Consider the following 43,370-nt stretch of genomic DNA (forward strand, 5'->3'; position numbering starts at 1 on the left):
TGGCTGGGGAGGAAGGATTCGAACCCTCGAATGCCGGAATCAAAATCCGGTGCCTTAACCGACTTGGCGACTCCCCAAGAAACCTGTTTCGCCGGCGACGCGGATCGTTCGACGAAGCGGGCGCTATTGTAACCACTCGTAAAGCGGATGGCGAGTCAGACTGCGCACTTTCCAGGCTTTCCAGCGTGGCGGACAATTTTTCGCGATGCGGTCGGCCTCGGCTTCCGAGGAGACTTCCGCAAACACGCAGGCACCCGAGCCTGTCATCATGGCTGGCGCCGAGGCGTTCAGCCAATCGATCGCGCGCTGCACTTCGGGATAACGGCTGCACGCAACGGGCTGCAGGTCGTTTCGCGTAGTGCTTGCTGCGAAGTCCGCCATTTTGATCGGGGCGGTATTTCGCGTCAAGTCCTTCGCCGAAAAAATTTCGCCGGTCGGCACCGACACACCCGGCGACAGTACCACGTACCAGGCCGGCGCCAGCGCCAGCGGCTGCAGGGTTTCGCCCACGCCTTCGGCGAAGGCGTCCCGGCCGAACACGAAGACCGGCACGTCGGCGCCGAGCTGAAGGCCGAGCGCCTGCAGCTCGGCACGCGACAGGCCGGTGCCCCACAGGCGGTTGAGGGCGATCAGCGTGGTGGCGGCATCCGAGCTGCCGCCACCCAGGCCGCCGCCCATCGGCAGCACCTTGTGCAAGCTGATGTCCGCGCCCAGCGGGCAGCCGGTGTGTGCCTGCAGCAGGCTTGCGGCGCGCACGACGAGGTCCTCGTCCTCGGCGACGCCGGTCACCGCGTTCGTGCGTCTGATGCGGCCGTCGGTGCGCAGCGCGAAGTCGAGCGTGTCGCCCCAGTCGAGCAGCCGGAATGCCGTCTGCAGCAGGTGGTAGCCATCCGCGCGACGGCCGACCACGTGCAGGAAGAGGTTGAGCTTGGCCGGTGCCGGACAGGCGCGCAGGCGCGTCGGGTCGTCGCCCAGCGGCGGCGGCAGGGTGCTCAGGGCAGCGGCGTCCATGAATCGATCACGAGGCGAAGGCGGGCGTCACCGCGGGAGATGTCGAGGCGCGCAGGGAGGGCTTGCGGCGAATCGTCCGCGTAGCTCTGGTAGTCGATGCGCCAGCCGTGATCGACGAGCAGCGCCGGGCGGCCGTGTGCGTCGCGCAGCCTGACCTCGGCGCTGTCGTCGGGTGCGGCTTGCACCCACAGCGCGAGGCGGGCCACCGGGACCTCGATGCCGAGCACCTGGGGCAGCAGGAGGTCGGCACTGGCCGCCTCGAGGCGTCGGCCGTCCGCGCTCACGAGGCGGGCGCCGCCGGCGTCGCTGTCGAGCCGTGCCGCGACCTGGCCGAGCGGGGTGACCAAGGTCAGGCTGTCGGCGCCGGGCGTATGCTGCCACTCAACGCGGCCGGTCGCCGCCTGCTGGCCGTCACTGGCCGACAGCCGGCCCTCGAGCAGGAAGGCGGGCAGCGCGCTGCGGCTCGCGGCGGCGGTGTCGCCCATCGGGGTGAGTGGCGCGCAGGCGGCCAGCACGCAGCACGCGCCGGCAGCCACAAGCAGGCTGCGCCGGCGCCGCCTGCGGGCGCCGGCCGAAGCGGGCTGCGGGCTCATCGGATTCCCAGGCGCTGCGCGGTTTCGTTCAGCAGGCGATTGTCCGGATGGGCGCTGAGGGCCTCGTCGAGGATGCGGCGGGCATCGTCCTCGCGCGCGAGCGCCCACAACACCTCGCCGAGGTGGGCGGCGATCTCGGCATCCTTGCGAATGGCGTAGGCGCGCTCGAGATGCTCGAGCGCGGTGCTGTTGTCGCCGAGGCGGAAACGCACCCAGCCCATGCTGTCGAGGATGAAGGGGTCGTCGGGCGCCAGTTCGAGTGCGCGCTCGATCAGGTCCTGTGCCTCATCGAGGCGCAGACTGCGATCGGCCAGCGAGTAGCCGAGCGCGTTGTAGGCGTGGGCGTGGTCGGGCTTGAGCTCGATGATGCGGCGCAGCCGGGTCTCCATCAGGTCGATGCGGTCCAGGCGCTCGGCGAGCATGGCCGACTCGTAGAGCAGATCGGTGTCGTCCGGGGTTTCGCGCAATGCATCGTCCAGCACCAGCAGGGCTTCGCCGGAGCGATCGGCATCGCGCAGGATCTGTGCCTCGGCCAGTATGTAGCGACGCGTCACCTGCGGCTCGTCGGGCTCGTCCTGCAGCAGCGTGCGCGCCTCGTCGATGCGGCCCTCGCGCGCCAGGCTCTGGGCGCTGCGGATGGTGGCCTCGGGACGGTGGTTCTCGTCGCTGACTTCGGCAAACCACTTGCGCGCCGCCTCGCCCTCGCCGCGGCTGTCGGCGATCTGGCCGAGGTGCAGGCGGATGAGGTCGGCCTGCGGATGGCCGGCGCCCAGCGCACGCAGGAAGTGCGTCTCGGCCTCGGCAAGCTCGTCGAGTTGCAGCGACAGCAGGCCGACGGCGTAGAGCAGTTCGGCGTCGTCCGGGCTGCCGACGAGCAGATGACGGAACTCGGTGCGTGCGTCGACAAAGCGTTGTGCGCCGACCAGGGCCCGGGCATAGGCCTGGCGCAGCGTCCTGTTGTCGGGCGAGCGCGTGACCTCGGCTTCGAGCTGACGCAAGGCTTCGGCGCCCGCGCCGGCGTGCTGCAGGATCTGTGCCTTTAGCAGCACCCCCGGTTCCCAGCCAGGGCGCAGCTCGAGCGCCCGATCGACGGCGGCGAGCGCTTCCATCGGGTCTTCGGTGATCATCGCCGCCTGGGCGCGGGCGATGTGCGCTTCGGGCACGTCGAGATAGGGCTCGGTCAGGCGGTGCACGATGCTCTTGGTCGCCTGCTTGTCCGGCACCCGGGCCAGCGCACGGTTGAGCCCGAGCAGGTTCTGCGGCAGGCGGCCGTTGGATTGGGCCAGCACGCGGGCGAGCTGGATCTGGATCGCGTCGAGATCGACATCGCCGGGCTCGCCGGCACCGGCGATGCTGCCAAGCACGCGGCGGGCCTCTTCCGAGTCCGGCGCGACCTCGGTCCAGATTCGCGCCGCCTCGGTGGCGATCTGCAGGTTGCGCGAATACATCGCGATCTCGGTGGCGCGGCGTGCGATCCGCGGGTCGCGCGTGGCGCGTGCGAGCTCGAGGTAGAGCTGGGCCGAGAGCCCGATCTGGCCGCGCGCGCCGGCGATCTCGGCGAGCAGGAACTGGTAGAGCGTGCGCGGGGTCAGCTCCTGCGCCGGGAACGCGCCAGCGGCGACGTCGCCGTTGGCGGCAAGGGCGCTCCCACCCGTGCCCAGCGCAAGGGCAAGGCAGACGGAACGGGCGAGACGAGTGAGCTGAATCTTCATGAGCAGGGTCCGACGGACTTCGGTGAGGTGCGCTGGGAATACGCCCCCCGGTATGCCGGCCGGGCGCGCTGTCGCAACTTGGAGGGCTGATCTAGAATTCGGTTCGCGCCATGGTATGCAGATCGGCGCCATGCCTGCAAGCCGGCGACCCGGCGGGGGCCGGCAGTTCCGGCCCCGCCTTTCCCGAACTCGTTCCCGTACACGTCCTCCTGTCTGTCCGCCGCGCGATGCCCGAACTCCCCGAAGTCGAAACCACCCGCCGGGGCATTCGGCCGCATGTCGAGGGCCGGCGCCTGTCTGCCCTGGTCGTGCGCAACCCGCGCCTGCGCCAGCCGGTGGCCGACGACTTGCCCGCGACGATCGCCGGCCTGCGCCTGGCGGCGGTGGGGCGGCGGGCGAAGTATCTCTTGCTCGATTTCGACGCCGGCACGGTGATCGTGCATCTGGGCATGTCGGGCAGCCTGCGCGTCGTGGCCGCCGAGGAGCCGCCCGGGGCACACGATCACGTCGATTTCGTGTTCGGCGAGCAGGCGCTGCGGCTGCGCGACCCGCGCCGTTTCGGCATGGTGCTGTGGCAGACTGGTGCGGTGATGGCACACCCGCTGCTCGCGCGGCTGGGTCCGGAGCCGCTCGACGAGGCCTTCGATGCCGCCTGGCTGCACCGCGTCACACGCGGGCTGCGGGCACCGATCAAGCATGTGCTGATGGACAGCCAGCGTGTGGTCGGAGTCGGCAATATCTACGCCTCCGAGAGTCTTTATCGTGCCCGCATCCACCCGCTGGAGGCCGCCGGCCGGCTCGGGCCGCAGCGTTGCACCCGACTGGTGGCGGCGGTGCGCGACACCCTGACTGCGGCGATTGCCGCCGGCGGCAGCACGCTGCGCGACTTTGTCGGTGGTGACGGCCAGCCGGGCTACTTCCAGCAGCAGTACTTCGTCTACGGGCGCGAGGGCGAGCCTTGTCGCGTGTGCGCAACGCCGATTCAGCGCATCGTCAGCGGCCAGCGCGCCACCTACTATTGTCCGCGCTGCCAGCGACGACGCTGAGCGCCGACCGGGCGCACGCCGCGGTCGGCCCGCGGCGTGCAATTTGGCATGGAAACGGGCTGCTTTCGCCGCTATTGTCCACCGGACGGCGGGCTCCGCGTGGGCCGTCCGCTTGTCGCCCCCGTATCAACGCGTCTGCAATGAGCCAGCCGATGAGCAATCTGACCGAACAGTTTTCTGCCTACAGCCGCTGGCGCGGCAATGCCGGCGAGGCGGTGACGCGGCTACGCAGCTGGCTGTCACGCAACGAGGTGGGCGATGCCCAGTCCGACCTGCGCCTCCACTACCTGCTCGAGCGCCTGCGTGACGACAAGCTGACGGTCGCCTTCGTTGCCGAGTTCTCGCGCGGCAAGTCCGAACTCATCAACGCGATCTTCTTCGCCGATCATGGCGACCGCATCCTGCCGTCGAGCGCCGGGCGCACCACCATGTGCCCGACCGAGCTGCAGTGGTCGCGCGGCGCGCGGCCCGAGCTGCGGCTGCTGCCGATCCACACGCGGGCGCGGCAGAGTCCGGTCAGCGAGTTCAAGCGCTACCCCGAGGAATGGCAAGTGGTGGCGCTCGAGGCGGTCGATGCCGCCAGCCTGCAGGCGGCGCTGGCGCGCGTGGGCGAGACCCTGCGGGTCGACGAGGCCGAGGCGCGGGCACTGGGCTTCGAGGTCGATCCGAGCGGCGAGGACGGCATCAAGCCGGGCGCCGACGGCCGGGTCGAGATTCCCGCCTGGCGCCATGCGCTGATCCAATTCCCGCATCCGCTGCTCGAGCAGGGCCTGGTCGTGCTCGACACACCCGGCCTCAACGCGATCGGCGCCGAGCCCGAGCTGACGCTGTCGATGCTGCCCAACGCCCACGCGGTGCTGTTCATCCTGGCCGCGGACACCGGCGTCACGCAGAGCGACCTTGCCGTCTGGCGCAACTACGTGCAGGGCGGCGGCGGGCGCCAGCGCGGGCGCCTGGTGGTGCTGAACAAGATCGACGGCCTGTGGGACGGCCTGCGCGACGCAGCGCGCATCGAGACCGAGATCGCCCGCCAGGTCGAATCGGTGGCCGAGACGCTGGGCGTCGAGCGCGAGGCGGTGTTCCCGGTGTCGGCGCAGAAGGGGTTGGTGGCGCGCATCCAGGGCGACGCCGCACAGCTCGAACGCAGCCGCATCACCGCGCTCGAGCGCGCCCTGAGCGAGGACCTGCTGCCCACCAAGCAGGACATCGTGCGCGAGGACCTGCTCGCCGAGACGCGCGAGGTGGTGGGTGCGACGCGCGGCCTGCTGGAGGCCCGGCTGGGCGGACTGCGCGAGCAGCTGCAGGAACTCACCGACCTGCGCGGCAAGAACCAGAGCGTCATCGAATACATGATGCGCAAGATCCGCAGCGAGAAGGAGGAGTTCGAGCAGGGACTGCAGAAGTACTACGCGGTGCGCTCGGTGTTCTCCAACCTCACCAACAGCCTGCTCGCCCACATGGGGCTGGATGCGCTGCGCGACGAGACCCGGCGCACGCGCGAGGCGATGCTCGAGTCGACCTTCACCCGCGGCCTGCGCGAAGCGATGCAGGGCTTCTTCAAGAACCTGCGCGCCAACCTCGAGCGCTCGACCACCGAGATCACCGAGATCACGCGCATGCTCGAGACCATGTACAAGCGCTTCAGCGTCGAGCACGGGCTCAAGCTGACCCCGCCCGAGGGCTTTTCGACGCTGCGCTACGAGAAGGAGATCGATCGCCTCGAGGCGGCCTTCAATCGCCAGATCAACACCGCGCTGACCCTGGTCACGACCGAAAAGCACACCCTCACGCAGAAGTTCTTCGAGACCGTGGCGGTGCAGGCCCGCCGCACCTTCGAGGTCGCCAACCGCGATGTCGAGCAGTGGCTGCGCGCGGTGATGTCGCCGCTCGAGACCCAGGTGCGCGAATACCAGATCCAGCTCAAGCGCCGGCTCGAGAGCGTGAAGCGCATCCACGAGGCGACCGACACGCTCGAGAACCGGGTCGAGGAGCTCAAGCAGGGCGAGGAGGCGGTACTCGCGCTGATCGCCGAGCTCGAGGTCCTGGAGCGGGCCATCGCCGAGGCCCTCGGCGTCAGTGACGCAGGGGCTGGCGCGGCGGGCGCCGCGCTCGAAGCCGGACGCGCCGTGGCCTGAGCTGCGATGTGCTAGCGCCGCGGGTGGGCGCGCGAGGCCACGCTGAAGGACAGACGGGCGAGCCTGGCGGCCCGCCCGTCCTGTGACTGCTAGCCGCGAAAGCTCACGCCTTGCCGGTCAGCTTGAGGAACTTCTCCATCAGCTGGTCCTTGCTTTCCTTGTGGTTCGGGTCGAGCGGGATACAGTCGACCGGGCACACCTGCTGGCATTGCGGCTCGTCGAAGTGGCCGACGCACTCGGTGCACTTGTTGGGGTCGATCTCGTAGATCTCGTCACCTTGCGAGATTGCGCCGTTGGGGCATTCCGGTTCGCAGACGTCGCAGTTGATGCACTCGTCGGTAATGATCAGAGCCATGGTCTTTGCTTCCTTGCTTTCACTTTGAGTTCAATTTTTCCCGCAGTCGTGCAAGCACCTGGGGCTGCACGAACTTGCTCACGTCGCCGCCGAGGCGGGCGATCTCACGCACCATGGTGGCCGAGATGAACATGTACTCCTCGGCCGGGGTCAGGAACACCGTCTCGACGTCCGGGTAGAGCTTGCGGTTCATCCCCGCCATCTGGAATTCGTATTCGAAGTCGGACACCGCGCGAAGGCCGCGCAGGATCACGCGCGCGTTCTGCTGCAGCAGAAAATCCATCAGCAGGCAGTCGAAGCCGACCACCGTCACGCCGGGAAAGGCCGCGACCGCCGAGCGCGCGATGTCGACCCGCTCCTCGAGCGAGAAGATGGGGTTCTTGCTGTTGCTCTTGGCCACCGCCACCACGACGCGGTCGAACAGGATCGACGCCCGCCGCACGAGGTCCTCGTGACCCCGGGTGAACGGGTCGAACGTTCCCGGATAGACCGCAATCGTTTCCTTCATGCATCGCTCCCACGCATCAGATGGAAATGAACCTGCCCGGCGTGACCCTGTTTGACGGTGTGCCAGTGGCCCAGGCGCGTCACGGGTGCCTCGGCCTCGACGTAGAGCCAGCCATCGGGCTGCACGATCCGGTCCAGCCAGGGCTCCACGCGCTCGATCCAGCCCTGCTTGTACGGCGGGTCGAGAAACACGCCGTCGAACCGCCGCGGTGTGGTTTGCGCGAATCTTACCGCATCGCCGCGTACGATCTCTACTTGCGAAGCCTGTAGGGTCTTTGCCGTCTTGTGCAGTGCATCGAAGGCGCGCGGGTCGCGTTCGACCAGGACTACGCCGGCGGCGCCGCGCGAGGCGGCCTCGAAGCCGAGGATGCCGGTGCCGGCAAAGAGGTCGAGGCAGTGCTGGCCGTCGAGGTCCTGCCCGAGCCAGTTGAACAGCGTCTCGCGCACGCGGTCGGGCGTGGGGCGCAGGCCCTGGACGTGGGCGACATCGAGCAGGCGCGAGCGCCACTGCCCGCCGACGATGCGCACCCGGCTCAATTGCCGCCGTCCGCGGCGTCGGCCGCCGGGCCCGATCCGTTGGTGGTGCGATCGCCGTCGCCACCCGCAATCACGGTGATCAGCTGATCGGGGCGGATGCGGCGCTGCCAGGCCTCGCGCACCGCCTCGATGCTGACCTTGTGGACCTGCGCGGGATAGGTGTCGAGCCAGTCCAGGGCGAGGCCGTAGAAACCGATCATGGCGACGTGGTCGAGCAGTTTGGCGTTGGAGTCCAGGCGCAGCCCGAAGCCGTTGATGAGGTTGTCCTTGGCCGCCTGCAGTTCCTCGGCACTCGGGCCCTCGGCGAGGAAGGCGTTCAGCGTGTCCCGCACCACGGCGAGCGCTGCCTCGGTCTGGCCGCCGCGGGTCTGCAGGCCGATCTGGAAGGGGCCGGCCACCTGTTGCGGCGACAGGAAGCTGTAGACGCTGTAGGCGAAGCCGCGTTGCTCGCGCACCTCGCGCGTCAGGCGCGACACGAAGCCGCCGCCGCCGAGCACGTAGTTGCCCACCAGCAGCGGGAAGTAGTCGGCGTCCTCGCGCGCCATGCCGGGCTGGCCGACGAGGATGTGGGCCTGGGCCGAGGGGTGGGGGATGTGGAAGGTCTGGGCGCTCGTGGCGGCGGGCGGCGGCGGCGGGGTGGCCGGCTCGGTCTGGGGCAGGGCTTCGGTGAGGCGGATGGCGATGCGTTCGGCGGTGGCGCGGTCGACATCGCCGACGATCGCGACCGCGGCGCGATTGGCACCGTAATGGCGGCGATGAAAGTCGACCAGATCATCGCGGCTGATCGCCGCGAGCGACTCCGGGCTGGTGTTGTTGCCGTAGGGGTGGCCCGCATACAGGGTGGCGTTGAAGGCGCGCGCGGCGAGCGTGCCCGGCTTGGTCAGGGCCTCGCGCAGACCGGCGATCGCGCGTGCGCGCTCGCGCTCGAGGACGTCGGCGGGAAAGCTCGGCCGCGCCAGCAGGGTGGCGACCAGCTCCACCGCGGCGTCGAGCTCGGCGCTGGAGGACAGGCTGCGCAGCGACAGGCTGGCGCGGTCGTTGTCGGCGCCGCCACGCACCTGGGCACCGAGATCGGCCTTGCGGTCGGCGATGGTCTGCTCGTCCAGGTCGCCGGCGCCGGCATCGAGCAGGGCCTGGGTCATGCTCGCCAGCCCGGCCTTGTCGGCGGGGTCGAGCGCGGTGCCGGCGGCGAAGCTGACCTGGATGTCGACCAGCGGCAGGGCGCGGCTCTCGACGAAATGCACCCGCGCGCCGGTCGGCGCCATCCAGTGCTGGATCTGCGGGCCGGCCAGCGTCGGCGAAGCAAGGCCGAGCAGGGAGGCGAGGGTGAGGGCGGGGAGGATGAGGGAGCGAAGCGAGGTGATCATGGCTGGAGGGGGAGTCCCGGTCTGGAGGCGTCAGTGGCGAGGCGCGGCAAAGGGCGAGCGCGGGCGCTTGTCGCCCAGCGGCTGCGGCTCAAGGCGGGCGATGCTGAGGCTGTCGTCGTCGAAATAGCGCCGCGCGACGGCCTGCACCTCTTCGGCGGTGACCGCGCGCAAGCCCTCGAGCAGGCGCTCCTCGTCGCGCCACGACAGGCCGGCAGATTCCAGGTAGCCGATCTCCATCGCCTGCCCCATCAGCGAGTCGCGCTTGAAGACGCGGCTGGCGACGGCCTGGGTCTTGACCCGCGCGAGCTCCTCCGCGCTGATGCCCTGGTCGCGGATACGCTGCAGCTCGGCGCGCAGCGCGGCCTGCAGCTCGTCCATCGTGCGGCCCGGCGCGGGCACGCCGTCGAGGTAGAACAGTGACGGCCCGCGCCCGCTGCCGTCGTAGCCGGCACCGGCCGAGACCGCGAGCTGCTGGTCGCGCACCAGGCGGCGGGTGAGACGGGCACCGTCATAGCCGTCGAGCACCGCGGCCAGCACCTGCAGCGCATAGGCCTCGCGGTCGTTCGCCGGGTCGCGCAGCGCGGGCACCGGCCAGGCCAGGGCGAGGTAGGGCAGCTCGGCCGGCGCCCGCACCTCGGACTTGCGCGGGCCGCGCTGCGCCGGCTCGGGCGAGATGCGGCGCTCGGGCAGCGCGCGCGGCGGGATCGCGCCATAGTGCTTTTCGGCGTCGCGGAACACCTGCTGGTGGTCCACGTCGCCCACCACCACCAGCCAGGCGTTGTTCGGCGCATACCAGCGCCGGTACCACTCGCGTGCGTCCTCGGGCTGCATCGCCTCGAGGTCGGGCATCCAGCCGATCACCGGGCGGCGATAGGGGTGGGCCTGGAAGGCGGTGGCCATCAGTTGTTCGTACACCAGGGCACGCGGCTGGTCGTCGGTGCGCAGGCGGCGTTCTTCCTTGACGACCTCGATCTCGCGCGCGAACTCCTCGTCCTTGAGCACCAGGTTCTGCATGCGGTCGGCCTCGAGCGCCATCATCTCGGCGAGGCGGTCGGGCGGCACCTGCTGGAAGTAGGCCGTGTAGTCCTTGCTGGTGAAGGCGTTGTCGCGCCCGCCGACGGCGGCCACGCGCTTGTTGAATTCGCCCGGGCCGACTTCGGCCGTGCCCTTGAACATCATGTGCTCGAGCACGTGGGCGACACCCGAAACGCCGTCCGGCTCGTCCATCGCGCCCGCGTTGTACCACACCATATGCACCACCGAGGGCGCGCGGCGGTCTTCCTTGACGATCAGCTTCATGCCGTTCGCAAGGGTGGTCTCGAACGGGTTGGCCAGCGCCGGTGGCGCCATCAGCAGGGCGCTGGCGGCGCCCAGCACCAGGGAGCGGGAGAGGGTGTGGCGAAACATGGAGTTGTCCTGCATCTGTTAGAATTCGCGGCACTCCGCGGTGCCCATGCGCGTGACGCTGGCGGGCGCCGGGGAGCCGCATCTTAGCGTGATCGGCTGCGTGCGCCCACGGCTCCCGGGGCGTCGCGCCGACGCAAAACGTCCTCTCTGACCCGAGCGTTTCATGTTTGGTTTCCTGAAGAAGAAGTCGGCCAAGGCCGAGGCCACGGCGCCTGCCGCGGCCGAGCACGTGCCGGCAGAGGCCGCGCCCGAGGTGGCGTCGACCGAGGTGGCGTCGACCGAAGCGGTCGCCCAGGCGGTGACCGAGCCGGCCGTCCCGGCCGTGGTCGAGGCCGCCACGGCCACCGAGGCGGTGCTGCCCGTGGCCGCGCCGGCCGCGCCTGTCGAGCCGCTGACACCGGTGCCGGGCCAGGCGCCCGCCCCCAGACTGTCCTGGTCCGAGCGCCTGAAGGCCGGCCTTGCGCGCACCCGACAACAGATCGGTGGCGGCCTGGCGAGCCTGTTCGGCCTGCGCAAGATCGACGAGGACCTGCTCGAGGAACTCGAGTCCACGCTGCTGATGGCCGACTGCGGCGTCGATGCCACCCAGCACCTGATCGCCGACCTGCGCCTGCGCTGGAAGCGCGACCGCCTCGAGACCGCCGACCAGTTGCAGAAGGCGCTCGCCGACGGCCTGCACGGCATCATCGCGCCGCTCGAGCAGGCGCTCGAGGTTGGCAGCCACCAGCCCTTCATCATCATGATCGCGGGCGTCAATGGCTCGGGCAAGACGACCTCGATCGGCAAGCTCGCCAAGTATTTCCAGGCCCAGGGCAAGAGCGTGCTGCTGGCTGCCGGCGACACCTTCCGCGCCGCGGCGCGCGAGCAGTTGATGACCTGGGGCGAGCGCAACAATGTCACCGTGGTCGCCCAGGAAAGCGGCGATGCCGCGGCGGTGATCTTCGATGCCATCAACGCCGCGCGTGCGCGCAAGATCGACGTCGTGCTGGCGGACACCGCCGGACGGCTGCCGACCCAGCTTCATCTGATGGAAGAGATCGCCAAGGTGCGCCGGGTGATTGCCAAGGCCGACCCCTCCGGCCCGCACGAGGTGTTGCTGGTGCTCGACGCCAACATCGGCCAGAACGCGCTGACCCAGGTCAAGGCCTTCGACAAGGCGATCGGCGTCACCGGCCTGGTGGTCACCAAGCTCGACGGCACCGCCAAGGGCGGCGTGCTGGCGGCGATCGCGCGCCAGTGTCCGAAGCCGCTGCGCTTCATCGGCGTCGGCGAGGGCATCGACGATCTGCAGCCCTTCAAGGCGCGCGAGTTCGTCGATGCGCTGTTCGAGCCGGGCGCGGCCGCGGTCAAGACCGGAGCGGGCAAGCGCGCATGATCGTCTTCGAGGACGTGGCCAAACGCTATGCGGGCGGCTACACGGCGCTGGCCGGGGTCAGCTTCGAGATTCGCCATGGCGAACTGGTCGTGCTGTCGGGGCATTCGGGCGCGGGCAAGAGCACCTTGCTCAAGCTCATCCCGGTGGTCGAGCGCCCCACCGGCGGGCGCGTGCTGATCAACGGGCAGGACGTGTCGCATCTGCCGAAATCCGCCATTCCCTACCTGCGCCGCAACCTCGGCCTGGTGCTGCAGGAGAGCCGGCTGCTGTTCGACCGCAGCGTGTTCGACAACGTCATGCTGCCGCTCGTCATCACCGGCCATCCGCCGCGCGATGCGGCGCGACGGGTGGCGGCGGCCCTCGAGCGGGTGGGGCTGGACGGACGCGGCAAGGAAATGCCTGCCGGGCTATCCGGTGGCGAGCAGCAGCGGGTGGCGATCGCGCGCGCGGTGGTCAACCGGCCGTCCATCCTGATTGCCGACGAGCCGACCGCACACCTCGATCCGGCCTATGCGGCCGACATTGCCGGCCTGTTCCGCTCGTTCAACGAGGCGGGCGTCACCGTGCTGGTGTCCACCCATGATGCCGGCCTGTTCGCGGCCAGTCGTCCGCGCCGGCTGGTGCTGGCAAAGGGACTGCTGGTGGAGGATTCGCGTCCGGGCGGGCGGGCAGTGATGGAGGTGGCGGCATGATGCACTGGCTCTATCTGCACGGGCGGGCGATCGTCCATGCCCTGCGCCGGCTCCTTGCGCAGCCGCTGGGCACCTTGCTTTCGGCGCTGGTGGTCGGCATTGCGCTGTCGCTGCCCGGTGGCGGCTACCTGTTGCTGGACAACGTGGCGACGCTGGCGCGCGGGGTGTCCGGCACGCCCGAGATCAGCCTGTTCCTAGACATGGAGGCGGGCGCCGCCGAGCGGGCGGACATCGAGCAGCGCCTGAAGGCGACGCCCGAGCTGGCGAGCTATCGTTTCGTGTCGCGCGACGAGGCCTTGCGCCAGCTCGAGGCCAGCGGGCTGGGCGACGTGCTCGGCGGCCTCACCGGCAACCCCCTTCCCGACGCCTTCGTGCTGGCGCCGCGCACCGAGGATCCGGCGCTGTTCGAGCGCCTGGCCGAGGACATGCAGGCCTGGCCCAAGGTGGCGCATGTGCAGCTCGATTCGGCCTGGGTCAAGCGGCTGCACGCGCTGCTCGGGCTCGGGCGCTCGGCGGTGCTGATGCTGGCCGGCCTGCTCGGCTTTGCGCTGGTCATCGTCACCTTCAACACCATCCGCCTGCAGATCCTGACCCAGCGCCAGGAGATCGCGGTGAGCCGCCTGCTCGGCGCGACCGACCCCTTCATCCGCCGCCCCTTCTACTGGTTCGGCGGCCTGCAGGGCGCGCTGGGCGGCCTGGTGGCGCTGGGCACGGTGTGGCTGGGCGTGCGCGCCCTGACCGCCCCGGTCACTGCGCTGGCCGAAACCTACGGCGCGGTGTTCACCCTCGGTGGGCCTGACTGGCGCGCGGCGCTGGTCATCGTCGCCTTTGCCGCCTTCCTGGGCTGGCTGGGCGCGGCGATCTCGGTGCGTCGCCATCTGGCGGCGACTTGAATTCGGCGGCTTCACCCCCATGTAGGGATGCGAAATCGATAGGTGGCAAGGCCGGGCGCTGCGCGCAGGCGCTCGAGGCCTTGATAGGCGGGTTCAATCGAGAGTATCTCGATAATCAATTAGATCAATATCGCCGCCCGCTCTAAACTTCATCCCATCGAGTTTCACCCAACGTCCTGCAACCCTTCGGAGGTTCTACATGTCGCTGATCAACACCCAAGTCAAGCCCTTCAAGGCCACCGCTTTCCACAACGGCAAGTTCGTGCCGGTCACCGAAGAGAACTTCATCGGCAAGTGGTCCGTGGTGATCTTCATGCCCGCTGCCTTCACCTTCAACTGCCCGACCGAGATCGAGGACGCTGCCGATCACTACGGCGAGTTCGAGAAGGCCGGCGCCGAGGTGTACATCGTCACCACCGATACCCACTTCTCGCACAAGGTCTGGCATGAGACTTCGGCTGCGGTCGGCAAGGCCCGCTTCCCGCTGGTCGGCGATCCGACCCACCAGCTGACCAACGCCTTCGACGTGCATATCGCCGAGGAAGGCCTGGCCCTGCGCGGCACCTTCATCATCAACCCGGAAGGCATCATCAAGACGATGGAAGTGCACGACAACGCCATCGCCCGTGACGTGACCGAGACGGTTCGCAAGCTGAAGGCCGCCCAGTACGTCGCTTCGCACCCGAACGAGGTCTGCCCGGCCAAGTGGAAGGAGGGCGAGAAGACCCTGGCGCCGTCGATCGACCTGGTCGGCAAGATCTAAGTCGCTGCATCTGCCCGGACCTACCCGGTCCGGGTCGCCAGTTGCACAGCCGGCCACGTGCCGGCTGTGTCGCATCAGGACCGACGTAAACAGCGGCGGTCGCACTCATCAAGGGAGAAGCCATCATGCTGGACGCCAACATCAAGACTCAACTGAAAGCCTACCTGGAGCGGGTGACGCAGCCGATCGAGATCGTGGCGTCGCTGGACGATGGTCCCAAGTCGCAGGAGATGCGCGAGCTGCTGCAGGACGTCGTCGAGCAGTCCACCCTGATCACCCTGACCGACAACGGCAGCGATGCGCGCAAGCCGTCCTTCTCGGTCGGTCCCAAGGGCGGCGAAGGCCGGGTGCGCTTCGCCGGCCTGCCGATGGGCCACGAATTCACCTCGCTGATCCTCGCCCTGCTGCAGTCCGCGGGCTATCCGCCCAAGGTCGAGGCGGACGTGATCGAGCAGATCAAGAGCCTCGAAGGCGAGTTCAACTTCGAGACCTACATCTCATTGTCCTGCCACAACTGCCCGGACGTGGTGCAGGCGCTCAACCTGATGGCGATCCTCAACCCCAACATCCGCCACACCATGATCGACGGCGCGCTGTTCCAGAAGGAAGTGGAAGAGCGCCAGATCATGGCCGTGCCCACGGTCTACCTGAACGGCAAGGAGTTCGGTCAGGGCCGTATGGAGCTGGGCGAGATCCTCGCCAAGGTCGACACCGGCGCCGCCGCGCGCGACGCTAGGAAGCTGTCGGCCAAGGACCCGTTCGACGTGCTCATCGTCGGTGGCGGCCCGGCCGGCGCCGCGGCGGCGATCTACGCGGCGCGCAAGGGCATCCGCACCGGCATCGTCGCCGAGCGCTTCGGCGGCCAGGTGATGGACACGATGGCGATCGAGAACTTCATCTCGGTGAAGGAAACCGAAGGCCCGAAGCTGGTGATGGCGCTCGAGGAGCACGTCAAGCAGTATGAGGTCGACGTCATGAACCTGCAGCGCGCGGCCAAGCTCGTGCCCGGCAGCGAGGACGGCAGCGTGCTCGCCGAGGTGCAGCTCGAGAACGGCGCCGCGCTCAAGGCGAAGACCGTGATCGTGGCCACCGGTGCGCGCTGGCGCGAGATGAACGTGCCCGGCGAGCAGGAATTCCGCGGCAAGGGCGTGGCCTACTGCCCGCACTGTGACGGCCCGCTGTTCAAGGGCAAGCGTGTGGCGGTGATCGGCGGCGGCAACTCCGGCGTCGAGGCGGCGATCGACCTCGCCGGCATCGTCGCCCATGTCACCTTGCTCGAATTCGCCGAAGACCTGCGTGCCGATGCCGTGCTGCAGAGAAAGCTCTACAGCCTGCCCAACGTCACCGTGATCAAGAGCGCACAGACCACCGAGGTAACCGGCACCGACAAGGTCAACGGCCTCGTGTACAAGGACCGCAAGACCGACGAGGTGCATCGCCTCGAGCTCGAAGGCATCTTCGTGCAGATCGGCCTGCTGCCCAACACCGACTTCCTCAAGGGCACGCTCGAGCTCAGCCGCTTCGGCGAAGTCATCGTCGATGCCAGGACGCAGACCTCGCTGCCGGGCGTGTTCGCCGCCGGCGACTGCACCACGGTGCCGTACAAGCAGATCATCATCGCCATGGGCGAGGGCTCGAAGGCGGCGCTGTCGGCCTTCGATCACCTGATCCGCACGTCCGCGCCGGCCTGAGCGTCGCCCCTTCGGCCTGCCAAGTCGCCCCGCCCTCGCGCGGGGCGCTTGCATTGCGGGCACGTCCGGCACACTTGCCTGTCACACCCCGCAGCCCATCAGGAGATGCCCGTCGTGTTGTTCCGCTGGTTTGAAAACCGCGTCGATGCCTACCCGGAAGCGCCGCCCGCGCCTGCGCCGAAGGGCTTCTTCGCCTTCCTGTGGGCTGGCACCGAGGGCCTGCGCCCCTTCATCCTCGGCATGACGCTGCTGACCGCGACCATCGGCGCCTTCGAGGCCTTGCTGTTCGCGATGCTCGGCCAAGTGGTGGACTGGCTGGCGGCGGTCGAGCCGGCGCGGCTATGGGCGGACGAGGGCGGCAAGCTGCTGCTGCTGGCGGCGATCATCATCGGCAGCATCGTGCTGGTGGCGGTCCAGACCATGCTCAAGCACCAGGCGCTGGCGGGTAACTTTCCGATGCGGTTGCGCTGGAACTTCCACCGCCTGATGCTCGGCCAGAGCATGAGCTTCTACCAGGACGAGTTTGCCGGCCGGGTGTCGGCCAAGGTCATGCAGACCGCGCTGGCCGTGCGTGACACCTGCCTGATCATGACCGACATCCTGGTCTTCGTCGTGATCTATTTCGTCACCCTGACCGTGGTGGTGGCGAGCTTCGACCTCTGGATGCTGCTGCCCTTCCTCGGCTGGCTGGTGCTTTACCTGAGCACCTTGCGCTGGTTCGTGCCGCGGCTGGCGAAGGTGGCCCGCGCACAGGCCGACGCCCGTTCGCTGATGACCGGGCGCATCACCGACGCCTACACGAACATCGCCACGGTCAAGCTGTTCTCCCATGCCGGGCGCGAAGCGGGCTACGCGCGCGGCGCGATGAAGGAGTTCATGCACACCGTGCATGCGCAGATGCGCCTGGTAAGCGGCATCGAGATCGTCAATCACAGCCTGGCGATGCTGATGATCCTGTCGACCAGCGGCGTCGCGCTGTGGCTGTGGACGCAGGGCGAGGTCGGCGTCGGCGCGGTGGCGGCGGCGACGGCGATGGCGCTGCGCCTGAACGGCATGTCGCACTGGGTGATGTGGGAGGCCGCACAATTGTTCGAAAACGTCGGCACGGTGCAGGACGGCATCAACACCTTGTCGCGACCGCACGCGGTGGTCGACCGTGCGGACGCCAAACCGCTGGTGGTCAAGCATGGCGAGATCCGCTTCGAGCAGCTGGTGTTCGCCTATGGCGCGCGCGGCCCCGAGGCGAGGCGGGTGATCGACGACTTCTCGCTGCGCATCCGCCCGGGCGAGAAGATCGGCGTGGTCGGCCGCTCGGGCGCCGGTAAATCCACCCTGGTCAATCTGCTGCTGCGCTTCTACGACCTCGAGCAGGGGCGCATCCTGATCGACGGCCAGGACATCGCCGGCGTCACCCAGAACAGCCTGCGCGCGCAGATCGGCATGGTCACGCAGGACACCTCGCTGCTACACCGCTCGGTGCGCGACAACATCCTCTACGGCCGCCCCGACGCCAGCGACGAGGACATGATCGCCGCCGCCAGGCGCGCCGAGGCGCACGACTTCATCCTCGGCCTCACCGACCCCAAGGGCCGGCGCGGCTACGATGCCCACGTCGGCGAGCGCGGCGTGAAGTTGTCCGGCGGCCAGCGCCAGCGCATCGCGATCGCGCGCGTGATGCTCAAGGATGCGCCCATCCTGCTGCTCGACGAGGCCACCAGCGCGCTCGACTCCGAGGTCGAGGCCGCCATCCAGGCCAGCCTGTACCGACTCATGGAAGGCAAGACCGTGGTCGCGATCGCGCATCGGCTGTCGACGATCGCCGCCATGGATCGCCTGGTGGTGATGGACCGGGGGCGCATCGTCGAGGAGGGCGACCATCGCAGCCTGCTCGCGCGCGGCGGCCTGTATGCGCGCCTGTGGGCGCATCAGAGCGGCGGCTTCCTGGGCGAGGAGGCCGAGGACGGCGCCGACGCGCCAGCCGGCCAGGGGGCTGATGAGGGCGAGCCGGCCGCGCTGGCGTGATGCATGCAGCGGCGTCGCCGCGGGCGAATCATTAAAATGCGCCTATGAACCCCGATCGGCCTGCCATGCCTCCACCCCGTACGCCGCTGGACGTCAATTTCGTCCGCACGGTGGTGGTCGTGTACGCATCGTGCGGGCTGCTGTTCGGCGCGCTGATGCTGCTCGAGTGGCACTGGATCGATCGCAGCATCGCCGCCGTCGCGCGCGAACGCGGCGCGGCGCTGTTCTCCCTGATCGAGACGACACGCCAGTGGAACGCGCGCCATGGCGGCGTGTACGTTCCGGTCACCGAGGACGCAAAGCCCAATCCCTACCTGAAGCATCCGCAGCGCGACATCACCACCACCGACGGCCGCGCGCTGACCATGGTCAACCCCGCCTACATGACGCGCCAGATCGCCCAGATCGCCGAGCGCACCGAGGGCATCCAGCTCCACATCACCAGCCTCGATCCGATTCGCGCGGAGAACGGTCCGGACCCCTGGGAGGCGGAAGCACTCGCGCGTTTCGATCGGGGCGAGCCGGAGGTGCTGGCGCTGGTCGATGGGGGCGGCGCCCCGGTGCACCGCTACATGGCACCCCTGGTCGTGGTGTCGGCCTGCCTGCAGTGTCATGGCGTGCAGGGCTACAAGGTGGGGGACATCCGTGGCGGCATCTCGGTGAACATGCCGGCCCAGGCCCTGGTCGAGATGCGCAACTCGCAACGCTGGCGCACGGGCCTGCTGCACCTGGCGGCCTTCCTGCTGTCGGCTGGGCTGATCCATGGCCTGCTGCTCGTCCAGCGCCGCCACATGCGGGTGGTGAGCGACATCAATGCCACGCAGGAGCGGCTGATCGCACGCCGCACGCAGGAGCTGGCCGAGGCCAACCAGCAGCTGGCCGGCGAGGTGGAGCAGCATCGGCGCAGCGCGCGCCAGCTCGCCGACAGCGAGGCGCGCTACCGGGCGATCTTCGAGGGCGCAGCGGAGGGCATCATGGTGACGGACGCGCACGCCCGCATCACCCAGGTCAATCCGGCCTTCTGCGACATCACCGGCTACGCGGCGGATGAGGTGATCGGTCGCAGCCCGGCCCTGATGGCGTCGGGCAGGCACGACGCCGCCTTCTTCGATGACATGCTCGCCCGGCTCGCGCACGAAGGCACCTGGCAGGGCGAGATCTGGAACCGGCGCAAGAGCGGCGACCTGTACGTGCAGTGGATGTCGGTCGCACGCATCGGCGATGCCGGCGACCCGCAGGGCTTTGTCGCCACGCTGACCGACATCACGCAGCGCAAGAAGGCCGAGGAGGAGATCCGCTACCGCGCCGATCACGACCCGCTCACCGGCCTGCCCAACCGCGCGCTGTTCGACGACCGCCTCGCGCTCGCCCTGGCCGGCGCCCATCGGCGCGGGCAGCAGTTCGCGCTGTTGTTCGTCGATCTGGACTACTTCAAGGGGGTGAACGACCGCTTCGGCCATCTCGCCGGCGATGCGCTGCTGGTCGAGGCCGGTAACCGCCTCAACGAGTGTGTGCGCGAGTCGGACACGGTGGCGCGCTTCGGAGGTGACGAGTTCGCCGTGATCCTCAACGAGGTCGGCGGCGCGGCCGAGACCGAGGAGGTCGCCAGCCGCATCGCCGCCGCCATCGCCCGCCCCTTCGTCTTCCCCGAAGGCGAAGCGACGATCTCGGCCTCGATCGGCGTGGTGCTCGCGCCGCAGGACGGCAGCGACGCCGAGACGCTGCAGCGGCGGGCGGACCTGGCGCTATACGCGGTCAAGCACGGCGGCCGCGGCCGCCACCGCTTCTACGGCGCGGAACTCGGCAGCTGATGCGGAACTGACCCCCGGCCGCTGGCCAGGGGTTGGGCGGCATGTGAGGGCGCGATCGCGGTCGCGCCTCAGACCGCGCCCTCGTCGCGCAGCCGGGCGATGTCCGCCGCGCTGTAGCCGAGGCCCTGCAACACCGCGTCGGTGTGCGCCCCCAGCGCGGGGCCGATCCACTCTGCGCCGCCCGGCGTCGCCGACAGCTTGGGCACCACCCCCGGCATGCGGCAGTCGCGGCCGTCGGGCAGTTTCACCGTGTGCAGCATCTCGCGCGCGATGAATTGCGGGTCGGCGAACATGTTGGCCACCGAGTAGATGCGCGAGGCCGGCACCTCGGCCGCGGCGAGCGCAGCCAGCACCTCCGCCTCGTCGTGCTGCACCACCCAGGCGTCGATCAGCGCGTAGAGTTCGTCGCGGCGCGCATCGCGGCCGGCGTTGTCGGCCAGCGTCGGGTCGTCGGCGAGGTCGTCGCGGCCCATCGCCTTCATCAGCCGGCGGAAGATCGCGTCGCCGTTGGCGCCGATGGTGATGTGGCGGCCGTCGCGGGTGGTGTGGGTGTTGGACGGCGTGATGCCCGGCATGATGTTGCCGGTGCGCTCGCGCACGAAGCCGAACACGTCGAACTCGGGCACCAGCGACTCCATCATCGCGAACACCGCCTCGTACAGCGCGACATCCACCACCTGGCCCGCGCCGCCGTTCACCTCCTTGTGGCGCAGCGCCATCAGCGCGCCGAGCGCACCCCACAGCGCCGCGATCGAGTCGCCGATCGAGATCCCGGTCTTGACCGGTGGCCGGTCGGGGAAGCCGGTGACGTAGCGCAGCCCGCCCATCGATTCGCCGATCGCCCCGAAGCCTGGCTGCTGCGCCATCGGCCCGCTCTGGCCGAAGCCCGACAGGCGCAGCATGACCAGGCCGGGGTTGATCGCCGACAGCGCCTCCCAGCCGAGGCCGAGCTTGTCGAGCACGCCGGGGCGGAAATTCTCGACCACGATGTCGGCCTCGGCCACCAGCCGGCGCACCACCTCGATGCCTTCGGGGTGCTTCAGGTTCACCGTCAACGACTTTTTGTTGCGCGACTGCAGGTACCACCACAGCGAGGTGCCTTCGTAGAGCTTGCGCCACTTGCGCAGCGGATCGCCGCCGTCGGGCGACTCGATCTTGATCACCTCGGCGCCGAACTCGGCAAGGATGCGGGCGGCGAAGGGGCCGGCGATAAGGGTGCCGAGTTCGACGACCTTGAGGCCGGCGAGGGGTTTGGGCGCGGAGGTCATGGCAGGAGCGCGGGGAGTGATGAACGGGCTGCCATTATCTCAGCATGGGGGTCGCCGCACCCGTGCCGACCGCTTCCGTGAGGCGGGTTCGGCGCCGCAGCGTGATCGGGGGCGCGTGGGCAGGCGATAATCGAGCCCGCCCGCATCCTGCCTGCCGAATGCCATGCCGCTCCACGACCGCCGCCAGTTCTCGCCCTCCGCCGCGCGCAACCGCGATCCCATTCTCGCCGTGCTGCAGCGCGTGCTGCCGGCCGAAGGCCTGGTGCTCGAGTTCGGCAGCGGCACTGGCGAGCACGCGGTGCATTTCGCCCGCCACCTGCCGGCGCTGCGCTGGCAGCCGAGCGATGCCGACCCCGCAGCGATGCCTTCGATCACGGACTGGGTGGCGTACAGCGCGCTGACCAACGTGCTGGCCCCGCTGTGCTTGGATCTTGCGGCCAGCCCCTGGCCGGTCGCCGCGGCCGACGCGATCGTGGCGATCAACGTGCTGCATTACTCGCCGTGGGAGAGCACGCCCGCGTTGTTTGCCGGTGCGGCGGCGGTCTTGCCCGCAGGCGGCGTGGTTTATTGCTATGGCCCTTACCGCCGCGGTGGCGCACATACCGCGCCGAGCAATGCCGACTTCGACGAATGGTTGCGCAGCGTCGATCCGCGCTTTGCGGTGCGCGACCTGGAAGCGGTGGATGCCGAGGCGCAGCTGCGCGGTTTTCGGCTGGAAGAAGTGGTCGACATGCCGGCGAACAACTTCAGCCTGGTGTTCCGCCGCGCCTGAGGGCGCGTGGCTGGCGCAAGCAGCCCGATCGTCGTCGGACCCCGCTGCGGTCCAGCACACGCCGCTCGCCGGTCCGTCGATGCACTTGATTTCTCGAGCCCGGGCCTCATGTGTCGTAGCGGGTAGGCGGGCGCGCGGCCGTGGCTGCAGCTGCCTTGCGCGGCAAGTCGATCCGGCCTTGCGACCCGATGTCGAGACCCGCTTTCAGGAACACGTCATGAACGAATCACTGCACATCGTTTGTCCCCACTGCCACGGCATCAACCGCGTGCCTGGCAATCGGCTGGGCGAGGCGCCCAGTTGCGGTCGCTGTCATCAGGCGCTGTTCGACGGCGCGCCGGCGGCGCTCACGGCCGACAGCTTCGCACGCCATGTCGAGCGCAATGACCTGCCCGTGCTGGTGGACTTCTGGGCGCCCTGGTGCGGGCCATGCAAGATGATGGCGCCGCAGTTCCAGCAGGCCGCAGGCATGCTCGAGCCGCGAGTGCGCCTGGCCAAGCTGAACACCGAGGCCGAGCAGAGTCTGGCGGCACGCTACGGGATTCGCAGCATCCCGACCATGGTGCTGTTTCACGGCGGGCGCGAGATTGCGCGCCAGAGCGGCGCCATGGGCGCGCAGGACATCGTGCGCTGGGCGACGGCGCAGCTGGGCTGAACAGGGCTCGAGAGGCTCATCGCCAAAGTCCGCTGGCACGCCAGCGCGGGCGTGTCGCGGGGGAGTGGTGAGCGAGCGTGGCGGCCGGCCATGCGGGTATGGGCGCCGCCTCTGCGGCGAGCTCGCGCAGGCGCGCGATGCGCTCGTGGGTGGCGGGGTGGGTGCGCAGCCAGGACGGTTCGGGGTGGCCCCAGCCCGGCTGCAGCCAGGCGCGCCAGCCCCGGTTGACCTGCTCGATCTTTGCCAGCGCGGAAGCGAGGCCGGCCGGATCGCCGGTCAGTCGCACGGCGGCGAGATCGGCGTCGAATTCGCGTGTGCGCGACAGACCCAGTTGGGCGAGCACGGCAAGATGTGGTGACACGGCGAGCAGCAGCAAGCTCCACAGGTTGATGTGGACGGCTCCGCTGAGCACGAACGGCAACACGATGAGCAGGGCCAGCTGTCCGGTCGCGGCCAGCAGGTGGGTCAGACGGCTGATGTAGTCGGCCAGCCCCATCACCCTCAAATCGCCGTGCGCGATGTGGGCGACTTCGTGTGCGAGCACGCCGGCGAGTTCGCGCGGTGTCAGCGTGCGCAGCAGGCCGTCGGTCAGTGCGACCGCGGAGCGCCGGCGCGTTCCGGTGGCGAAGGCGTTGACCATGCGGCTGGGCACGTAATGGGGCACCGGCAGGGCGGGCAAGTTCGCCCGCGCTGCCAGCTCCCGCAATATTCGGTGAATGCCTGGCGCCTCATCGTAGTCAAGCGGGCGGGCGCCATAGAGACGCAAAGTCAATGCGGAGGCTGCAGCCGGCTCGAACACCAGCGCCACCATGGCCCCAACGAGCGCCAGCCAGAGCCCCTCCCGGCCGAGGAGCAAGGCGCCGGCAAACGCACAGATGCCCAGCAGCGTCAGTACCAGGAGGAGGGTTTGCAGCCGGTTGGCGAACCGATGCCGCTGCCAGCCGGTGGGGTCGATGGCGGACATTCAGCTCCGCTCCCGCGCGGCTGTTCCAGGCGCCAGTGGATTCAGTGGCGCGAAAGCCGGTTCGGCGTCGGGCCCTGGCACGGCGCGCGCTCCGAGCCTAGCCCTGGCGGGACTCGTAATAGGCGACCCGGTCGCGTAGGCGCCGGATCTCCTCAACCATGTCGGTCACCAGCGCGGCCAATGCGGGGTCGGCGTCGAACTGGCGCTCGATGGCGACCATCTGCCGGGCGCGCCACAGCGTCGCACTCGACAAGAAGCAGGCCGCTTCACGCCAGGTCGCGGTGAGGACCTCGTCCTGCACCCGCGCCAGCACCCAGTCGGTGCTGACCGAGCACAGACGCGCGAAGTCCTCGAGGCACAGCATGTCGCCCTCGATCAGCTCCAGGGCATGGCGGGCGTCATCGGGGTCGGGGTGCGTCATGGTGGCATGCCTCCAAATCATCTCGCGCCCCACTGGGGCGGCCGCGGCTCGAAACCCGGGTAGGCCCTGGCCAGTGCCTCCCAGGCGGCTTTCTGCTCCGGCGTCACGGCTCTGGGCACGCCGACCTCCGGTTCCAGGTAGAGATCGCCCGGTGTGCGGCCCGGGATTCCCTTGCCGCGCAGGCGCAACTTGCGCCCGCGCGCCGATCCCGCTGGCAGGGTCACGCTCAGGGGGCCGGCCGGGGTGGCGACCGTGATCTCCGTGCCGAGGGCCGCCTCCCAGGGGGTGACGAGGACCCGCATATGCACGTCACGCCCGGCAATGCGCAGGGTCTCGTCGCTGCGGATGTGCACCTTCAGGTAGAGGTCTCCTGGCTTGCCGCCCTGAATGCCGGGTAGCCCCTGCCCAGCAAGACGGATCAGTTGCCCCTGGGCGACGCCCGCAGGAATCCTGACATTCAGTGTGCGAACATCCGGCACGACCTGTCCGCCGGCATCGATCCTGACGCCTTGCAGCGTCAGCGTGCGCGCGGTGCCGCGGTAGGCTTCGGCAAGATCGATCGTGATCTCCGCGTGCTGGTCTTCGCCTGGCCATGCCTGACCCGCGCCCGTCGCCCGCGCTTGCGCGCCGGCACGTGCCCCGCGGCCGAACAGCTCCTCGAAGAACTCGCTGTAGTCCTCGTCGAATCCCGGGCGGTGTTCATGCCAGGAAAACGCTCCGTCTCCGGTGCTGTGCGTGTAGGCACGGTTCCACCCCGGCGGTGGCCGCACATCGTCGGCACTGCGGGCGCCTTGCGCCCAGGCCTGGTGGCCGACGGCGTCGTACACCTTGCGCTTCTCGGGGTCCGAGAGCACCTCGTTGGCTTCGTTGACCGCAGCCATGCGCTTGCCGGCGTCGGGTTCCTTGCTCACATCCGGGTGGTACTTGCGCGCCAGGCGACGGTAGGCCTTCCTGATCTCGTCCTGACTCGCCTCGCGAGAAACGCCCAGTGTCGCGTAGTAATCCGGAAACTGCATTGCGCTCACCCAGCAGAAAAAGGACTTACGCCGAAAGTTTAGCCAGAAGCGAGCTTACCCTGCAGCCTCGTCGCTCAAGTGGAGCCTCGGGTTCAGCGAGGCGATCCCTTCCGTCGTCGCTGATGGCGGGGGCCGCCGCCGGCAGGCAAGACACCGCAGCGCCCGGAGGCGCGGCTATGCGGTCGAACGCGAGGCTGTCATGATCCCCTCTGCAGCTCGATCCAGGGTGCCACTGGCCACGGTCCGTTCGCTGCCGTCCGCGATCACGCAATCGAAAGGGGAGCGCAGCATGCCCATCTTCTGGCGCCCGCAAATGAGCATCGGCCACGAAGAGATTGACGCCGATCACCGCTATCTCATCCTGCTGATCAATACGGTCGAGCTGGTGCTGCGCTTTCCCGAGAACCGGCCACATATCGAGATGGCGCTCGAGGAACTGCGGCGCTACGCGGCAGGGCACTTCGAGCGCGAGGAGCGTATCCAGATCGCCTGGGGCTACATCCACCTCGACCAGCACAAGCAGGAACATCGCCAGCTGCTGCGCGAGCTCGACGGGCTGGTCGAGCGCATCCAGGCCTTGCTCGACGATCCCGCGGTCGGCGCCGATGGGCTGCGCGACAAGAGCCAGGAGCTGATCCACTTCCTGCGCCATTGGCTGGTGGAGCATGTGATGAAGTCCGACATGCTGCTTGTGCCCCTGTTCAAAAAGTCGAGGGTGTTCTGATGCAGACGGCACGGGGCGGCGGCGCGGCGGGGGAGCCTGCCTCCAGTTGCTCGGGGGCATGTGCTTGCAGCCGCGTGCCCGCCGCACCGACGCCGGACCCTGTCGTGCCCCGGCGCGCCGATGAGTCTGCGCCATGGGGCGGGGCGATGGCGCGCAGTGTGTTCCATATTCCCGGCATGGATTGCCCGTCCGAAGAGCAGATGGTGCGCATGCGGCTTGCCGATCTGCCGGTGGCAGCGCTGGCTTTCGATCTGCCGGCGCGCCGGCTCGTCGTGGACCATGGCGGCACGGCGGCGGACATCCTCGCGCGTCTCGAGCCGCTCGGCTTCGGGGCGCAGCTGGCCGAGAGCCGCGCCCTGACGGTCGACGAGGCGCGCTGCGCACCGCCGGCCGACGACGCGGCCGAGGCCCGCGCGTTATGGGTCCTGCTCGCGATCAATGCCGCGATGTTCGTCGTCGAGCTTGGTGCCGGCATCTGGGCGCGCTCGGCGGGCCTCATCGCCGACGCCATGGACATGTTTGCCGACGCTGCGGTGTATGGCGTCGCACTGTATGCGGTGGGGCGTGCGGCTGCGCACAAGCTCGGTGCTGCGCGTCTTGCCGGCGTGCTGCAGCTCCTGCTGGCACTTGCCGCGCTTGCCGAAACCGTGCGCCGCATGATGACGGGGGCGCTGCCCGAAGCGGTGGGCATGATGGGCATCGCCTTGCTCGCGCTGGCTGCCAACGTGGCCTGCCTGCTGATCATTGCCCGCCATCGCCACGGCGGTGCGCACATGAGGGCGAGCTACATCTTCTCGGCCAACGATGTGATCGCCAACGTCGGCGTGATCGCCGCCGGCGCGCTCGTTGCCTGGACGGGTTCCGCGTGGCCCGACTGGATCATCGGCCTGGTGATCGGCGCGGTGGTGCTGGCCGGTGCGGTGCGCATCCTGCGCTTGCGTTGAGCGTCCGGCTCCGCCGGTCAAGCCTCGTAGGCGGTGAGCACCACGTTGGCAGCGCGCTCGCGCAGCGGAATCAGCGCCTGGTAGGCCGCCGAGGCGTACCAGCCCTGCAGCGCCGCGGCGTCGGCGAAGCGCAGCACGACGACGTCGGCGTGCGGGTTTTCTCCTGCCAGCGTCGCGAGCTGGCGCCCCCTGAACACCAGCTCGCCGCCCCAGGGGGCGAGGGTGTCCGGAACCTTGCTGCGGTATTCGGCCCACAGGCCTTCGTCCTTTACCGTGATGTGTCCGATTACGTAGGCGCTCATTTCTGTCTCCTTGAAGATGATGTTTGTGCGTCCATTGCTCGTGCGGGGGCCGCAGGACGGGACGTCTACCGGTTCCGATGACGTCGCCCCGCCTCAGGCGACCCCTCGTCGTTCCTCCAGTTCGTCGAACAGCCATTCCTGGAAGCTGCGGATCTTGGGCAGTTCGGCGCGGGATTTGAGCAGGTTCAATGTGTAGCCCTGCACCTTCGGGCCACTCAGGCCGAAAGGCGCGACGAGGCGGCCGGTTTCCAGTTCGCGCTGAACAAGCAACAGGCTCTCCAGGCAGACACCGAGGCCGTCGACAGCGGCGCTGATCGCCATGAACGAGCGGTCGAAGCGCAGGCCGCGTGAGATGTCGAGCCTGACCTTGCGATGCTGCCGCATCCAGTCGCGCCAGCTCACCAGGCAGACCTCGCTGTGGATGAGCGTGTGTTGGCCGAGGTCCTCGGGGCTGAGGATGGGGTGTGCACCCGTCGCCAGCGCGGGCGCGCACAGCGGCACGATTGTTTCCGGCGGAAAGCTCAACACCATCGTGCCGGCCGGTTGCAGGCGCCGCGTGCCATAGCGGATGTCGATATCGACGCCCTGGTTGAGCAGGTCGGCTGGCGGGGGGTACGAAGCGTTGAGTCGAACGTCGATATCCGGGTGTTGTGAGCTGAATCGCGCCAGTCGTGGCATCAGCCACTGGGTGGCGAAACTCGGCGTCGAATGCACCGTCAGGATGTCGCTCTTGGCCGTGCGCCCGAGCTCGCGCGTCGCCAGCTCGATCTTCGCGAATGCCGCCGACACCTCCTCGGCGTAGCGCCGTCCGGCGTCGGTGAGCACCACGGCCCGATGTACGCGATGGAAGAGCTGCACCCTGAATTGCTCCTCCAGCAGCTTGATCTGGTGGCTCACCGCGGAAGGCGTGACGAACAGTTCTTCTGCTGCAAGTGCGAAGGAGGACAGCCGCGCGGCGGCCTCGAAAGCCTGTACCGCCTTGAGGGAAATGCGATTGTGCATTGCGGTATTCACATGAGCTCAATTCACTTATAGGCCCATTAGTATTCGTTTGAGCCAAGAAAATCAAGGGAATAAGATTTCTCCCACTCGCCGGACGCACCGCAAGGGCATCGGCAGAAGCGGAGAGCTCCCCCTCTCCGACCGAGCGAAACGATTCCACCCGGCCCCGACAGGCGCCGGTTTCACTCAAAGGAGAACTGCGTGCAAACAAGTCTTTCCCCGGCCCACGCCCGGGTCGCCGAGAGCGCCTACCGCATCCGCCGCTTTGCGCTGCGGATGGGCGAGGTGCAGGGCCAGGGCTATGTCGGCCAGGCCCTCGGTTACGCCGACGTGCTGGCGACGGCCTACTGCCATGCGATGAACTTCCGCCCCGAGGATCCGGAGTGGGAAGGCCGCGACCGCTTCCTGCTGTCGCATGGCCATTACGCGATCGCCTTCTACGCGGCGCTGATCGAGGCCAGGATTATCCCCGAGGAGGAACTCGAGACCTACGGCAGCGACGACAGCCGCCTGCCGATGTCGGGCATGGCGACCTACACCCCGGGCATGGAGATGTCGGGCGGCTCGCTCGGCCAGGGCCTGCCGATCGCGGTGGGCATGGCGCTCGGCCTGCGCCTGAAGGGCAACCCGGCCTTTGTCTATAACTCGATGTCCGACGGCGAGCTCGACGAGGGTTCGACCTGGGAAGCGGCGATGGGCGCTGCCCACCACGGTCTGGGCAACCTGATCTGCCTGGTCGACATCAACAACCAGCAGGCCGACGGCCCCTCGAGCAAGGTGATGGGTTTCGAGCCGCTGGCCGACAAGTGGGCCTCCTTCGGCTGGCACGTGCAGCGGGTGGATGGCAACGACCTTGCCGCCGTGATCGCTGCGTTTGATGCCGCACGCAACCTGACCGACGCCAGGCCGCGCGTGATCCTGTGCGACACCCTGATGGGCAAGGGCGTGCCCTTCCTCGAGACGCGCGAGAAGAACCACTTCATCCGTGTCGATCCGCCCGAGTGGCAGCAAGCCATCGACATCCTCGACCAAGCCCAGGGAGCCGCCCGATGAGCACCGCCACCGCCAAGAAACCCCGCCTGACCACCTCGGCGATGATTGCCTCGATCGCCTCCGAAGGTCAGCGCGTCAAGGCTGCGCCCTTCGGCAAGGCCCTGGTCGAACTGGCCGCGCAGCGCCAGGATATCGTCGGCCTCACCGCCGACCTCGCCAAGTACACCGACCTCCACCTGTTCGCGCAGGCCAACCCCGAGCGTTTCTTCCAGATGGGCATGGCCGAGCAGCTGCTGATGGCCGCAGCCGGCGGCATGGCGAAGGAAGGCTTCGTGCCCTTCGCCACCACCTACGCGGTGTTCGGCACCCGGCGCGCCTTCGACTTCGTGCATCAGGTGATCGCCGAGGAGAACCTCAACGTCAAGATGTGCTGCGCGCTGCCCGGCCTCACCACCGGCTACGGCCCCAGCCACCAGGCGACCGAGGACATCGCGCTGATGCGCGGCATCCCGGGCATGACCATCATCGACCCCTGCGACGCGCTCGACACCGAGCAGGCGGTGCCACAGATCGCCGCCCACAACGGCCCGGTGTACATGCGCCTGCTGCGCGGCAACGTGCCGCTGGTGCTGGATGAATACGACTACAGCTTCGAACTGGGCAAGGCCAAGATGCTGCGCGATGGTCGCGACGTGCTGGTGATCTCGTCCGGCATCCTGACCATGCGTGCGCTCGAAGTCGCCAAGGCGCTGGAAGCGGACAAGGTCGACGTCGGCGTGCTGCACGTGCCGACAATCAAGCCGCTCGACAGCGCGACCATCCTGCGCGAGGCCGGCCGCTCCGGCCGCCTGGTGGTGGTGGCGGAGAACCACTCCACGGTCGGCGGGCTGGGCGAAGCGGTGGCCACGGCGCTGCTGACCGCCGGCGTGACCCCGCCCTTCCGCCAGATCGCGCTGCCCGACGCCTTCCTCGACGCCGGTGCACTGCCGACGCTGCATGACCGCTATGGGATTTCCACCGAAGCGATGTCGGCAACGATCAAGAACTGGCTCAGCTGAGCCGGGCCGGCAGCGACGCTGCGCCTGGATCTCGAACACACGAAACGCTCCCCGGTGGGGGGCACTGAAAGGAACTTCCGCATGAACAACGCTCTTCTCCTTGACGGCAAGGTGGCCGTGATCTCCGGCGCGGCATCGGCGCGCGGCATCGGCCTGGCCACGGCCCGCCTGTTTGCCAGTCATGGCGCCAGGGTGGTGATCCTCGACCTCGACGAGGCCGCCGCGGTCGAGGCCGCCGCCTCCATCGGTCCCGAGCACCGTGGCTACGGCTGCAACGTGGTCGACAAGGACGCCTGCGTGAAGGCCGCAGAGCGCGCCATCGCCGAGCTCGGTCATATCGACGTGCTGGTCAACAACGCAGGGATCACGCAGCCGGTCAAGACGCTCGAGATCGATGCCGCAAGCTGGGACCGCATCCTCGACGTCAATCTGCGCGGCGTGCTCTACCTGTCGCAGGCGGTCATCCCGCACATGAAGAAGCAGGGCGGCGGCTCCATCGCCTGCATGTCCTCAGTGTCGGCCCAGCGCGGCGGCGGTATCCTCGGCGGCCCGCACTATTCGGCGGCAAAGGCCGGCGTGCTCGGCCTGGCCAAGGCGATGGCGCGCGAGTTCGGTCCGGACAACATCCGCGTCAACTGCGTCACCCCCGGCCTGATCCAGACCGACATCAGCTCCGGCAAGCTCAGCGACGAGCAGAAGGCCTCGATCGCGGCCAGCATCCCGCTCAATCGCCTGGGCAACGCGGAAGAGGTGGCTGGCGCCTACCTCTTCCTGGCTTCGGATCTGTCGTCCTACATCACGGGCGCGGTCATCGATGTCAACGGCGGCATGCTCATCCACGGTTGATCGAACCGTCTTGTTTGTACTGGTTCGCGGGCGCAGCGGCTGATCGCGCCCGCACAACGGACTCGCATCCTGCGCGCTTGCGGATGCCGGCCACACCATCAGGAACTGGAAGGAGAAACTCATGAAAAAGACACTGATCGCGATTGCCGCCACCCTGGCAATGACTGCATCGACCGCCTGGGCACAGCAGGTGCTGCGCCTGTCGCACAACGCTGCACCGGGCAACCCCAAGGCCGTTGCCTCGGAGAAGTTCGCCGAACTCGTCGCGCAGAAGACCAACGGCCGGGTGAAGGTCGATGTGGGCGGCAGCGCCCAGTTCGGCGACGACGTCGAGTCGCTCACCAACATGCGCCTCGGGACGCTCGCCTTCAGCGCCAACTCCCAGGGCAGCACGGCGGGGGTCGTTCCCGAGTTCAACCTGATCGGGCTGCCCTTCCTGTTCCGCGACCTGAACCACGCCTACCAGGTGATCGACGGCCCAGTCGGCGCCAAGCTCGACGAAGCGGCCAATGCCAAGGGCCTGGTCGTACTCGCACTGTGGGACAACGGCATCCGCCACACCAGCAACAACAAGCGTCCGATCACGACGCCTGAGGACCTCGCCGGCATCAAGGTGCGTACGCCGCCTGACACGATGACGATCGACATCTTCAAGTCGCTCGGCGCCAACCCGGGGCCGCTGGCCTTCTCCGAGCTCTACATCGCGCTGCAGCAGGGCGTGTTCGACGGTCAGGAGAACCCGCTGATGAATATCTACTCATCCAAGCTGCACGAGGTGCAGAAGTACATCTCGCTCACCGGCCACAAGTACGAGACCACGCCCCTGCTCGCCAGCAAGATGATCTGGGTCGGCCTGTCCAAGGCGGACCAGCAGGCGGTCAAGGAGGCAGCGGTCGAGGCCGGCAGGCTCAACCGCGAGATGTCGCTCGCAGCCGATGCCGAGCTGCGTGAGAAGCTGACCGCCGCCGGCGTGCAGCTCAACGAGGTCGATCAGGCGGCCTTCGCGGCGAGGACCAAGCCAGTTTATGACAAGTGGGCTGCTCAGTATCCTGAGCTGGTCAAGCTGATCGTCTCGGAAGCGGGCAAGTGATGATGACCGCCCACACGCCCAACGAGGCATCGCCCAACACCGGCGCCCTGTCCTCGGTGGTGATGTGGGTGGACAGGGGTGTCGTGATCGCCGGTACGGCGGTCGCGATCACCGCCCTGGTCATCATGTTCATTTCCCTGATGGCCGAGGTTGTAGTCCGCTACTTCACCAACCAAGGCATGGGCTGGCCGACCGAGATGCCCAACATCCTGTTTCCATGGCTGGTCATGGGCGGCATCGTGCTCGCCGCCCAGCGCGGTCAGCACATCGCGGTGACCGCCATCCAAGGCATGGTCGGGCGCGGTGGCAACCGGGTGCTGCTGATCGGCCATCAGGTGCTCATCGCGGCCACCTTTTTCTATCTCGCCTGGGTCGGCCTCGACGTGCTCGAGATCACCGGGACCGAGGTGTATCCGGTCACCGGCATCACGGCGAAATGGGCCTACCTGGCCATGATCGCCGGCTTCGTCGGGCTGGGCATCACTGCCCTGACCACCCTGGTGCGGCTGCTGCTCGCGAGCGACCCGCTCACGGTGCGTGCCCACCACATCGAGGAGGACGTATGACGCTGATGATGCTACTCGTGTTCGGCGCCTTGCTGATGCTGGCACTGCCGGTCGGTTACGCGCTGGTGATCAGTTCGGGCCTGGCTGCGGTGACGGTCGGTGGCATGCCGAGCGTTGCCGCGGTGGTCAAGATCTTCCAGCCCACGCAGAGCTTCCCGCTGCTGGCGATTCCCTTCTTCATGCTGTCAGGCAGCTTGATGATGGGCGGCACGCTGGGCAAACGCCTGATCAATTTCGCCACCATGCTCGTCGGCCGCTTCCACGGCGGCCTAGGCCAGGTCACGGTGGTGGGGTCGACGGTGTTCGGCGGCGTCTCCGGCTCGGCCGTGGCGGAAGCCTCGGCGCTCGGTTCGATGCTGATCCCGTGGCAGAAGCGCGAAGGCTACCCGGGTGCGTTCGCCGCCGCGGCCACGGCCTCGTCGTCGGTGATTGCCGGCCTGATTCCGCCCTCGATCCCGCTGATCCTTTACGCAGCCGTGTCCAACCAGTCGATCGCCGCGCTCTTTCTCGCCGGTCTCGTGCCCGGACTGATGCTGTGCGCAGGCTTCATGCTGAGCTGCTACTTCTCGGGCCGGCTGCGCGGCTTCAAGCGGCTGACCGACGAGGTCACCCTGAAGGGCGTGCTGCGCGCCACCGTATCGGCCGCCCCCGCGCTGGCCATGCCGGCCTTCATCGTCATCCTGCTGCGCGCCGGCATCGCCACGCCGACCGAGGTCAGTGTGCTGGCGGTGTTCTACGGCCTCATCGTGAGCATGCTGGTGTATCGGGATCTGACCCTGGGTCGTCTCTACGATGCGCTGGTCCATACCGCGGTCACGACCGGGGTGGTGATGCTGGTGATCGCGGCGTCCAACCTCGTCGGCTTCGTGCTGACGGTGGAGTCGGTGCCCACTGCGGTGGCCGAATGGACGGTGGAGACGCTGAAGTCGCCGTGGATGGTGATCCTGATGCTCAACCTGATCATGGTCACGGTGGGCATGTTCCTCGACCTGCCCGCGGCGATCCTGCTGCTCGGTCCGACCTTCGTCGCCATTGGCAATGCGATCGGCCTCGATCTGGTCCAGCTCGGCATCATGATGGCGGTGAATCTGAGCATCGGCCTCTTCACGCCGCCGGTCGGCACCACGCTGTTCATCGCGGCGGCCATCTCGCGCGAGAAAGTGGGCGCGGTCGTGCGCGAGCTGTGGCCCTTCTACCTGGTGGCGATCACGGTGCTCGGCCTGATCTCCTTCGTCCCTGCCTTCACCTTCTACTGACCGAATGCGGCCCCCGCAGGCGCGGGGGCCGCCTCTTCCACAAGGACGATTCATGAACACGATTGCATTCGCCGGACTCGGCTCGATGGGCCTGCCGATGGCGAAGAACCTGCTCGCCGCCGGCCACCGCGTGCGCGGCATCGATCTCAACCCCGCCGCCCTGGCTACGCTGGCGGCGGCTGGCGCAGAGCCGGCAGCCGATGTGGTGGCCGCGGCGCGAGGCGCCGAAGTCCTGATCCTGATGGTGGTCAACGCCGCCCAGGCCGAGCAGGTGCTGTTCGACCACGGCGCGCTGCAGGCGCTGGAAGAGGGCGGCATCGTCTGCCTGATGGCGACCTGCCCGCCGGCTGCGGTCGAGCGTATCGCCGCGCGCGTCACCGCGGCAGGCCGCCGCTTCGTCGATGCGCCGGTGTCAGGCGGTACCGCTGGTGCCAGCGCGGGTTCGCTGACGATCATGGCAGCCTGCGAGCGTGCGACCTTCGACGCCCTGCAGCCGGTGTTCGGCGCCATGGGCCAGCGCATCTTCCACGTCGGCGAGCGCGCAGGGCAGGGGGCCACGGTCAAGACCGTGAATCAGCTGCTGTGCGGCGTGCATATCGCGGTGGTCGCCGAAGCCTTCGCGCTGGCGGCCAAGGTGGGTGTCGATCTCGAGGTGCTGCTCGAGATCATGGGGGGCTCGGCAGCGTCGAGCTGGATGCTCAAGGATCGCGGCCCGCGCATGCTGCAGGCCGCGCCCGAAGTCAGCAGCGCGGTCGACATCTTCGTCAAGGACCTGGGCATCGTGCTTGAGGCGGGGCGGGATGCGCAGGCAGCCCTGCCGATCGCTGCGCTTGCGCACCAGTTCTTCCTCGCCACCTCGGGACGTGGCGATGGCCGCGCGGACGACAGTCAGGTCATCCGCAGCTACTACGCCTTGAACGGGGCGGCGGCGCACGCCTGATCCCGCCTGCTCGGTGGGCGCGGGGCGCTTGCGCGTCGGCCACCGCAGGCGAAAACAACAAAGGACCCCAAATGCTCGTCCAGATCGTGAGCATCGTCTTTCCGGTGTTCACGGTGATTGCGATCGGCTTTCTGTATGGCCGCAAGCACCGCCCCGACATGATCGCCACCAACCAGGTCAACATGGGCATCTTCGTGCCTGCGCTGATCTTTTCCGCCTTGGCGGGCAAATCTGTCGATCTGGCCGATGTGCAGATGATTGCGCTCGGCGGTCTCGTGATCGTGCTGGGGTCCGGGCTCCTGGGCTGGCCGATCGCGCGCTGGCTGGGCTATGCGCCGAAGACGCTGCTGCCGCCGATGATGTTCAAGAACGCGGGCAACATGGGGCTGCCGCTGCTGCTGTTTGCGTTCGGCGAGAAGGTGCTGCCGGCGGCGGTGGTCCTGTTCCTCGTCGAGAACGTCCTGCACTTCGCCATCGCCACCTGGTGGTTGGGCCGCAACGCGAAAGTGTGGCGGCTGGTGCGCGAGCCGGTGATCGTCGCCGGTATCGCCGGCGTACTGGTGAGTCTGTCCGATCTGGCGCTGTGGCCGCCCTTCCTGTCGGCGATCAAGATTATCGCAGACGTCTCCACCGGTCTGATGCTGTTCTCGCTCGGGGTCCGCCTGAACACGGCGCCGTTCGCGGAGTGGCGTATCGGGACCGTCGGCGCGATCGTGACCCCGCTCACGGGGATGTTGCTCGCCTACCTCTTTTGCCTTGCATTCGGGCTGTCGGACATGGAGACCGACATCCTTATGGTGTTTGGTGCGCTGCCGCCGGCCGTCCTGAACTTCATGTTTGCGGAGCGCTATGCGCAGGAGCCGGAGAAAGTGGCGTCGATCGTGATTCTCGGGAATCTGGTGGCGCTTCTTTCCATCTCGCTGGCGCTTGCCTTGCGGCTAGCCCCGTGACGGCAGCGGCCTTGGGTCGATGCGTTCAGTCCCCGCCGCCCTCCTCGAGCATGCGCTTCAGGTAATCCGGCACGCCCGACAGCACCAGGGTGTCGGTGGCGCGGTCGTAGTGCACCGCGCCGGAATGCAGGCCGCTGCGCTCGAACTCCAGCTTCCAGTTCTCCGCGCTGGCACTGAAGCGCACCAGCGGGCGGATGGCACGCCGGTTGGGCACGAAGCCGGGCGCGATCTTGGTCTCCTCGGCGCGCAGCAGGGCGTCGAGCCGTGCCGGCTGCTCGGGGAAGACCTCGCGCGCGAGCTCCTCGAACACCACCGGGGCGCCGGCTTCGCCGAGCGTGTCGAGGTAGTCGTGGGCGCGCTCGAGCACGGCGTCGCGGGTGGCGGGGGCGAGGCCTTCGGTGTCGACGAAGCGGTCGAGCGTGGCCACCAGCTTCTTCGTCTCCTGCAGCGCCACCATCACGTCGCTGCAGCCGAGGACGCGCTTGAACCAGGCGCCGCCCTTGCCGCGTCCGCGCAGAAAGCCGAGGTAGCGCTCGTCGCCGCGCCGCCAGCCGGTGAGGTCGATGCGGCCGGCAGCGTGCAGCGCGGCGAAATCCACATGGCTGCAATCGCGCAGCTCGAGCGCGCCGCTGATGCTCACGCCTGCGGCCTCGCCGAGCACGGCCGCCCACAGGCAATCGGCACCGCCTTCGCCGCTGCCTTCGCGAATGCGCGCCATGACCAGGTGGCCGCCGTCCTCGAGCTCCTCCTCGTCGGCAATCGCGCGCACGCGCTCGGCGAACTGGTGGGACAGGGCGACGAAGTCGAGCGTGTCGTCAATCACATGCGCGCGCAGCCAGCGCGCCAGCGGAAAGGCCTCCTCGCCCTCCTCGAAGCGGCCGAAGCCCTTCGCCGAGCGGCTCTCGTACTGGGCGCAGAGGCGCTCGACCAGGCGCAGCGCCGCGCCATCGAGTGCGCACGGGGCGTCGCGCAGGACCAGGCGCGCGGGGGCGCCGGCGTCCTTGGTCAGCGTATGGACGATGAGGTGGGTGAGGTGGTGTTCGGCGGTGTGCATGGAGCAGGCTCGCAGGAGGGCGGGGGCGAATTCTCGCATGGGTGGGGCGCGCGTCCTTGCGGGGCGGTATCGATCGACTCGGGCTTTCGCTAATCTGTGAGCGGTCAATCCTGGCCTTGATGAACGAAAGGGGAACTGCCATGCACGCCGCCGACACCATGCATTCCATCGTCCGTCTGGCCACGCTGGCACCATCCAGCCACAGCACCCAGCCGTGGCGGTTTCAGCTCACGACTTCGACGATCGACCTGCTGGCGGACTGCCCGCAGTTGCTGAAGCGCTGGGGCTACCCGACGGATGTCTTGCCAGCGGCCCCGCGGCGGCCCCTGGATGCGGTGCTCGAGGCCATTTCGGGCTGAGGGCCCGGCAAGGGGAGTCCCGCCATGACCTGGCTGTCGTTCGGCGTGTTCGGGGTCGCCGTCTTTATCGTTGGTCTCTGGGGCCTGGGGCGGTGGCGCTGGTCGGCGAAGGCACAGGTGCTTCTGGAGCGGCTGGAGGCGACGCGCGCACGCGCTGCTGTCAAGCGCTTCGACCCCGGCGAACTCGATGGCCTGCCCGAGCCTGTCGCACGTCACCTGCGCGCGGCAATCCCCCCCGGCACACCCATCATCCGCGCCGTGGATGTGACGCATCAAGGCAGCTTCAACACGAGCGAGACAGGTGAGCGCTGGAGGCCCTTCACGTCCCGCCAGCATGTCGTCACCCGCCGCCCGGGCTTCGTATGGGACGCCCGGGTGTCGATGGCCCCCGGGCTTGCGGTGCACGTGCATGACGCCTACGTTGGCGGCGAGGGGATCCTCGAACCGGCGCTCCTGGGGCTCTTCAGCCTCGCCAGGCTGCGCGACCGTGGCGAGATGGCGCGTGGCGAGCTGATGCGCTTCGTGGCCGAGGCTGCGTGGTATCCGACCGCGCTCCTGCCCAGCCAGGGCCTGCAATGGGAGCGCATCGATGCGAACAGCGCCCGCGCCACGCTGGTCGACGGCGCGATCCGGGTCTGCCTGAGCTTTCACTTTGGAGCGGACGGACTCCTCGACCGTGTTCGCGCCGAAAGTCGGGGCCGCATGGTCGGTGACCAGTGCATTCCCACGCCTTGGGAAGGGCGCATGTCGAACTACCAGCGGCGCGATGGCCTGCTGATCCCGCTCGATGGTGAGGTGGCGTGGCTGACGCCCGCCGGGCGGTTACCCTACTGGCGCGGCACGATCACGGAACTCAGCTACGAGCGCTAGGCGGGTACCTTGCCGGGCGATCGCCGCCGCTGTCCTTTGCGTCACACCGACCCGGCTGCGGGGCGTGCGCCGGTGCGGTCGGCGTATTAACATGGCTGCCTTTCGCCGCCGAATCTGCCTGGACGCTGTCCCCATGTTGCTCGATACCTGGATTTCCTTCTTCGTCGCCTGCTGGATCATCAGCCTGAGCCCCGGCGCGGGCGCGGTCGCGTCCATGTCCTCCGGCCTCAACCATGGTTTCCGCCGCGGCTACTGGAACGCGCTCGGGCTGCAACTGGCGCTGGTGCTGCAGATCGGCATCGTCGCCACCGGGCTGGGGGCGGTGCTCGCCACGTCCGAAGTCGCCTTCTCGGTGATCAAGTGGTTCGGCGTCGCCTACCTGATCTACCTCGGCTGGAAGCAGTGGGTGGCGCCGCCCGCGGCGATGGCGCTCGAGTCGGGCGACACCGCGCAGGCGCGGCCGTGGCCGCTGGTGATGAAGGGCTTCGTCGTCAATGCCAGCAACCCGAAGGCGATCGTGTTCATCCTCGCGGTGTTGCCGCAGTTTCTCGACCCGGCGCGCCCGCTGCTGGCGCAGTACCTGATCCTCGCGGCCACCATGATTGCCGTAGACCTGGTGGTCATGGCGGGCTACACCGGCCTCGCCGCCCGCGTGCTGCGCCTGCTGCGCGAGCCGCATCAGCAACGCCTGCTCAACCGCAGCTTCGGCGGCCTGTTCGTGGGGGCAGCGCTGCTGCTGGCGACCGTAAGGCGTGCGGCTCACGCCACGCCGGGGGCGTAATGCCCAGAAGCGGCTTCGGGATGCTTTAGCGGACGTTCTGTCGCGGGCGATCGGCTTGCGCACGCAATGTGGTCGCGACGTCCTGATGGCACGTGTTAGCCCCTTGTTGCACCGACAGAAAAGCAAAGGGGCTTGCATCGCTGCAAGCCCCTGAATTTGTTGGTGGTGATGGGCAGAATCGCCCGAATCACCACCAGAGTTCCGTAACGTCTTGATTCGTCAGCGCCCACACTCCGGCGCGGACTGCTTTTGGTGTCCCAGTCGGGACACCAGTTCGGGGCAGTATAACCGGCGGCGCGGTGTCGTGTGGTGATGTATAAGGTTTGGCGAAAAGTTCGGCCCGTTGCAGCAAGGTATCCCCACGTCCCGGCGGCTTTCTTCTAGGACTTCGCTTCCGTCGCTTGGGTAGAAGTAGGAGGGTGATATGTTTCTAAGTTATGCGAATGAGCTGGTTAGCCCGTGACGCAAGAGCGTTCTTCGTCACGGGCTAAAGCGGATGTTTTGTCACGGGCTGAAAGCCTTGCTGATACTGGGTTCTAGTCCGTGACGTAATACACAGGGAACTACGTTCCCTGAGCGCCACCCACACGAGGGGTTTTGTAGTTAAGCGCCTCTTTGATGGCTGCAAGCTGGTTGCCGATGACGTTGCGCGGTAGGGGCTCGCCGCCGGGCATCATGGCGAACAGTTCCGCCGTTCGTGTTGGCGACCAGTCCGCCAGCTCGGCGGCTTGCCAGATGGCAGCGCGCCGCCGGATGGTCGCATCCTTCTCGGCATCGCTACGCCTGTCGCGCGAGCTGCGAACAGCGCCAGCAATTTTTTCGGCTACGCGGTCGCGCTGACCTGCAATCTTCCGACGTCGTGCCGCTATGGGTGCCGGAATGATCCAAGCAAGCTCGGCGGCTTGCTCTAACGTCAAAGCAAGCGCTTTGATGAGTTGCGCGGGCGGGCGGCGCCCTTCCCATAGCAGATGCCGCATAGCCTTGAGCGCCTTATCGTCGTCGGGGTGAAACACTCCACGATGTTGCAGCCATGCGACTTTGTGCGCTGGATGACGCTGGCGAAGCCAAATCAGGTCACGCAGCGCTACATGCTCGATCAGATAGGGGCAGTGGTCGAAGTCGTCACGAAGCACCCGGAAGACGGGAGCGATGCCGCGCCGGTCTAGCTCTTCTGCCAGTCGATTCGCGGCGGCGTCCGATTGAACAGCAAAGTCCCTGTGTGCAAGCTCCCTTCGATAACGGGATAGAAGGTTATCAAGTGGGGCGGCTGCTAGAGCCGCTGCGAGTCGCTGCGTCCGCTCTGTAGGGGCGTTGATGGGTTGCATTGGGGGTGTCGGCGTGGGTAGGTCAGTTGTGACTGACTCAAGACATCCGGGAAAACGCTGTCGCTTTCCCGGATGTCCTGTTTACAGGGTGCTCAGCCTCCCGATTCCGGTGATCGCTGACAGGATCAGCACGAACTCGGAGCCTTGATCGTTGATGCCGAAATGAATGGTCTTGTCGCCGCCGTCAATGCTTGGCTCAAGGTAGCAAGCTTGCTCAAGGATGTCGTGCGCCTGCTCGAATGTCACGGTTTGCATAGTGGTTCCTTAGTTGCGTTGGGGCGGTAGGCCCGCCGCCCCAGTCGGGTTATTAGTGTGCCGTCGCTCGCATGCGGCTATGAGCTTCGATCCGCCTCAGCATGGTCCCTTGCTGGTCGAACTTGTTCAGGCGCCAATGTTGGCGCCTATCGACGCTCAAGGTATTCGCCTTGATGGCGGTCGGTCCGGCGCTTGGCTCGGTCTTCAGCACTTCAGCAATGAAGGCTTCCACGTCTTCAAGCGCATACATGGGGCGAAAGGTGCCGCCGTTCTTGATGCGCAAGCATGGCGTCAGCGTCAGACCTCGAAGGCTGGCGCGTCCGCGAATGCAGTCCGCCAGAAAATCGGACCATGCCCGGATGGGACCAAGCTTCAGTCGCAGCAGGTAGGCGGCTTCCTGCGCGGGAATGGTTGTGGTGTCAGTTCTCATCGCTTAGCCCCTTTGGCCGCTAATGCGTTGGGCAGCCTGTCCGGTTTCGATCAGGTCGCGCCCAAACTCGATGGCTTCCGCCGGGGTCATGACAAAAACGGTCAGCGGCTCGTTGATGATCGCTTGGACGGTGATGGATTCGCCCTCATTGATGAGGTTGGCGCTACCGCCTTTCCATTGGCGTCCTTTCGTGCTGCCGCCCTTCTGCCCGATCCCGAACGCTTGGAGAGCCTGAGCGGCGCGGCCTGAAAGCTTCAGCGTGCCGATTTGGCGCGCCTTCTCAAACTCGATGAATTTTGAAAGCTCGCCCTCTCGGTAGAAGGAAGAGCGCCCGATTCGCTCCACGGGCAAGCGGTAAAAGGCTTGCCGTGCGGTGTTGGCATTGTTGCGAAGGAAGAGCGCCCATTGTTCCGCGTTCTTGTCGGGGAGTTGCTGCGCCAGCCGTTCTGCGGCGGCTTGGCGGCTCAAAAGTTCTGGTGTGCTCATGTTGCATCCTGTTTTTAGAGTAGTGGGGCGACTCTAACAGGAATCAAAAACGAATGCAATATAAGATTAGCTATTGACGCAAGTTCTGGTGGGCGGCAGAATGTGACCACAGATTAAACGTTCGTCTTGTCGTGTGGTCATCAGGGGTAGGGTTGTGGCAAACGGAAAATTCATCGCTTACTACCGAGTCAGCACTCAGAAGCAGGGGGCATCCGGGCTGGGGCTTGAGGCGCAGCAAACGGCTGTTGCTCGCTACCTGAACGGCGGCGCGTGGGAGTTGATCGGCGAGTTTCGGGAGGTCGAAACGGGCAAAGGTGCGGATGCTCTAGCGAAGCGTCCTCAACTCCGCGCCGCCCTTGATGCGTGCAAGAAAAACGGCGCAACGCTACTTATCGCGAAGCTGGATCGCTTGGCGCGGAACGTGCATTTCGTGTCCGGCTTGCTCGAAACGGGTGTTGAGTTCGTTGCCGCCGACATGCCGCAGGCGAACAAGGTCATGATTCAGATGCACGCCGTTATGTCGGAGTGGGAGCGCGACCAGATCAGCGCCCGCACGAAGGCGGCTCTTACGGCTGCAAAGGCTCGCGGTGTGGTGCTTGGTCGTGCTGGTGCGGAGAACCTGCGCCCGAACATCGAAGAGCGTCAGCGCGCCGCCGATGCTTTTGCCGGGAAGCTGCGCCCGCTGTTTGAGGGAATGAAAGCGCGGGGGCTGTCACAACGGGCGATGGTTGAAGAGTTGAACTCGTTTGGCTTGCCCGCCCCGAAGGGCGGGGCGTGGCGGCTCAGTCAGGTGCAGCGGGTGATTGCCCGGCATGGGTAGAGATAGCGGAGGGGAAGTATCTCTGAATCGAAGTCCCTGTTTGGTCCTCGATCATGATGCGATAGTAATAAGTCGCTCCGGGCTCAAGGCGCGTTTCGATGTTTTTCTCCTGCACGCTCCCAAGCGTGACTGACTGCAAAACGCCAAAGATATAGATCCCAGGGTCGAGGGTTACCGCTAAGCGCTCCCCGGTGCTGAACGTTGCTGTTCTCTCTCCATTGATTGAAAAGTGGACGTTGAGCCCAGAGCCGTAAAGTCCCGTGTCTCGAACGACGACTGCCCTTGCGGGGTTTTTTGAGGTAACAGTGGGGGTAGAGTGATGCCGTTCTTTCGGAACGTCTCGTGCCTGTAAGGGTGAAATGGCCTCAGTGGCGCAGCCGGATACAAGAACGGAGGTGGCGAGTGCCGCCAAGGTGCGGTGGAACACAAGATGCTGCATGTGGCTACCTCGTTGATTACTTGAGCGCTGTCTCGAAAGCGGTGAACTCCACTTCGAACCTTACTTGTTCAATGTCAGCCTTCAAGGTCTTGAAGTCGAACATCGTAAGCACGTCGCCGCCGTGGTAGGTCTTGTCTTGGGTGTCGTCGTATTCGTGGCCGGCAAGCCTCGTTCGGCGGTCCTTTGGCACTCCGGCCTTGCGTAAAGCGCTGATAAAGGTGCTGCGGAATGAGTGGATGCTTTTGTTACCCTTCCCGCTGAGTGCGCCGACTCCGCATTTTCGCCTGTAGGCTGTAAATTGCTCAGTAGCTTTTGCGCCGAAGTTGCCGGGGCGTGCCGGGTCTTCCGGTAGTTCCGGGAAGAGGCGTCCTGCTTTGATTGTTCTGACGTAGTCGAGGAAGCCTAGCTCGATTAGCTTGCTGTGAATGGGAATGATGCGCTCCGAAGCCTTGTTCTTCAGGCGCTTACCCTCCTCTCTGGCAAGGATGCTGATTGTTTCAACGCCGTCATGCGTTCCGATGTCAGTAACGGATAGTTGGCAAAGCTCGTTCAGTCGCGCTCCGGTGTGCAGTGCGAGAATCGGCAGCCAGTATTCAGAAGGAGTCTTGAAGGTTCCGTTCTTGTAGCTCTCCGACTCGAATAGCGCTTTGAGGTCGCAGGCATCGAACGCTGCGTAAGAATTTTGTTCGATCTTGCCGGGATAGCGGAAAAGCTCTGCGAAGTCGTCATTAATCAGTCGCTTCTTCTTCGCCCACCGAAGAACAGCGCCAGCGCGGGTAAGGCGCTTATCGCGGTTGCGGGGTGATCCGCCCTTAGGGAACCCCTGATCAATTGACCTTTTGGGCGCGCTCACCCAAGCCAGCCGAT

46 protein-coding genes and 1 tRNA gene are annotated in these 43,370 nt (G+C 67.4%); 25 read left to right on the top strand and 22 right to left on the bottom strand.

Annotated features, from left to right (window positions below; translation table 11 throughout):
- The 4 genes from PLC66_RS15680 to PLC66_RS15695 form a co-directional block, all read right to left on the bottom strand.
- Nucleotides 1-77: transfer RNA gene (locus tag PLC66_RS15680), tRNA-Gln, on the bottom strand.
- 46 nt (nt 78-123) lie between these two features.
- The gene (gene ispE, locus PLC66_RS15685; RefSeq protein WP_324542059.1) at nt 124-1,011 is read right to left on the bottom strand and encodes a 4-(cytidine 5'-diphospho)-2-C-methyl-D-erythritol kinase; all 888 of its coding nucleotides are present in this window, start codon (nt 1,009-1,011) and stop codon (nt 124-126) included.
- Nucleotides 993-1,604, bottom strand: a complete 612-nt coding sequence (gene lolB, locus PLC66_RS15690; protein ID WP_324542061.1) for a lipoprotein insertase outer membrane protein LolB — start codon at nt 1,602-1,604, stop codon at nt 993-995. The genes ispE and lolB overlap by 19 nt, the downstream gene beginning before the upstream one ends.
- Entirely contained in the window at nt 1,601-3,316 is a 1,716-nt protein-coding gene (locus tag PLC66_RS15695; RefSeq protein ID WP_324542063.1) for a tetratricopeptide repeat protein, read from the bottom strand. Before PLC66_RS15695 ends, lolB begins: the two co-directional genes overlap by 4 nt.
- A 227-nt stretch (nt 3,317-3,543) precedes the next feature.
- Between PLC66_RS15695 and mutM the strand changes: the two genes are divergently transcribed.
- Nucleotides 3,544-4,362, top strand: a complete 819-nt coding sequence (gene mutM / locus PLC66_RS15700) for a bifunctional DNA-formamidopyrimidine glycosylase/DNA-(apurinic or apyrimidinic site) lyase (RefSeq protein ID WP_324542065.1) — start codon at nt 3,544-3,546, stop codon at nt 4,360-4,362.
- A 152-nt stretch (nt 4,363-4,514) separates the two neighbouring features.
- Complete coding sequence (locus tag PLC66_RS15705) at nt 4,515-6,497, top strand: dynamin family protein (RefSeq protein WP_324542067.1); 1,983 nt, start codon at nt 4,515-4,517, stop codon at nt 6,495-6,497.
- Nucleotides 6,498-6,600: 103 nt separating this feature from the next.
- Here PLC66_RS15705 and PLC66_RS15710 read toward each other — a convergent pair whose 3' ends face one another.
- From PLC66_RS15710 to PLC66_RS15730, 5 genes are read right to left on the bottom strand one after another with little or no spacing between them, the layout of a single operon-like run.
- Nucleotides 6,601-6,852 carry a YfhL family 4Fe-4S dicluster ferredoxin gene (locus PLC66_RS15710; RefSeq protein WP_324542069.1) on the bottom strand — a complete coding sequence of 84 codons (252 nt, stop codon included), beginning with the start codon at nt 6,850-6,852 and terminating at the stop codon, nt 6,601-6,603.
- Between the two features lie 19 nt (nt 6,853-6,871).
- A complete protein-coding gene (gene coaD, locus PLC66_RS15715) occupies nt 6,872-7,360 on the bottom strand; it encodes a pantetheine-phosphate adenylyltransferase (protein ID WP_324542071.1) in 489 nt (162 codons plus the stop codon).
- A complete protein-coding gene (gene rsmD, locus PLC66_RS15720) occupies nt 7,357-7,896 on the bottom strand; it encodes a 16S rRNA (guanine(966)-N(2))-methyltransferase RsmD (RefSeq protein WP_324542073.1) in 540 nt (179 codons plus the stop codon). The genes coaD and rsmD overlap by 4 nt, the downstream gene beginning before the upstream one ends.
- Nucleotides 7,893-9,263, bottom strand: a complete 1,371-nt coding sequence (locus PLC66_RS15725) for a M16 family metallopeptidase (protein WP_324542075.1) — start codon at nt 9,261-9,263, stop codon at nt 7,893-7,895. The genes rsmD and PLC66_RS15725 overlap by 4 nt, the downstream gene beginning before the upstream one ends.
- Nucleotides 9,264-9,293: 30 nt before the next feature.
- Complete coding sequence (locus PLC66_RS15730) at nt 9,294-10,670, bottom strand: M16 family metallopeptidase (protein WP_324542078.1); 1,377 nt, start codon at nt 10,668-10,670, stop codon at nt 9,294-9,296.
- 163 nt (nt 10,671-10,833) lie between these two features.
- Between PLC66_RS15730 and ftsY the strand changes: the two genes are divergently transcribed.
- From ftsY to PLC66_RS15765, 7 genes are all read left to right on the top strand, one after another.
- The gene (gene ftsY / locus PLC66_RS15735) at nt 10,834-12,045 is read left to right on the top strand and encodes a signal recognition particle-docking protein FtsY (RefSeq protein WP_324542080.1); all 1,212 of its coding nucleotides are present in this window, start codon (nt 10,834-10,836) and stop codon (nt 12,043-12,045) included.
- Nucleotides 12,042-12,737, top strand: coding sequence for a cell division ATP-binding protein FtsE (locus PLC66_RS15740; protein ID WP_324542082.1), 696 nt, complete (start codon nt 12,042-12,044; stop codon nt 12,735-12,737). Before ftsY ends, PLC66_RS15740 begins: the two co-directional genes overlap by 4 nt.
- Nucleotides 12,734-13,630 carry a permease-like cell division protein FtsX gene (gene ftsX, locus PLC66_RS15745; RefSeq protein ID WP_324542084.1) on the top strand — a complete coding sequence of 299 codons (897 nt, stop codon included), beginning with the start codon at nt 12,734-12,736 and terminating at the stop codon, nt 13,628-13,630. Before PLC66_RS15740 ends, ftsX begins: the two co-directional genes overlap by 4 nt.
- Nucleotides 13,631-13,829: 199 nt before the next feature.
- Entirely contained in the window at nt 13,830-14,393 is a 564-nt protein-coding gene (gene ahpC / locus PLC66_RS15750; protein WP_324542086.1) for an alkyl hydroperoxide reductase subunit C, read from the top strand.
- Nucleotides 14,394-14,518: 125 nt separating this feature from the next.
- Entirely contained in the window at nt 14,519-16,084 is a 1,566-nt protein-coding gene (gene ahpF / locus PLC66_RS15755) for an alkyl hydroperoxide reductase subunit F (protein ID WP_324542088.1), read from the top strand.
- A gap of 114 nt (nt 16,085-16,198) precedes the next feature.
- Complete coding sequence (locus PLC66_RS15760; protein WP_503012224.1) at nt 16,199-18,106, top strand: ABC transporter ATP-binding protein; 1,908 nt, start codon at nt 16,199-16,201, stop codon at nt 18,104-18,106.
- Nucleotides 18,107-18,171: 65 nt separating this feature from the next.
- Nucleotides 18,172-19,917 (top strand): diguanylate cyclase domain-containing protein, encoded by a 1,746-nt coding sequence (locus PLC66_RS15765; RefSeq protein ID WP_324542091.1) that lies wholly within the window; start codon nt 18,172-18,174, stop codon nt 19,915-19,917.
- Between the two features lie 68 nt (nt 19,918-19,985).
- Here PLC66_RS15765 and PLC66_RS15770 read toward each other — a convergent pair whose 3' ends face one another.
- On the bottom strand, nt 19,986-21,185 hold the full coding sequence (locus tag PLC66_RS15770; protein ID WP_324542093.1) for a CaiB/BaiF CoA transferase family protein: 1,200 nt from the start codon (nt 21,183-21,185) through the stop codon (nt 19,986-19,988).
- 163 nt (nt 21,186-21,348) lie between these two features.
- On the opposite strand from PLC66_RS15770, the gene PLC66_RS15775 reads away from it, so the two are divergent.
- Together PLC66_RS15775 and trxC are read left to right on the top strand one after the other, a co-directional pair.
- On the top strand, nt 21,349-21,957 hold the full coding sequence (locus PLC66_RS15775; RefSeq protein WP_324542095.1) for a DUF938 domain-containing protein: 609 nt from the start codon (nt 21,349-21,351) through the stop codon (nt 21,955-21,957).
- 217 nt (nt 21,958-22,174) lie between these two features.
- On the top strand, nt 22,175-22,612 hold the full coding sequence (gene trxC / locus PLC66_RS15780) for a thioredoxin TrxC (RefSeq protein ID WP_324542097.1): 438 nt from the start codon (nt 22,175-22,177) through the stop codon (nt 22,610-22,612).
- A 16-nt stretch (nt 22,613-22,628) separates the two neighbouring features.
- Here trxC and PLC66_RS15785 read toward each other — a convergent pair whose 3' ends face one another.
- The 3 genes from PLC66_RS15785 to PLC66_RS15795 all read right to left on the bottom strand — a co-directional run bounded on the left by PLC66_RS15785 (nt 22,629) and on the right by PLC66_RS15795 (nt 25,013).
- Entirely contained in the window at nt 22,629-23,576 is a 948-nt protein-coding gene (locus PLC66_RS15785) for a zinc metalloprotease HtpX (protein ID WP_324542098.1), read from the bottom strand.
- 97 nt (nt 23,577-23,673) lie between these two features.
- The gene (locus PLC66_RS15790) at nt 23,674-23,997 is read right to left on the bottom strand and encodes a MerR family transcriptional regulator (protein ID WP_324542100.1); all 324 of its coding nucleotides are present in this window, start codon (nt 23,995-23,997) and stop codon (nt 23,674-23,676) included.
- 17 nt (nt 23,998-24,014) lie between these two features.
- Nucleotides 24,015-25,013, bottom strand: coding sequence for a DnaJ C-terminal domain-containing protein (locus PLC66_RS15795; RefSeq protein ID WP_324542103.1), 999 nt, complete (start codon nt 25,011-25,013; stop codon nt 24,015-24,017).
- Between the two features lie 289 nt (nt 25,014-25,302).
- Between PLC66_RS15795 and PLC66_RS15800 the strand changes: the two genes are divergently transcribed.
- Complete coding sequence (locus PLC66_RS15800) at nt 25,303-25,737, top strand: bacteriohemerythrin (protein WP_324542105.1); 435 nt, start codon at nt 25,303-25,305, stop codon at nt 25,735-25,737.
- Between the two features lie 158 nt (nt 25,738-25,895).
- Nucleotides 25,896-26,681, top strand: a complete 786-nt coding sequence (locus PLC66_RS15805; protein ID WP_324542107.1) for a cation efflux transmembrane domain-containing protein — start codon at nt 25,896-25,898, stop codon at nt 26,679-26,681.
- A gap of 17 nt (nt 26,682-26,698) precedes the next feature.
- Here the strand turns inward: PLC66_RS15805 and PLC66_RS15810 are convergent, their stop codons facing one another.
- Nucleotides 26,699-26,983, bottom strand: a complete 285-nt coding sequence (locus PLC66_RS15810; protein ID WP_324542109.1) for a DUF1330 domain-containing protein — start codon at nt 26,981-26,983, stop codon at nt 26,699-26,701.
- A gap of 93 nt (nt 26,984-27,076) precedes the next feature.
- Nucleotides 27,077-27,985, bottom strand: coding sequence for a transcriptional regulator GcvA (gcvA, locus tag PLC66_RS15815; RefSeq protein ID WP_324542111.1), 909 nt, complete (start codon nt 27,983-27,985; stop codon nt 27,077-27,079).
- Nucleotides 27,986-28,186: 201 nt separating this feature from the next.
- On the opposite strand from gcvA, the gene PLC66_RS15820 reads away from it, so the two are divergent.
- From PLC66_RS15820 to PLC66_RS15855, 8 genes are all read left to right on the top strand, one after another.
- Nucleotides 28,187-29,038, top strand: a complete 852-nt coding sequence (locus tag PLC66_RS15820; RefSeq protein WP_324542113.1) for a transketolase — start codon at nt 28,187-28,189, stop codon at nt 29,036-29,038.
- Nucleotides 29,035-30,036: a transketolase family protein gene (locus PLC66_RS15825; RefSeq protein WP_324542115.1), complete on the top strand. Its 1,002-nt coding sequence runs from the start codon at nt 29,035-29,037 to the stop codon at nt 30,034-30,036. The genes PLC66_RS15820 and PLC66_RS15825 overlap by 4 nt, the downstream gene beginning before the upstream one ends.
- An 81-nt stretch (nt 30,037-30,117) precedes the next feature.
- On the top strand, nt 30,118-30,882 hold the full coding sequence (locus PLC66_RS15830) for an SDR family NAD(P)-dependent oxidoreductase (protein ID WP_324542117.1): 765 nt from the start codon (nt 30,118-30,120) through the stop codon (nt 30,880-30,882).
- Between the two features lie 121 nt (nt 30,883-31,003).
- Complete coding sequence (locus tag PLC66_RS15835) at nt 31,004-31,972, top strand: TRAP transporter substrate-binding protein (RefSeq protein ID WP_324542119.1); 969 nt, start codon at nt 31,004-31,006, stop codon at nt 31,970-31,972.
- Nucleotides 31,972-32,538, top strand: a complete 567-nt coding sequence (locus PLC66_RS15840; protein ID WP_324542149.1) for a TRAP transporter small permease — start codon at nt 31,972-31,974, stop codon at nt 32,536-32,538. Before PLC66_RS15835 ends, PLC66_RS15840 begins: the two co-directional genes overlap by 1 nt.
- The gene (locus PLC66_RS15845) at nt 32,535-33,794 is read left to right on the top strand and encodes a TRAP transporter large permease (RefSeq protein WP_324542121.1); all 1,260 of its coding nucleotides are present in this window, start codon (nt 32,535-32,537) and stop codon (nt 33,792-33,794) included. The genes PLC66_RS15840 and PLC66_RS15845 overlap by 4 nt, the downstream gene beginning before the upstream one ends.
- A 52-nt stretch (nt 33,795-33,846) precedes the next feature.
- The gene (locus PLC66_RS15850) at nt 33,847-34,734 is read left to right on the top strand and encodes an NAD(P)-dependent oxidoreductase (RefSeq protein ID WP_324542123.1); all 888 of its coding nucleotides are present in this window, start codon (nt 33,847-33,849) and stop codon (nt 34,732-34,734) included.
- 71 nt (nt 34,735-34,805) lie between these two features.
- Nucleotides 34,806-35,684, top strand: coding sequence for an AEC family transporter (locus PLC66_RS15855; RefSeq protein ID WP_324542125.1), 879 nt, complete (start codon nt 34,806-34,808; stop codon nt 35,682-35,684).
- Between the two features lie 25 nt (nt 35,685-35,709).
- On the opposite strand, the gene PLC66_RS15860 is transcribed toward PLC66_RS15855, so the two are convergent.
- Nucleotides 35,710-36,738 (bottom strand): nucleoid-associated protein, encoded by a 1,029-nt coding sequence (locus PLC66_RS15860; protein ID WP_324542127.1) that lies wholly within the window; start codon nt 36,736-36,738, stop codon nt 35,710-35,712.
- A 140-nt stretch (nt 36,739-36,878) separates the two neighbouring features.
- Between PLC66_RS15860 and PLC66_RS15865 the strand changes: the two genes are divergently transcribed.
- The 3 genes from PLC66_RS15865 (at nt 36,879) to PLC66_RS15875 (ending at nt 38,748) form a co-directional block, all read left to right on the top strand.
- Nucleotides 36,879-37,097, top strand: coding sequence for a hypothetical protein (locus PLC66_RS15865; RefSeq protein ID WP_324542129.1), 219 nt, complete (start codon nt 36,879-36,881; stop codon nt 37,095-37,097).
- A 24-nt stretch (nt 37,098-37,121) separates the two neighbouring features.
- Nucleotides 37,122-37,967: a DUF6920 family protein gene (locus PLC66_RS15870; protein WP_324542131.1), complete on the top strand. Its 846-nt coding sequence runs from the start codon at nt 37,122-37,124 to the stop codon at nt 37,965-37,967.
- A gap of 133 nt (nt 37,968-38,100) precedes the next feature.
- Complete coding sequence (locus PLC66_RS15875) at nt 38,101-38,748, top strand: LysE family transporter (protein ID WP_324542133.1); 648 nt, start codon at nt 38,101-38,103, stop codon at nt 38,746-38,748.
- A gap of 563 nt (nt 38,749-39,311) precedes the next feature.
- Here the strand turns inward: PLC66_RS15875 and PLC66_RS15880 are convergent.
- The 4 genes from PLC66_RS15880 to PLC66_RS15895 all read right to left on the bottom strand — a co-directional run bounded on the left by PLC66_RS15880 (nt 39,312) and on the right by PLC66_RS15895 (nt 41,244).
- Entirely contained in the window at nt 39,312-40,073 is a 762-nt protein-coding gene (locus PLC66_RS15880) for a hypothetical protein (RefSeq protein ID WP_324542135.1), read from the bottom strand.
- Between the two features lie 81 nt (nt 40,074-40,154).
- Nucleotides 40,155-40,328: a hypothetical protein gene (locus PLC66_RS15885; RefSeq protein ID WP_324542137.1), complete on the bottom strand. Its 174-nt coding sequence runs from the start codon at nt 40,326-40,328 to the stop codon at nt 40,155-40,157.
- A gap of 52 nt (nt 40,329-40,380) precedes the next feature.
- Nucleotides 40,381-40,758: a hypothetical protein gene (locus PLC66_RS15890; protein WP_324542139.1), complete on the bottom strand. Its 378-nt coding sequence runs from the start codon at nt 40,756-40,758 to the stop codon at nt 40,381-40,383.
- A 3-nt stretch (nt 40,759-40,761) separates the two neighbouring features.
- Nucleotides 40,762-41,244: a hypothetical protein gene (locus PLC66_RS15895; protein WP_324542141.1), complete on the bottom strand. Its 483-nt coding sequence runs from the start codon at nt 41,242-41,244 to the stop codon at nt 40,762-40,764.
- A 154-nt stretch (nt 41,245-41,398) separates the two neighbouring features.
- Here PLC66_RS15895 and PLC66_RS15900 point away from each other — a divergent pair, with 154 nt between their 5' ends.
- Nucleotides 41,399-42,064, top strand: a complete 666-nt coding sequence (locus PLC66_RS15900; RefSeq protein ID WP_324542143.1) for a recombinase family protein — start codon at nt 41,399-41,401, stop codon at nt 42,062-42,064.
- Here PLC66_RS15900 and PLC66_RS15905 read toward each other — a convergent pair.
- The gene (locus PLC66_RS15905; RefSeq protein ID WP_324542145.1) at nt 42,027-42,503 is read right to left on the bottom strand and encodes a hypothetical protein; all 477 of its coding nucleotides are present in this window, start codon (nt 42,501-42,503) and stop codon (nt 42,027-42,029) included. The genes PLC66_RS15900 and PLC66_RS15905 overlap by 38 nt on opposite strands.
- Nucleotides 42,504-42,519: 16 nt before the next feature.
- Nucleotides 42,520-43,370: site-specific integrase (locus PLC66_RS15910; RefSeq protein WP_324542147.1), on the bottom strand; the 851-nt coding region annotated here is incomplete at its 5' end.

Source organism: Thauera sp. (genome assembly GCF_035444905.1).
Taxonomy (GTDB): Bacteria; Pseudomonadota; Gammaproteobacteria; order Burkholderiales; family Rhodocyclaceae; genus Thauera.

Bases quoted from the DNA above. Each gene is read 5' to 3' on its own strand.
- ispE (WP_324542059.1), bottom strand. From the start codon at position 1,011: ATGGACGCCGCTGCCCTGAGCACCCTGCCGCCGCCGCTGGGCGACGAC.
- lolB (WP_324542061.1), bottom strand. From the start codon at position 1,604: ATGAGCCCGCAGCCCGCTTCGGCCGGCGCCCGCAGGCGGCGCCGGCGC.
- PLC66_RS15695 (WP_324542063.1), bottom strand. From the start codon at position 3,316: ATGAAGATTCAGCTCACTCGTCTCGCCCGTTCCGTCTGCCTTGCCCTT.
- mutM (WP_324542065.1), top strand. From the start codon at position 3,544: ATGCCCGAACTCCCCGAAGTCGAAACCACCCGCCGGGGCATTCGGCCG.
- PLC66_RS15705 (WP_324542067.1), top strand. From the start codon at position 4,515: ATGAGCAATCTGACCGAACAGTTTTCTGCCTACAGCCGCTGGCGCGGC.
- PLC66_RS15710 (WP_324542069.1), bottom strand. From the start codon at position 6,852: ATGGCTCTGATCATTACCGACGAGTGCATCAACTGCGACGTCTGCGAA.
- coaD (WP_324542071.1), bottom strand. From the start codon at position 7,360: ATGAAGGAAACGATTGCGGTCTATCCGGGAACGTTCGACCCGTTCACC.
- PLC66_RS15725 (WP_324542075.1), bottom strand. From the start codon at position 9,263: ATGATCACCTCGCTTCGCTCCCTCATCCTCCCCGCCCTCACCCTCGCC.
- PLC66_RS15730 (WP_324542078.1), bottom strand. From the start codon at position 10,670: ATGTTTCGCCACACCCTCTCCCGCTCCCTGGTGCTGGGCGCCGCCAGC.
- ftsY (WP_324542080.1), top strand. From the start codon at position 10,834: ATGTTTGGTTTCCTGAAGAAGAAGTCGGCCAAGGCCGAGGCCACGGCG.
- PLC66_RS15740 (WP_324542082.1), top strand. From the start codon at position 12,042: ATGATCGTCTTCGAGGACGTGGCCAAACGCTATGCGGGCGGCTACACG.
- ftsX (WP_324542084.1), top strand. From the start codon at position 12,734: ATGATGCACTGGCTCTATCTGCACGGGCGGGCGATCGTCCATGCCCTG.
- ahpC (WP_324542086.1), top strand. From the start codon at position 13,830: ATGTCGCTGATCAACACCCAAGTCAAGCCCTTCAAGGCCACCGCTTTC.
- ahpF (WP_324542088.1), top strand. From the start codon at position 14,519: ATGCTGGACGCCAACATCAAGACTCAACTGAAAGCCTACCTGGAGCGG.
- PLC66_RS15765 (WP_324542091.1), top strand. From the start codon at position 18,172: ATGCCTCCACCCCGTACGCCGCTGGACGTCAATTTCGTCCGCACGGTG.
- PLC66_RS15770 (WP_324542093.1), bottom strand. From the start codon at position 21,185: ATGACCTCCGCGCCCAAACCCCTCGCCGGCCTCAAGGTCGTCGAACTC.
- PLC66_RS15775 (WP_324542095.1), top strand. From the start codon at position 21,349: ATGCCGCTCCACGACCGCCGCCAGTTCTCGCCCTCCGCCGCGCGCAAC.
- trxC (WP_324542097.1), top strand. From the start codon at position 22,175: ATGAACGAATCACTGCACATCGTTTGTCCCCACTGCCACGGCATCAAC.
- PLC66_RS15785 (WP_324542098.1), bottom strand. From the start codon at position 23,576: ATGTCCGCCATCGACCCCACCGGCTGGCAGCGGCATCGGTTCGCCAAC.
- PLC66_RS15790 (WP_324542100.1), bottom strand. From the start codon at position 23,997: ATGACGCACCCCGACCCCGATGACGCCCGCCATGCCCTGGAGCTGATC.
- PLC66_RS15795 (WP_324542103.1), bottom strand. From the start codon at position 25,013: ATGCAGTTTCCGGATTACTACGCGACACTGGGCGTTTCTCGCGAGGCG.
- PLC66_RS15800 (WP_324542105.1), top strand. From the start codon at position 25,303: ATGCCCATCTTCTGGCGCCCGCAAATGAGCATCGGCCACGAAGAGATT.
- PLC66_RS15810 (WP_324542109.1), bottom strand. From the start codon at position 26,983: ATGAGCGCCTACGTAATCGGACACATCACGGTAAAGGACGAAGGCCTG.
- gcvA (WP_324542111.1), bottom strand. From the start codon at position 27,985: ATGCACAATCGCATTTCCCTCAAGGCGGTACAGGCTTTCGAGGCCGCC.
- PLC66_RS15825 (WP_324542115.1), top strand. From the start codon at position 29,035: ATGAGCACCGCCACCGCCAAGAAACCCCGCCTGACCACCTCGGCGATG.
- PLC66_RS15830 (WP_324542117.1), top strand. From the start codon at position 30,118: ATGAACAACGCTCTTCTCCTTGACGGCAAGGTGGCCGTGATCTCCGGC.
- PLC66_RS15835 (WP_324542119.1), top strand. From the start codon at position 31,004: ATGAAAAAGACACTGATCGCGATTGCCGCCACCCTGGCAATGACTGCA.
- PLC66_RS15840 (WP_324542149.1), top strand. From the start codon at position 31,972: ATGATGACCGCCCACACGCCCAACGAGGCATCGCCCAACACCGGCGCC.
- PLC66_RS15845 (WP_324542121.1), top strand. From the start codon at position 32,535: ATGACGCTGATGATGCTACTCGTGTTCGGCGCCTTGCTGATGCTGGCA.
- PLC66_RS15850 (WP_324542123.1), top strand. From the start codon at position 33,847: ATGAACACGATTGCATTCGCCGGACTCGGCTCGATGGGCCTGCCGATG.
- PLC66_RS15855 (WP_324542125.1), top strand. From the start codon at position 34,806: ATGCTCGTCCAGATCGTGAGCATCGTCTTTCCGGTGTTCACGGTGATT.
- PLC66_RS15860 (WP_324542127.1), bottom strand. From the start codon at position 36,738: ATGCACACCGCCGAACACCACCTCACCCACCTCATCGTCCATACGCTG.
- PLC66_RS15865 (WP_324542129.1), top strand. From the start codon at position 36,879: ATGCACGCCGCCGACACCATGCATTCCATCGTCCGTCTGGCCACGCTG.
- PLC66_RS15870 (WP_324542131.1), top strand. From the start codon at position 37,122: ATGACCTGGCTGTCGTTCGGCGTGTTCGGGGTCGCCGTCTTTATCGTT.
- PLC66_RS15875 (WP_324542133.1), top strand. From the start codon at position 38,101: ATGTTGCTCGATACCTGGATTTCCTTCTTCGTCGCCTGCTGGATCATC.
- PLC66_RS15880 (WP_324542135.1), bottom strand. From the start codon at position 40,073: ATGCAACCCATCAACGCCCCTACAGAGCGGACGCAGCGACTCGCAGCG.
- PLC66_RS15885 (WP_324542137.1), bottom strand. From the start codon at position 40,328: ATGCAAACCGTGACATTCGAGCAGGCGCACGACATCCTTGAGCAAGCT.
- PLC66_RS15890 (WP_324542139.1), bottom strand. From the start codon at position 40,758: ATGAGAACTGACACCACAACCATTCCCGCGCAGGAAGCCGCCTACCTG.
- PLC66_RS15895 (WP_324542141.1), bottom strand. From the start codon at position 41,244: ATGAGCACACCAGAACTTTTGAGCCGCCAAGCCGCCGCAGAACGGCTG.
- PLC66_RS15905 (WP_324542145.1), bottom strand. From the start codon at position 42,503: ATGCAGCATCTTGTGTTCCACCGCACCTTGGCGGCACTCGCCACCTCC.